Raw genomic sequence first — 57,671 nt, 5'->3', positions numbered from 1 at the left:
CTACAAGAATCTCTTCGACCGCGTCCGGCTCAACGTGGGCGGGCAGATGCCTAACATCCCCACCGACGAGCTGCGCTCGGCCTACACCGGCGCCGCCGGACGGGCCCAGGACCGCGCGCTGGAGTCGCTGTACTTCTCCTTCGGCCGGTACCTGCTCATCTCGTCCTCGCGCGGTGGCTCCCTGCCGGCCAACCTGCAGGGCATCTGGAACAACTCCAACAACCCGCCGTGGCAGGCCGACTACCACACCAACGTCAACGTCCAGATGAACTACTGGCCGGCGGAGACCACGAACCTGTCCGAGACCGCCACGCCGTTGTTCGACTTCATCGACGCCCTGCGGGCGCCCGGCCGGAGCACCGCGCAGAACATCTACGGCACGACCGGCTGGGTCACCCACCTCAGCACCAACCCGTACGGCTTCACCGGCGTCCAGGACTGGGCGACCGCCTTCTGGTTCCCGGAGGCTGCCGCCTGGTTGTGCCAGCACCTCTACGAGCACTACCGCTTCACCCGCGACACCGCGTTCCTGCGCGATCAGGCGTACCCGGCGATGAAGGAGGCCGCGGAGTTCTGGCGGGCCAACCTGCGCGTCGATCCGCGCGACGGCAAGCTGGTCGTCTCGCCCAGCTACTCGCCGGAGCAGGGTGACTTCTCGGCCGGCGCGTCGATGAGCGAGCAGATCGTGTGGGATCTGCTCACCAACACCATCGAGGCGAGCACCACGCTCGGCGTCGACGCCACCCTGCGCGCGCAGTGGCAGACCACGCTGAACAAGCTCGACCCCGGCCTGCGGGTCGGCTCCTGGGGCCAGTTGCAGGAGTGGAAGGCGGACTGGGACAGCCCGACGAACGACCACCGGCACGTCTCGCACCTGTACGCCCTGCACCCGGGTCGGCAGATCTCGCCGCTGACCACCCCCGCCCTCGCCAACGCCGCCAAGGTTTCCCTGACGGCACGCGGCGACGGCGGCACCGGCTGGAGCAAGGCCTGGAAAATCAACTTTTGGGCTCGGCTGCTCGACGGCGACCACGCCCACAAGATGCTCGCCGAGCAGCTCAAGAGCAGCACGCTCGCGAACCTGTTCGACACCCACCCTCCGTTCCAGATCGACGGCAACTTCGGGGCCACCGCTGGAATGGCGGAGATGCTGCTGCAGAGCCAGAGCGGCGTGGTCGACGTCCTGCCGGCCGTGCCGGTGGCATGGCCGACCGGTTCGGTCAGTGGCCTCAAGGCACGCGGCAACGTGACCGTGGACGCGGAGTGGCGTATCCGGCTGGCCAGCCGGATCACGTTGACCGCCGGCAGCAGCGGCACCTTGACGGTTCGTAACCCGCTGCTGGCGACCGCACCGCTGGTCGACCTGACCACCAACCAGACCGTGGCGGTGACCCGCTCCGGCAACCAGATGAGCTTCACCGCCGAGGCCGGCCACCGCTACCAGGCGGTGTCCACCACCACGGACGGCACGATCGTCGGGGTGGCCAGCGGCCGCTGCGTCGACGTACCCGGCGCTGCCACCGCCGACGGCACCGCGCTGATCCTCTGGGACTGCTCCGGCGCGGCAAACCAGGTCTGGACCCGCCAGGCCGACAACACCATCCGTAACCGCGGCAAATGCCTCGCCCCCGCCGGCACCACCGCCGGAACCGCCGCCACCATCACCACCTGCGGCACCGCCACCAACCAACGCTGGACCTACGACACCACCGCCAAGACCCTCCGCAACCAGGCCACCGGCACCTGCCTCGACGCCAACGGCGGCGGCACCACCAACAACACCACAGTCATCCTCTGGCCCTGCACCACCGCCACCAACCAGCAGTGGCTGATGTAGCACCGCCGCACGTCGCACACACCCCCGCGCCGCCCCTTTCTGACCCGTGCCCGGAGAGGACATCCCTTGACCCCCACCCTGCGCCGCCGCGCGCGCGTCAGCGGCACAGCCCTGGCCGCCCTGGCCCTGCTCGGCACGTACCTGGTCCAGCTCACCGCACCGGCCGCCGCGGCCCCGGCCGCCGCCGCCGGCACGATCGTCGGGGTGGCCAGCGGCCGCTGCGTCGACGTACCCGGCGCCGCCACCACTGACGGCACCGCCCTGATCCTCTGGGACTGCTCCGGCGCGGCAAACCAGACCTGGATCCGCCAGGCCGACAACACCATCCGTAACCGCGGCAAATGCCTCGCCCCCGCCGGCACCACCGCCGGAACCGCCGCCACCATCACCACCTGCGGCACCGCCGCCAACCAACGCTGGACCTACGACACCACCGCCAAGACCCTCCGCAACCAGGCCACCGGCACCTGCCTCGACGCCAACGGCGGCGGCACCACCAACAACACCACAGTCATCCTCTGGCCCTGCACCACCGCCACCAACCAGCAGTGGCGCGTCGCCGCCGCCGACTACCAACCGCTGCTCGACGTCGGCTTCAGCGGCACGTTCACCTCCACCACCGGCTACACCCCCTCGACGGGGGAACTGGTCGACGGGCAACTCACCCGACTGGCCGGCAGCGAGACGATCAGCGGCTCGGCCGTCGCGCTCACCGGCGGCGGCACCGGCATCGGGTTCTCCCCCCGGGTCCCGGTGACCAGCGCGAAGTACGTCAACAAGAGCCTGCTGGCCGAGGCGCTGGTGCGCCGCCAGAGCGGTGCCACCATCACCTTCGACACGGTGCTCAGCCTCGCCGGCGGCGGCTACTACCGCTATGCCAGCGGCTCGCAGAACACGACCGAGTTCGGCATGTACGGGCCGGACGCGCCGTACCACGACACCCGGCAGAGCGGGCCCAACCTGTCCGACACGCAGGACACCCACGTGGCGCTGGCCTACGAGTACGTCAGCGACTCCACGGCCCGCCTCAACGCGTACGTCAACGGCTGCCAGATCGGCACCACCGTCACCACGCCGGTCGCCGCGGCCAATGCCGCACAGGGTCTGTTGAGCTTCGGCAACGACGCCGGTACGCGTAACCGCGGCTGGCACGGCACGCTGGACGCCATCGCGCTCGCCTCGATGAGCGGTGCCGCCGGCCCGGCCGACTTCCAGCTCGACGCGCCGATCTGCGGTGGCACACCACCGCCGGCCGGCTGCGCCGGCAACCCCGGCACCAGCGGCCCGGTCACCCCGGCCAACGTCATCGCCGTCGACCCCTGCGACACCCTCGACCGGATCCGGCAGAAGGCCGCCCAGGTCACCCCCACCACCGGCCAGTTGGCGTGGCAGCAGCGCGAGCTGACGGCCTTCCTGCACTACGGCATGAACACCTTCACCGACGTCGAGTGGGGCAGCGGCAACGAGGACCCCGCACAGTTCAACCCCACCACGGTCAACCCGACACAGTGGATGGACGTGCTCAAGCGCAACGGCTTCAAGCAGGTCATCCTGACCGTCAAGCACCACGACGGGTTCCTGCTCTACCCGTCGCGGTACAGCTCCCACTCGGTACGCAGCAGCCCCTGGTGGGGCCGGACGAGCCAGAGCGACATCCTCCGCGCCACCGTCGACGCCGCCCGCGCCGCCGGTCTGGCCGTGGGCTTCTACCTCTCCCCCGCCGACGGCGCGGAGATCCCCGGCCGGCGCGGCGGCGACCGTTTCGGCAACGGCAGCGCCAAACGGTCGGTGACCATCCCGACGCTCGTCGCCGGGGACACCCGCACCCCGACGCAGACGTACGCGTACAACGCCGACGACTACAACGCCTACTTCCTCAACCAGCTCTACGAACTGCTCACCGAGTACGGGCCGATGGCCGAGGTGTGGTTCGACGGGGCCAACCCGTACACCGCGTACCCGCAGGCATACCAGGTCGGTGACTGGTACCGGCTGATCCGGACCCTGCAACCCGACGCCACGATCGCGATCAACGGCCCGGACGTGCGCTGGATCGGCTCCGAGTCCGGGGCGTTCCGCGCCGACGAATGGAGCGCGCTGCCGTTCAAGGGCACCGATCCGGGTGCGTTGAACCGCGACGACGACCTGCTGGGTGGTGCCGCATCGGGCGATCTGGGTTCCAGCGCGCTGATCGGACGCAACCTGGGGACGATCACGTACCTGTCGTGGTACCCAGCCGAAGCGGACGTGTCGATCCGGCCCGGCTGGTTCTGGCACTCCGCCCAGAACGGCTCGGTCAAGCAGCCGGCCGCCCTCCTGCGGCTCTACGAGGAAGCGGTGGGCCGCAACGCCAACCTGCTGCTCAACATCCCGCCGAATCGGGCCGGCGTGATCGACGCACCCGACGTCACCGCCCTCGACGGGTTCGGCACCGCCCAACGCGGCCGGTACGCCCGGGAACTGTTCGCCAAGGCCGGTGCCACCGGCACGCACGCCGCCCTCACCGATGCGGCCCTGGGCACGTACTGGTCACCCACGGGCGGCGCCACCACCGGCTCGGTCGAGCTGACCGCCTGCCGGGCACGCACGTTCGACCGGGTCCTGCTTCAGGAGTCGGTCGGCAACGGCCAGCGCATCGAAGCGTTCGCCGTGGACGCCTGGGTCAACGGTGCCTGGCAGCAGGTCGCCGCCGCCGGATCGGTCGGATACAAGCGGATCGTGCCGCTGTCCGCCGCCGTGACCAGCGACCGGCTGCGGCTGCGGGTGACCGCCGCGCGCGGCGTCCCGCAGGCCGCGACGCTCACCGCGTACGCGACCGACAGCACCGCCAACCCGTCGTCCTGCTGATTTCCAGCGTTTTCTCGAGAGGAGCGGTTCATGCGTCTTCGACGTATCAGCGTCACCGGAGCGGTGGGAGTCCTCGCCGCCGCACTGTTGACCGTGCCAGCGACACCGGCCTCGGCCGTACCGGGTGATCTACAGGTCATCCCGGCGCTGAAGCAGTGGACGGCGGGCACCGGCAGTTACACCTTCGGCGCCACGACCCGCATCGTGGTCGACCCCGCGTACACCGCGCAGCTCAACGACGACGCGGCCACGTTCGCCGCCGACCTGCGTGACCTGACCGGCCGCACCGTCCCGGTCACCACGGGCGCCGCCGCCACCAGCGACATCCGGCTAACCCTGGGCGGCAGCCAACCCGCCGAGGGCTACACGATGACGGTCGGGTCGAGCATCGCCATCCAGGGCTCGACCGATGCCGGCGCCTTCTACGGGACCCGGACCGTGCTGCAACTGCTCAAGCAGTCCAGCACGGTCCCGGCCGGCACGACCACCGACGCCCCGACGAAGTCCGAACGGGGTCTGATGGTCGACGTGGGCCGCAAGTACTTCACCGTCGACTGGCTCCGCCGGCACGTCAAGGAGCTCGCCTACCTGAAGATGAACCGGTTGCACCTGCACCTGTCCGACACGTTCGGATTCCGGCTGGAGAGCACCACCCACCCAGAGGTGATGTCGGAGCAGTACTACACCAAACAGCAGATCCGCGACCTCATCGCCCTGGCCGCCCAGTACCACATCGAGGTCATTCCCGAGATCGACATGCCGGGCCACATGAACGCCATCCTGGCCGACCACCCGGACCTGCAACTCGCGGACACCAACGGCAACCGCAACCCCTACTACCTCGACCTGTCCAAGCCGGGCGCCTACACCCTCGCCCGCGACCTCATCACCGAGTTCCTGCCGCTGTTCCCCGGCCGTTACTGGCACATCGGCGCGGACGAGTACGTCGGCAACTACGCCTCCTACCCGCAACTGCTGACGTACGCCCGCGCGACCTACGGGCCGAACGCCACCGCGAAGGACACCTACTACGGCTTCATCAACTGGGCCAACGACATCGTCCGTGCCAGTGGCAAGACCACCCGCATGTGGAACGACGGCATCGGCACCGACGGCACCATCCGGCCGGCGTCGAACATCCATGTCGAGGTCTGGTACAACTACGGCATCACCCCGCAGGCCCTGCTGGACCGCGGGCACACCATCTCCAACCAGGCGTGGAACCCCACCTACTACATCCTTGGCGTCGGCAGGCCGAACGTGACGTGGGGCTACGAGACCTGGAACCCGGATCTGTTCCAGGGCAACAACACCGTGAACGACCCGTCACGCAATCTCGGCACGGTGCTGCACATCTGGTGTGACTACCCGGACGCGGAGACCGAGGAGCAGGTCACCGCAGGCATCCGGACTATCCTGCGCGTGGTGGCCCAGCAGACCTGGGGATCGCCGAAGCCGGCCGCCACGTACACCGCCTTCAGCGCGATCATGGACCGCATCGGTCGGGCTCCCGGCGGCCCGGCGGGGACCGTCGGAAACCTGGCAACCAACCGTCCGGTAACCGCGTCGTCGACCGAGACGGCGAGCTTCCCGGCCACGGCGGCGGTGGACGGCGACCTCAGCACCCGCTGGTCGTCGGCCTACACCGACCCGAGCTGGATCCAGGTCGACCTCGGCAGCAGCCAGGAGCTCTCCCGCGTCGCACTGCGCTGGGAGGCCGCCTACGCGAGGGCGTACCAGATCCAGACCTCCACCGACGGCACGACCTGGACCACCGCCGTGACCGTCACCGCCGGGGACGGCGGCCTCGACGAACACCTGCTGAACACCACCGCCCGGTACGTGCGCATGCAGGGCACCGCACGGGCCACCACCTTCGGCTACTCCCTCTGGGAGTTCGAGGTCTTCGGCCCGAAGAGGGGCATCATCACCGGCGCCGCGAGCAGCCGCTGCGTCGACATTCCCGGGAGCAACACCACCGACGGCACCGCGGTCAACCTCTGGGACTGCAACAGCGGGCCCAACCAGACGTGGACCCACCGCAATGACGGCGCCCTCACCGCCCTCGGCAAGTGCCTGGAACCGGCGAACGGGAGCCTCACCGACGGCACCACGATCGTGATCCGCGCCTGCACCACCGCCGCGACCCAGCGGTGGACCTACGACGCCGCCTCGGGCAGCTACCGCACCGGCGGCAAGTGCCTCGACGCCAACGGCGGCGCGACCGCCAACGGCACCAGGCTCATCCTCTGGCCCTGCACCAATGCCGCCAACCAGCGCTGGAGCACTCCCACCGCCTGAATCACCGTTGGAGGAGCGATGCAGCACAGAAGAACACGGTCGCCACGGCGACCCGTCACGATCGCTCTGGTCCTCGGCCTCGTCGCCGGTGCCGTCGCTACGGTCGGGGGCCACCCGGCCCCGGCCGGCGCGGCGGTCCCGGCCGACCCGGCCTACACCGACGCCGCCGGCCTGGTCTTCCCCGGTGTGCAGCCGGGGGCGGCCACGGCGTCGCTGTCCGGCGGCAGCTTCACCCTGGCCAACGCGGCGCTGTCGACCACGTGGAGCGTGCTCGGCAGCACGGTGTCGCTGACCCGGTTCGACAACCGGGCGGCGAACACCACAGTGCCGATGAGTCTGCGCGGGCTCTTCACTCTCACCCTGGCCGACGGCAGCACCATCACGACGGCGAACACGGCGGTCTCCGCCGGTCCCGTGGTCAGCGACCTGCCGGCGAACGCCGGGTCGGCACGGCTGGCCGAACGCTTCGCCGGCAAGGCGGTGACCACCACCTTCCGGTACGGCGGCGGCACGCGGACGCTCGACGTGCAGTGGCAGGTACGGCTGCGCGGCGGGGCAAACTCCGTTCAGCACCGCTTCACGGTGCGCTCGGTGGCCGGCACGTTCGACGTGACCTCCCTGCACCTGGTGGAGCTGGGCCTGACCAACGCACGGGTGCTCGGCAGCGACGACGGCAGCCCGGTCGTGCACGGCACGGCCGGCAACGAGACGGTGTTCGTCGGCATCGAGAACCCGATGGCGAAGGCGACCGTGAACGGGTCCGCCGTCGACATCGTGGTGCCCCGCGCCGGGGACCTCACCGCCGGCACGTCGTGGGTCTACACCGCCTCCACCGGTGTCTCGCCAGCCGGGCAGCTACGCCGCTCGTTCCAGTACTACCTGCAACGCGAGCGGGCCCACGACCGTCGGACGTTCCTGCACTACCAGAGCTGGCTGGACCTCAAGCCACCCGGCGAGGTGATCAACAGTGCCGAGCTGACCCGGGCCATCAACCTGTTCGGCACCCAGCTGCGCAACCGGGGGGCCACCATCGACAGCTTCTGGGTCGACGACGGCTGGGACTATCTGCGTACGCCCCGGGTCGACGAGACGAACCTGAACGTCTGGTCGTTCGACCCGACCCAGTTCCCCACCGGCTTCGCGCCGCAGAAGACCGCCGCCGCGCAGTACGGCGCATCGATGTCGGTGTGGATGTCACCGTTCGGCGGGTACGGCACCAGCGCCGCCACCCGCCAGGCCGTCAACGCGAGCAAGCCGGCCGACCAGCGGTTGGAGACCCACAGCGGCGGTCAGTTCAAACTCGGCGGCGCCCGCTACTACGACCGGTTCCGGTCGGTCGCCTTCGACATGATGGACAACCAGGGGGTACGCGGCTTCAAGCTCGACGGCATCGGCGGCGGGCTCTACCAGTCCGGGCCGAACGCCAACTACATCGCCGACTACGAGGCCCTGCTCGGGCTGACTGGCGACCTGCGCGCGCACCAGAAGGACGTGTTCGTCAACGCGACCGTCGGCACCTGGGGCTCGCCGTACTGGCTGTGGTACACCGACTCCATCTGGCGCGACGGGCACGACGCGGGCCTGGTCGGCGCCGGCAGCGCACAGCAGCGCTACGTCAACTACCGCGACTCGGAAGCGTTCCGCAACATCACCACGCAGAACCCGCTGTTCCCGATCCCGAGCCTGATGAACCACGGGATCATCTTCTCCGACCGCACACCGCAGTTCACCGCCGACTACGACCTGACCAAGCCCAGTGTCCAGGCCGAGGTGTCCCAGGACATCCGCACCTACTTCGCGCTCGGGCTCAGCCTCCAGGAACTCTACGTACGCAACACGCTCGTCGACGCGAACCGGCCGGGCGCGGCCTGGTTCTGGGACACCGTGGCGGCCAACGCCAAATGGGCCCGCGCCAACCAGGGGCTGCTCAGCGACGTGCACTGGGTCGGCGGTGACCCGGCTGCGGGCGCGGTCTACGGCACGGCCGCCTGGAACTCCTCGGCGGGCGCGTCCAAGGGGATGCTGATGCTGCGTAACCCGTCGGCGTCCACGCAGAACTTCACGGTCAACCCGCAGACGGCCTTCGAGCTGCCTGGTGGGACCCACCAGCGGTACCGGTTCACCGAGCGCGACGGGCGGCGCTCCGGCTTCGTGTCGGGTCCGGCCGCACCGGTGAGCATCACGCTGGCGCCGTTCGAGGTGGCCGTGTTCCAGGCCGTACCCACCGACGAGCCGGTCGGCGGCGGAGACAGCCCGCAGCTGCCCCGTAGCCGCTGGACCGCGACGGCGGACAGCGTCGAGACCGTCGGCGAGAACGGCGTCGCCGCCAACGCCATCGACGGCAATCCCGCCACCATCTGGCACACCCGTTACGTCGGCGGTGTCGCCCCCATGCCGCACCAGCTCACCATCGACCTCGACGGCAGCTTCCGCATCGACAGACTCGACTACCTTCCCCGTCAGGACGGAGGCACCAACGGCACCATCGCGGACTACCAGATCCAGACCAGCACCGATGGCACCACCTGGACCCAGATCGCCGCCGGCACCTTCGGCCCCGGCAGTGCCCTGAAGTCGGCCGTCTTCGCGCCCACCACGACCCGGCACGTACGTCTGCGCACCACCCGCGCCGCGAACGGGGCCGGGTACGCCTCCGCCGCCGAGATCAACCTGTACGGATCGACTGCCTGACCGCCCTCGCCGTCCCGGGGCGCCCCTATCGTCGCCCCGGGACGGCAGCACCTGTCGCCCTCAGCGGGCGAGGACGTGGGCAAGAATCGCCACACCGCCGACCGCCACCAGCGTTCCGGCAACAGCCAGCAGAGCGGCGCCGTCGGAGCGCCCGAGCCCGGTGGGCAGCCGGACGGTGCGATACCGGCGTCGAGCCAGGGCGGCCACCGCGACGACGAGCGGTGCGCAGGCCAGCACGAGCCCCGCGGCGAACGGATGACGGGGCACCAACTCCCGGCCGACGGCAACCAGCACTGCGGCCGTTGCCAGAGTCGTACGAAGCCACGCGAGCAGAGTGCGTTCGGCCTGCGCTCCCCGGTCGGCGAGCCGCGGGGGCTCCATCAGATGAGCACCACGACGGCGATCATCACGCCGGCCGCGACCACCCCCACCGCCGACACGACCGCGACGGGGGTGGACGGCAGCGGTAACTGAAGCCGCAGCGCCCGTTCGTTGCGGCTCCACCGGGGGAACGCCTCGGCGGCCACCCCGACGGCGAGCACCGCCAGGACGACCGCCGCCCACTCCGAGCCGTCCGTACCGAAGGCCTTGACCGCCGCGGCGGCCACCATGAGACCCAGCGCGGTCCGCAGCCACGCGAGGAACGTGCGTTCGTTGGCGAGGGTGAATCGCGGGTCGGGCTCCGTGCCCACCCCGTAGACGCGGCGCGGCCAGCGGCGGTCGGCTGGTCCCGTCGGCTCGCTTCGGCTGGCCGACTCGTCCGTCACCCGATGACCGGCGCCGGGGGCTGCCACGGGGCGTCACCACACTCCCGCTGGACGCGGGCGAGTTCCTCGGTGAGCGCTGCCCGGATCTGCGCGTACGCCGGGTCGTCGTGGACGCTGCGCATCTCCCAGGGGTCGGCCCGCAGGTCGAACAGCTCCCACTCCGGCTCCTGTGCCGTGGCGGAGGTGCCGGGCAGGCCGAGCCCGTCGGCGTAGTAGTAGACAAGCTTGTGGTCGTGGGTGCGTACGCCGTAGTGCGCCCACACGTGGTGTTCGTCGTCGTCGTGCTCCCAGTAGCGGTAGTACACCGACTGCCGCCAGTCGACGACGTCCTCGCCGCGCAGGAGCGGTCGCAGTGAGCGTCCCTGCATACGGGGGTCGGCCGGCACGTCGGCGTAATCGAGGAACGTCTGGGCGAAGTCGACGTTCATGGCGAGAGCTCCGGTGGTGGAGCCGGCCGGGATCTCCGACGGGTAGCGGATCAGAAACGGCATCCGCAGCGATTCCTCGTACATGAACCGTTTGTCGTACCAGCCGTGGTCACCGAGGAAGAAGCCCTGGTCGGACGTGTAGACGACGATGGTGTCGTCGGTCAGGCCATGCTCGTCGAGGTAGTCGAGCAGGCGGCCGACGTTGTCGTCGACGCTGGCGACGCACCGCAGGTAGTCCTTGATGTACCGCTGGTAGGTCCAGAGCGCGGCCTCGTCGGGATCGAGGTGTGGAGGCAGCATCTCCTTGATGTCGTCGGCGGTCAGGTCACGGTCCACCCGCATCCGGGCGGCCCGGGCGGCAGCGGCGTGCCCCGAGTGGTCGTCGTCGAACGATCCCGGCACGGCCACGTCGTCGACGTACATGTCGCGGTGCTTGTCGTCGGGTTCCCAGTTGCGGTGCGGTGCCTTGTGGTGGACCAGCAGGCAGAAGGGCCGCTGCGGGTCACGCTGGTCGAGCCAGTCGACGGCCAGGTCGGTGATGATGTTCGTGCAGTAGCCCGGACGGACCTGTTCGCTTCCGTCCATGCCGATGAAGACGGGATCGCGGTAGCGGCCCTGGCCGGGCACCACCTCCCAGTAGTCGAAACCACGGGGGTCGTGCTCGCGACCGTGCCCGAGGTGCCACTTGCCGACGAGGGCGGTCTGGTAGCCGGCGCGACGCAGCAGCTCCGGGAAGACGAGTTGCCGGTTGTCGAACTCGGTCGACAACGTCTGCACGCCGTTGACGTGGTTGTAGGTGCCGGTGAGGATGGTGGCCCGGCTGGGCGCGCACAACGAGTTGGTGCAGAAGCAGTTCTCCAGCAGGGCACCGCCGGCCGCGATGCGGTCGATGTGCGGCGTCTCGTTGATCTTGCTTCCGTAGGCGCCCACCGCGTGCGCGGCGTGGTCGTCGGCCATGATGAAGACGATGTTGGGCCGCACGGGTTGATCCTTTCTCACGCGACTGGGCTCAGGACGCGTACGCGGCGGCGTCGTAGTAGGTGCTGGGGTCGACCACGTTCGGCAGCTTGCCCAGGTCCTTGAAGAGGCCGTTGAGGCTGGTGAGCCAGCCCGCGACGGTGCCGTCCTGCGACTTGGCGGCGAGTTCCGCCGACGGCAGGAACCGGGCATTGGTGGCCTCGGCGCGCAGTTGGTCGACCGGGGCCGACTTGAGGAACTTCGCGGTGACCTCGACCGCCCGGTCCACGTCGGCCGCCCGCTCGTCGTTGGCGGCACGCAGCACCGCGAGCACCTTCTTGACCAGTTCCGGCTTGCCGGTCACCACGTCGTTGCGCCCGACATAGGCGGACGGGAAGCTGATCTCCGGGTAGAAGTCGTCGTTCTTGGCCAGCTCCGCCAGCTTCGGCACCCGCTTCTGGATGGTGCCGATGAGCGGGTACCAGATGCCGGCCGCGTCGATCTGACCCGACCCGAACGCGGTGACCACCGTGCTTGGGTCCATCGCGACCTTCTGCACGTCGTCGATGGAGAGCCCGGCGCGCTTCAGGGCCAGCCGCACGATCATGTCGCCGGAGGTGCCCTCCGGCACGCCGATCTTCTTGCCCTTGAGCGCGGCGACGGAGGTGATGCCCGGCTGGGCGATGAGCCGGTCGGCGAAACCGAGCGAGTTGATGGCGATGACCCGGGCCTTGCCGGAGGCCGGCAGCCACAGAGCGCCCGGGCCCAGGTAGCCGAAGTCGAGGTCGCCCGCGCCGAGGGCCTGCACCTGCAGCGGCCCGTTGGTGAAGACCTTCAGGTCCGGCTTGAGGCCGTGCTGGGCCCACAGCTTCTTGTCGTCGGCGATCGCCATGAGGCTCGCGCCGGTGAAGTCGGCAATGTAGCCCAGCTTCACCGGCTGGCTGCCGGAGCCGCCGGATCCGGACTGGTCGTCGTCGCCGCAGGCGGCGAGGGCTGCGGTGGCGCCGAGGCCGGCGATGCCGGCCAGCACGGCGCGACGGGAGAGAGGGCTCATAGCGATGCACCTTCCTGAGGGGTCTGGTGGTAGACAGCGCGCCAGACCCGATTACGGATCCGGGAGAACTCCGGCGAGAGACGGACGGCTTCGGTACGCGGGTACGGCAGGTCCACGTCGATGACCTCGTGCACCCGGCCTGGCCTGGCCGCCATGACGACGACCCGGTTGGCGAGATAGACGGCCTCGTCGACGTCGTGGGTGATGAACAGGACGGTCCGTCGCTCGGAGCCCCAGGTGGCCAGCAGTTGATCCTGCATCTGCACCCGGGTGAGGGCGTCGAGGGCGCCGAAGGGTTCGTCCATGAGCAGGACGCCGGGGTCGACGGCGTACGCGCGGGCGATGGCGCACCGCTGCCGCATGCCACCGGACAGCATGCGGGGCAGCGCGTCCGCGAAGTCGGTGAGGCCCACGAGGTCGATGAAGTGCTGCGCCCGTCGTCGCCGCTCGGCCCGCCCGACCTTGGCGATCCGCAGACCGAACTCGACGTTCTGGCGCACAGTCAGCCAGGGGAAAAGGGCGTACTGCTGAAAGATGACGCCGCGCTCCGGGCCGGGCCCCCGCACCGGCCGCGAGTCGACGAGCACCTCACCGCCGGTGGGTTCGATCAGGCCGGCCGCGATGTTCATCAGGGTCGACTTGCCGCAGCCGGACGGGCCGACGACGGTGACGAACTCACGGTCGGCGATGTCCAGGTCGACGTTCTGCAGCGCGTGGAACGGCTTGCCGCCCACCTCGAAGGTGCGGGTGGTGGAGCGGAAGGAGATCTTCTCGGTCATCGGCCTTCCTGCCATCCGGTGAGGCGCTTTCCTACGGTGAGCAGGAGCCGGTCCATGATCAGGCCGAGCACGCCGATGGTGATGAGGCCGACGAAAATGCTCGGCAGGTCGTAGTAGATCTGCGCCTGCTGCATCCGGTAGCCGAGACCTTCCTGCGCGGCGATCAGCTCGGCGGCCACCAGGGTCGCCCACGCCGCGCCGAGGCCGACGCGCATGCCGACCAGGATGAACGGGGTGGAAGCGGGGACGATGACCCGGCGGAACACCACGGCGTCGTTGGCGCCGAGCACCCGGGCAGCGTTGATCATGGTGGTGTCGACGCTCACCACGCCCTGGAACGTCGACACGACGCAGGACAGGAACGCGGCGAGGAAGATGACGAAGATCTTCGGGGTCTCCCCGATGCCCATGAGCAGGATGGCCAGGGGGATGACGGCCAGCGGCGGGATCGTGCGGAAGAACTGCACGTAGGGCTCGATCAGGCCGCGGGCCGTCCGGTACCAGCCCATGAGAAAGCCGACCGGCACCGCGAGGGCACTGCCGAGCGCGAACCCGATGAGCACCCGGCGCAGGCTGGCGAGGCTGTCGTCGAGCAGGGTGCCGTCCATCGCGAGTTCACCGGCGCGGATGGCGACCGCCTTCGGCCCGGGAAGGCCCGACACCCCGACCCGGGCGAGCACGGTCCAGATGCCGAGGCCGAGCACGACGGCGATCACGTTCCACACCAGCAGCGGCACGGCGCGGCGTGGCGGCGACGCCGCGCGGGTGGTTTCCGGCCCGCGTGTCCGGGGCGGTTGGACGTCTATCGGCACGGTGGTCCTCCGTAGACCAGGTCGGACATGGGGGGTGCCCCTCTCCCGGCAGGCGGCTCGAGGTAAGCGAATCCTTGGCGACACGACGAATCCTGTCAACCCTCCGGACTAAAATGGCCGAGCTGAGCGCGCCGCTCCGCTTTGTAAGACGTCGGATGTCTGGCGTCGACAGCCTATGGGCGACTGCGCGACGGCGACAACGCCCACCCCTTGCCGACGCCTGCGCACCGAGCGGCCGATTAATGTGCAACCCATTGACTGAATTGAAGAGCTTGGACAGACTTCGGCGTACCGAGCCACCCCAGCCGCCCGGCGATCCGGGCGACGGACGAAGGAGTCCCATGTCGATTCCGCGCTCCCACCCCACCACCCGACCGAGACGCCGCCTGATCGCGGCGCACGTCGCCGTGGTGATGGCCGCGACGCTCGTCGCAACGGTCCCGTCCGGCACGCCGGCCGTGGCCGCCGCAGCGCCGGTGAACCTGGCCCGGACCGGCACCGCCACCGCGTCGAGCATCGAACTCGACCGGGCCGACTTCGTCGCCGCGCACGTCAACGACGGTGACCGCAACACCCGGTGGTCGTCGCAGTACCAGGACGACAACTGGGTGCAGGTACGGCTGGCATCCCCCTCGACGGTCGACCACGTCGTACTGAGCTGGCCCAACGCCTGCGCCCGTGACTTCACCCTGCAGACCTCGGCCAACGGCACCACCTGGACCGACGTCACCCGCGTCCAGCGCGACACCTGCCCTCGCACGGACGTCATCGCGGTGAACTCGTCGCAGCCGGTGTCCCACGTGCGGATGCAGGGGCACCGGCGGTGGGCCGGCTACGGCTACTCGATCTCCGAGTTCGAGATCTGGAACGACACGGCGCCGGCACCCGCGCCCACACTGGGCCTGCTGCCCAAACCGGTGTCGATCACGGAGAACGGCGGCACGCCGTACACCCTGAACCGGAGCACGCCCATCGTCGCCGTCGGGCCGCAGGCGACCGCGCCCGCGACCTACCTCGCCGGCCTGCTACGCCCCGCCACCGGATACGCCCTGCCGGTGGTCACCCAGAGCACCGCACCCGCGCCCATCGTCGTCGAGGTCGGCCCCGGCAAGGGCCCCGTCGGGCAGACCGCCGAGGGATACCGGCTCGTCGTCACCACCGCAAAGGTCCAGATCAGTGCCGACACGGCCAACGGCGCGCTCAACGGTGTGCAGACACTGCGGCAGCTCCTCCCCCAGTGGGTGGAGTCCGACACCGTCGTCGGCGCCGCCTGGACCGTGCCGACGGTCACCATCACCGACTATCCACGGTTCGCCCACCGGGGCATGATGCTCGACGTCGCCCGCAGCTTCTACCCGATGAGCGAGATCAAGGCGTACATCGACGGCGCGGCCCAATACAAGATCAATCGTCTGCACCTGCACCTGACCGACGACCAGGGCTGGCGGATCGCCATCGACAACCCGGCGAGCAACCCGGCGGGCATCGACTACGGCCTGCTCACCGCGGTCAGCGGCCGTACCGCCATGACCTACAACGACAACGGTCAGCTGATGGGCACCGAGTTGGGTGTCACCGGCTTCTACACCAAGGCCGACTACGCCGAGATCGTGCGCTACGCCGGCCTGAACGGCATGACCGTCGTACCGGAGATCGACATGCCGGGGCACACCAACGCGGCGCTGCACGCCATCCCCCAGTTGAACACGACCGGCGCCCAGCCCAAGCCGGCCGCCGGGCAGCAGACCGCCCCGGCCAACGGCACCGGCAACGTCGGGTACTCGACGTTCGACTCCGCCAGCCCAGCGACGTACGAGTTCGTCACCCAGGTGCTGACCCAGATCGCCGCCATGACCCCGGGGCCCTACCTGCACATCGGCGCTGACGAGGCCCACGTCACCAGCCATGCCAACTACACCACGATGGTGAACGCCTTCAGCGCGACGGTCGCCTCGCTCGGCAAGACGGTGGTCGGCTGGAACGAGTACGCCGGCACGGCGCTGCCGCCGAACAAGGCCGTCGTGCAGTACTGGAACGGCGACCGCACGGCGGTGGCCAACGCGGTGACCGGTCGCGGCGCCCAGGTCGTCCTCTCCCCCGCCCCCCACACGTACGTACCGCAGAAGCAGGACTCCCGCCAGCCGCTCGGCGGCACCTGGGCCTGCGGCGGGCCGTGTGGGCTGGACCGGCACTACAACTGGGACCCGGGCACCTTCATCCCGAACATCGCCGAGACCAGCGTGCTCGGGGTCGAGTCGGCACTCTGGGGTGAGTTCATCCGCCGCGTCGGCCAGGCGCAGTACTACAGCTTCCCGCGTCTCATCGCCACCGCAGAGGTGGGCTGGACGCCGCAGGCGCAGCGCAGCTACGCCGACTTCACCACCCGTCTCTCCGTCGCCGGAGGCCGGTTGACGGTCCAGGGCGTCAACTTCTTCCCGACGGCCGACGTGGCGTGGCGCAAGCAGGCGATCGGCCGATCGGCCGCCGTGGCCGTCGGCGCACCGGCTGGCGCGACCTGGACGGTCACCGCCCCCGGATTCCGCTCCACCGACCTGGCAGCCACGGTCACCTGGAGCGACGGACGGGTGGAGTCGTTGACGCCGACCGCCACGCGCGAGCCGAGCATCCCGGCGATGCAGATCAACAGCGCGTTCACCGTGGTGTCCCGACGCACGTTCGGCACGGCGGGAACGTACACCGGGATGCTGTCGGTGCGCTCGGCCGGACTGGCCCCCGTCCAGGCGGCGCTGACCGTCACCGTCCGGGCCGCCTGACCGACCGCCGCCGCCGTCACCTCGCCCGGTGACGGCGGCGGCCACCGCGCCGTACGCTGCCGCAACGACATGCGAAAGCAGGTATCGGTCATGATGGTGCCGTGATCGAACGCCCGGATGCCATGCAACGCGTGCGGCTCGCGCACACCGAGGCCCTGCTGGCCCAGCTCCGCAGCGCGGGTCCGCTCAGCCGGGCCGATCTCATCCGGCTGACCGGGCTGTCGCGCACCACGCTGTTCGACATCATCGGCGACCTCATCGCCCGCGGTGTGGTCGTCGAGCGCGAGCCGGCGCTGTCCGGCCACCGGGGCCGGGGACGGCCGTCCACGACCGTCAGCCTCAACCCGTCCGCCGGCCGGATCGTCGGCATCGACCTCGGCCGGGCGACGATCACCGTCATCGTCGCCACCCTGGGCCACGACATCCTGGCCCGTGGCAGCCGCCCCGTCGCGCTGGCGGCGGGGCCGGCCCGGCGCGCCAACGCGGCAATCAAGCTGATCGACGACCTCGTGCAGGAGCACGACATCGACCTGCGCGCGTTGGAGGCGATCGGCCTCGGCCTGCCCGGCCTGGTCGCCGGCCGGGGTCGTCCGGACGGCGGCAGCAGCCCTTCGATGGCCGCGAAGCAGGTCAGCACGCGAATCCAGGACCGGTACGGCGTCGCCGTCGTCACCGACAACAACTCCCGGCTGGCCGCGCTGGCCGAAGGCACCTGGGGAGCGACCCGCGACGTGCGGGACGCCATCTACGTCCGGTGGAGTGACGGCGTGGGCGGTGGTCTCATCGTCGACGGCCGGCTCGCCCGCGGCGCTAACGGCGCCGCCGGCGAGATCGGCCACGTCAGCGTCGAGCCCGATGGCGACCCCTGTCCGTGCGGTGGCCGCGGCTGCCTGGAGCTGCTGATCCGCCCGTCGGCGCTCATCGAGCAGTGCGCCCGCCGTGGGGTGACCGTCGCGGACCCGGCCGATCTGGTCGCGCGGGCGCGTGCCGGCGAGCCGACCGTCGTGGACGTGGTGCGGCACGCCGCGACACTGCTCGGCCGAGTGCTGTCGGGAATGGTGGTGCAGTTGGACCCGGGCAAGGTGGCCATCGGCGGCACCCTCGCCCACGCCGGCGACGCGGTGCTCGAACCGGTCCGGGCGGCGATCGGCCAGCTGGCGATCCCCCGACACACGCGTCGCCTGGACGTCGTGACCGCCCAGTTCGGCGACGAGGGCGGCGCCCTGGGTGCCGTCGCGGCGGCCCTGCGACTCAACATGTCCGACCCTCTGCCGGCCCTTCCCACGGCATAGGGCCAGCACCTCGGCCGGACAGTGCCGGATAGGGCCAGCGCCCCGGCCGGACAGTGCGGCGGCTGGCTACGGTGCCTCGGGCAGGAGCGTGAGCAGCCGCTCGACGACCCCCGTTACCGCGTCCCGTCCCGCTGCGAGATACCGGCGCGGGTCGCGGGATTCCGGCACGGCGGCACGGACCGCGTCGGTGAACGCCACGTTGAGGGCCGTACCGACGTTGATCTTCACCATGCCACGATCGACCGCCGCGCGGATCTGCTCCAGCGGCACCCCGGAGGAACCATGCAGGACCAGGGGCACGGGTACGGCGTCACGGATGGCGGCCACCAGGTCGAGATCCAGCGAGGCGGTGCGGTCGGCCATCGCGTGGGAGCTGCCCACCGCGACGGCCAGCGCGTCGACGCCGGTCTCGGCGACGTACCGGGCGGCCTCGGACGGGTCGGTGCGGACACCGGCGGTGTGGGCGCTCGCCGGGGCGTCCGGTTTACCGCCGACGTAGCCGAGTTCCGCCTCCACCCAGAGCCGGTGGTCGTGCGCCCAGTCGGTCGCCTTGCGGGTGGTGGCCACGTTGGCGGCGTACGCCAGCGCGGACGCGTCGACCATCACGGAGCTGAAGCCGGCATCGGGGGCCTGCTCCAGCAGGCTGATGTCGTCGACGTGGTCCAGGTGCAGCGACAGGTTCGCGCTGGACTTCCACGCGATTTCGGCCGTCGCCGCGGCGATGGCCGACACGCCGGAGTGGTAGCGCACCGCGTTCTGGCTGATCTGCAGGATCGCGGGCCGGCCGGCACGCTGCGCCGCGGCGGCGATCGCCTGGGCGTACTCGATCGTGATCACGTTGAACGCCAGCACGCCGGTACCGGCGGCCCGTGCCGCCGCCACCAGCTCGGCGGTGGGGACGAGGGTCATCAGGCGACCGGCGCGGTCAGCACGACGGACCGGGTGAGCAGCCGGGGCTGGTCCGGATGCAGGCCGCGACGGACCGCGAGCTCGACCGCGAGCCGCTGCGCGGTGGTGAGGTGCGCCATGGCGTCAACGTCCTCGTGCACCACGATCGCGCCGGTGGCGGCCAGATCGTCGAGGAGGCCGGGCACCACCGGCCCGAAGATCCAGACCACGGACCGGTGGTCCACCACGCTGATCGGACCGTGCCGGAACTCCATCGCCGGGTACGACTCGGCCCACACCTGCGCCGCCTCCCGCAGCTTGAGGGCCGCCTCGTGCGCCAGTCCCACGGTCCAGCCGGTGCCGAGGAAGGTGAACTGGTCCCGGCCGACCACGGCCGGGTCGAGTGGCGTGCTCAGCTGGGCCCGCGCCTGACTGATCGCCTCGGTCAGGTCCTGCCCGAGACCGGCACGCCAGACGGCGAGCGCGGTCGTGGCGAAGCGCGTCTGCACCACCGACTGCTCATCGGCGAAGTCAAGGACGACGCAGTCACTCACGAGCTGGGTCACCGGCCGGTCGGCGTCGGTCGTGAGCACGGTCGAACGGCTGCCGGGCGGCAACTGCTCAAGGAGCCGGATCACCTCGGTGGTGGTGCCGGAGCGGGTGATGGCGATGACGCGGTCGTACCGCCGCCCGGCGGGGAACTCCGAGGCGGCGAAGGCGTCCGTCTCCCCCTGACCCGCCGACTCCCGCAGCGCCGCGAAACTCTGCGCCATGAAGTACGACGTGCCGCAGCCGACGACGGCGACCCGTTCACCGGGCTGGGGCAGGGCCCGCGCCACGCCCGGCTGGGCGACCAGGTCCACGGCGCGACGCCAGGTCTCGGGTTGGGACGCTATCTCGGAGGCGACGTGCGACACGGTTCCTGCTCTCTGTCGGTGCGGTGCTCTTCCAGTTTTTCCACAGTGGTTCCGGCCAGCAGCCGGGAAGCCACGTCGTCGTCGTACTCGCCCGCCCACGGGCAGGCGACTGCGGCAGCCGAGACGGCGGCACCCCGGGCGAGGACGTCCCGCCACGGCGCGCGAGTGACGAGCCCGTACGCGAGCACGGCCGCGAGGGCGTCGCCTGCGCCGGTCGGGTTGCCGGACACCCGTTCGGGCGCGCGGGCGCTGTAGGCGGCCCCGCCGGTAACCGCCACGAACCCGTCCGCGCCACGGGAGACGACGCCGGCGCTGGCACCGAGTCGGACGAGTTGGTGCGCCACCGCCACGGCGTCGTCGCGGGTGCGTACCGGGCGGCCGAGCAGGTCCGCCGCCTCGTGGGCGTTCGGTTTCGCCAGCGCCGGCGCCGCGGCCAGCGCGTGCCGAAGCGCGGCGCCCTCGGCGTCCACGATGGTCTCGGCCCCGCCGGCCCGTGCGATGGTGACGAGTTCGGCGTACGCGGTCTCGGGTACGCCCGGCGGCCGGCTGCCGGACAGCACCACCACCCGCGCTGCCCGGACACGCTCCGCGAACGTGTCTCGGAACGCCGTCCACTGCGCCGCGGTGACGTGCGGGCCGGGTTCGTTGAGGACCGTCGCCGTGTCCTGCGCGAGGACGGTCACCGTCCGGCGGGTCTCGCCGCCGATGCGGGTGAAGTGCGCCGGCATGCCGGCCGCCGCCAGTTCGGCCTCGATGTGGTCGCCAGCGGCACCGCCGAGCAGACCCAGGACCATGCTCTCGGCACCCAGTTGACGCAGCACCCGGGCGACGTTCAGACCCTTGCCCCCGGCATGGGAGACCACGCTCGTGACCCGGTGCGACGTGTCCGGCACCAGTTCGGGCACCGCGTAGGTGATGTCCAAGGCCGGATTGAGCGCCACCGAGATGATCAGGTCACCCCGCGCCCGGACCTCTGGCGACAGATGTCGTTCCATATCCGCCTCTTCCGGAAGATGCCGGCCACACGAGCATGCATGATCTTTCTTGACATCCCAATGCCTTAATCAATCAGGATGTTGCAGACCCTAGGATCTGACCTCACTGCCGTCAAGGTCCATCCACCCCGCCCGAAGCTCTGGTTTCGACCGGAAAGCACGGCAGGCATGGGAATCGGCGAGGCATGGCCGGGTGTCGGAGCCCGCCAGCGAGTCGACGCCCGATGCGCCCGCGCCAGGCCCATATTGCAGGAAGTTGCAGAGAGGTACGTCGACAGTGCTGGATCCCCAACTGCCGCGCGGGGATCGGCGGTGAGGACGGTCTTCCCTTGACGAGCGTCGATAAGGCTCGTAGGTTCGTCCGACATCCGACGTAGGACATCCCCCACTGTCCGAAGGACAACCATGACTACACGAATCTCCCGGCGCACGGTCGCTGTGGCGGGTGCCGCCGGTGCCCTCGCCGCCGTCGCGCCGCCCGGCCGGGCCGACGCCGCGATCGCTTCAACGTCCCTTCCGGTCCTCGGCGTCACCGACGACTGGAACGCCGTCCTCGCCCGCACACCTCAGGTGCAGCTCGCACCCGGCGCCACGTACACCCTGTCGGCTCCCGTCGCCCTCCCCGATCGCTGCCTCATCGTTGGCAACGGCGCGACGGTCACCGTCTCCAACGACCAGACCGGCGCTCTGTCCATAGTGGGGCGCAGCAACGTCACCATCAGCGGTGTTCACTTTCTCGGGCGCCAGGCCAGCCCGGTCGACGCGGCGCCGCAATTCGCGCACGTGGGCATCCGCATCAGCCGCAGTACCGGCGTTCGGATCCTGGACTGCGACTTCACGAACTGGCGCGGCGCGGGCCTGGCGGTAACCGGGTCGACAGCCGACGACTACTTCGGCTACCGGCTCAAGGTGAGCGGCAATGCCTTCCACCGCTGCTACTTCGGTGTCTCGTTGGCGGACCGCAGCGAATACTCGCAGTTGACCGCGAACAGCTTCACCTCGTGCCGACTCGCGATCTGGAACTCGTCCGGGAACTGGACGATCAACGGCAACGTCGTCGTCGGGTGTTACGGCGCCTACTACTCGTTCGCCCAGACCAGTCCGTACGGGGCTCTCACCAGTGACAACTGGGGGCACGGCAGCCTGACGGGCAACACCATCAACCACTCCAACGGCGGTGTCCCCGTGCGATGGAGCACCGCGCTGTCCTTCCCCATCGGCGGAGCCAGTCGCAACCCCGGCACCGGCGTGGTCATCGACGGCGTCCTGCCACCGACCTTCACCGGAAACACCCTCTGGTACAGCGACATCCGCGCCACGAACCTGCTGGGCACCCGCTGGATGCTGTCCGGTTGCACCCTGTCCAACCTCACCGTCAGTTGCACCGGCACCACTCCGGTGCACCTGGCGGGCACGCAGGCCAACAGCGGGAACGTGCCCCTGCTACAGGGCAACGTCAGGGATCTCCTACCGCTCTGATCGATCGGAGGTACGCGACCGTGTTCTCATCCCGCAAGCGGCTTCTCGTTCTCGTACTCGCCTCCCTGCTGGCCGGCGTGGGGCTCCAGGTTCCGTCGGCGGCGCACGCGGCCAACCCGGTGCCACAGGTCGCGCCGAGCGTCCGGGAGTGGACCGGGGGGACCGGGACCTGGACGCTGACCCCGGGTTCCCGGATCATGGTTGACCCCGCCCATGCCGCCCAGTTGTCGTCGGCCGCGACGTCGCTACGCGTCGATCTCGGCGCGATCAGCGGTGTCGACGTACCGGTCATCTCGTCGGCGTCGCCGGGGACCGGCGACATCCTGCTCACCCGACGATGCGGTTCACCTGCCCGTCGATGGACTACGCGCCCTGGCCCGGTGGGTCGAACGGCGGCTGGACGCTCAATGCTGTACTCGCTTGACTCAAGATGCAAGAATTTGGCCGCGATTTCGCATTGAGTTCCATCTTTGTCGGGTCACGGCGTCGGCGGGATCCCCCGGCAAGAGGGTCAGACCTGCACCACCTTGACCCCGGCCTGCTCGACGAGGCTCACCTGTTCCGGGTCCGCCGCCTTGTCGGTGATCAGGGTGTCGATGTTGCCCAGCGGGCAGATCCGGTTGAAGCTCCGGCGGCCCAGCTTCGAGGCGTCCGCGACCACGATCGTCCGCGCCGCGCTGGTCACCATGACGTGATTGATCGCCGCCTCGCCGTCGTTGTGCGCGCTGGCGCCGTGCTGGTGGTCGATCGCGTCCACCCCGAGCACGACGACGTCCAGCGCCACGGACGCGAGCATCGTCTCCGCGATACGGCCGATCAGCTCGTACGACTGCGGTCGGGCGGTCCCGCCGGTGAGCACCACCCGGATGTGCGGCCGCACGATGAGTTCGTGGGCGATGTTCAGCGCGTTGGTCACCACGGTGACCGCCGACAGCTGCCCGTTCGAGTCGGTGCGCAGCGCGAGGGCCCGGGCCACCTCGGTCGTCGTGGTGCCCCCGTTGAGCCCCACCGTGCTCCCCGGTGGGATCAGCGCGACGGCGCCAGCCGCGATCCGCTGCTTCTCCGATGCCTGCCGCACCGCCTTGTAGCGCAACGGCAGGTCGTAGGACACGTTGGTGACGACCACGCCGCCCCGGGTACGCGTCACCAACTGCTGGGTGGCGAGCTCGTCGAAGTCCCGTCGGATGGTCGCCGTGCTCACGCCCAGCTCGCGAGCGGTGGACTCGATGTCGAGCTGACCCTCGACCGCGACCATCTCCAGGAGCCGGTGCCACCGCTCGCGCTGGTTCACGTCTCACTCCGGTCGCTCGGCCTGCCCATGCGGTCATCCTTGCATCCCGGATGCAACGTCCGTACCGCACTCATGCCCCAGCCGGGCCGCCGTGCCGCCCTGCGACGTGACTCGCGGGGCGGCACCGGGCGCCGACAGGGGCCGCTCCCTCGCCGGGTCGCCCGCAGGCGTCAGGCGGGAGTGAGCCGCCAGTGCTGGGCGAAGCCGCCGGTGTCGCTCTGCTGCACGATGGCGGCCCCGTCGGTGGTGGCCCCGCCGGCCACAGCGAGGACCTTGCCCGTCTGCACGTTGACGAGTTTCACGAAGTCGCCGGACACGGTGACGACCCGCCACTGCTGGTTGCCACCGCCGGTCGCGGACCACTGGATGACCCGCGCCCCCTCCGCCGTGGAGCCGCCCTCGACGTCCGCGAGCAGGCCCGAGTTGACGTTGGTCATCGTGGTGACGCCACCCACCGCGCCGGCCATCAGCCACCTCTGGTTGGCTCCGCCGTTGGGGCTCCACTGGACCAGTTGCACGCCGGTGATCCGGGACCAGCCCGGCACGTCGAGGGCCTTGCCGCTGGCCCGGTTGACCACGCTGTAGCCGGTGGCGCCCGACTGCCCGCTCAGGGTGGCCTCGAAGGTGATCGGCTGCGCCTGCACCTGGTGCAGGTCGAAGACGACGATCTCGTTGGCGCCGACCCGCAGCCACGGCGCCGGGCAGTAGAGCCGTTGCTGTGGCCCCACCTTCCAGTAGCGGCCGAGGTTGCGCCCATTGACCCAGACCACGCCCTTGGTCCACCGCGACATGTCGAGGTACGTGTCGCCGGTCTGGGTGAGATTCACGGTGGCCTTGAAGAAGATGCCGGGCCGCGAACTGTTGCCGATCACCGGCCGGAGCCCGGCCACGAACGCCTCGTCGATGGGCAGCAGATGGGTCTGCCATCCGGTCAACGTGCCGGTCAGTGCGCCCGCGTCGACCAGCGACACCCGTTCCAGGATGCCCTTGCGGTCGACCAGGGCCTGGCCGTAGTTCGTCCGGCCCATGCCCTCCACCAGGATGTCGAGTGTGGGGCTGCCACTCGCCGAGGTCTTCAACGGCAGCGGCGCGTCCTGCACGGTCACCCCGAGCGGAGTCGTGTAGGCCGCCGCGAGGTTGCTCCGGGACAGGCCGCCCTGGTAGACGCCGTCGAGGAACACCGTCGCGTAGTCGCGCACCGACCTGATGTCCAGCGTGCCCCGGGTGTAGCCGGGCAGGACGCGGCGGTAGAGCATGAAGCCGGAGTTCTGGCCGTACATCTCCATCGGTTGTGGAGTGACCGTCTGCGCCGCCGGCAGCGCGGCCGGCAGGTTGTCCCACAGCGAGGCGTACGGCGCGGGCACCACAGCCTGACTGCCGGTACGCACGATGGTGGGGATCGGCGCCGGCACGGCCGGCAGCGTCACCCCGAGGGCCGTCCCGATGATCTCGCGGTACGCGGGGTACAGGCGGGCCGGGCCGCCCTGTTCGTTGATCGGCGCGCCGTAGTCGTAGGTGGTGATGTCCGCCTGGTAGCCGGACCCGTTGTCGGCGGCGTTCGCGCCTGCGGAGTATCCGAAGTTCGTGCCGCCGTGAATCATGTAGAGGTTGAAAGACAGCCTGCCCGCCATCAGGCCCCGCAACTGCGTGGAGATGTCGGTGTTCGATCCGGCGAAGCCGCCGTCGCCCCAGTGGGTCAACCAGCCCGGGTAGAGCTCGCCGGACATGGCCGGAACGGTCGGGAAGGACTGGCGGGCCGCGGCGATGGCCGACGCATCACCACCGCTGAGCGCGATCGCCCCGCCGGTGACCACCGTACGATTGCCCTGCACCTGACCGAGGCCGTCCTCGGTGTAGAACGGTCCGGTGATCCCGGCCCGCAGCCACAGTTGCCGCAGTTCCTCGAGGTAGACGACGTCGCTGCCGTACGAGCCGTACTCGTTCTCGATCTGGACCATCAGGATCGGTCCTCCGTTGGCCACCATGAGCGGCTTGACCAGCGCGGCGAGCGCGTTGACGTAGCGCGTGACGGCCGCCATGTAGTTCGGGTCGGCGGCGGTGCGGACCCGCAACCTGATGCCCGGGTTGCGCAGCAGGTACGGCGGCAGACCACCGAGGTCCCATTCGCCGCAGACGTAGGGGCCGGGGCGCAGCAGCACGTACATGCCCTCGGCCTGGCACAGGCGGATGAAGCCGGCGATGTCGCGCCGGTCGGTGGTGAAGTCGAAGACTCCGGGGCGTTCCTCGACGTGGTTCCACATCACGTAGATGGCGATCGTGTTCATGCCCATCGCCTTGGCCATCTGAATCCGGTGGCGCCAGTACTGCACCGGGATGCGGGCCGGATGCATCTCACCGCTCCGGATCTGGAACGGCTGGCCGTCGAGCAGGAAGTTGCTGCCATCGGCAGAGAACCCGAAGGCCTGCGCCGCGGCGGCGGCACTGGCCGGGCCGCCCGATGCCAGCATCGCCGCAAAAGGACTGAGCACGCCGAGGGTAAGGAGTTGGCGCCGATCCATGGTCTCTCCTTCGGACAGGCATCGCCAGCGGCGGTCACGGCCGGGACGGGCCGGAGCGCCAACATGCTGACGATGGTCGATGTAATCAGAGCCTGCCAGACGGCGCAACATGATGTAAACATCCGCGCCAACTTTGCATCTTCAATCAGCGCCCCCGGCAACCCGCCGCGCCCGCCCCGCCCCGCTCGCCCGCCCCGCCCCCGCACGCCCCGCGCCCTGCCTCCCGCGCCCCGCGCCCCGCGCGCCCCGCGCGCCCCGCGTGGCCCGCCCGCGCGCCCGCCGCACCCGCCCAGCCGCGCTGATCTAGGGCATATCAGCGTGAGTTGATCTCCCAGAACAGTGATATGCCCTAGATCGACGCGCTGGGGGCGGGCGCGGCGCGGGCGGTCCACTTCGGACCCGCCTAACCACGGGGCGACCGTTCGTCGATCTATTGACGACCCGCGCGACGCCCCTTAGCGTCATGACGTCAGATATCCGACGTCTGATGGCCGATTTCCTCCGTTCCCCCCACCCCCGTCCCCGGAAGGAATCCTGTGTCTCCTGTCCGAGCACTGCCGCGCCGAGTGATTGCGGTCGTCGCCGCCGTCCTCGGCGTGGCCGCGATCCTGCCCGCCACGCCAGCCCACGCCGCCCCCGCCGGAGTGAGCGCGACCGCCAGCGCCGACTGCACGACCGGCCGGCTCAACCTGCTGCTCACCAACGGCAGCACCACCGCGCAGACCTTCACCGTCACCTGGCCGGGGCGCACCAACTCCCCCTGGACCCGGACGGTCGCCGCTGGCAGCAGCAGCAGCGAGCTGTACTGGACCCTCCCGGCCGGCACCGCGTACACCCTGCGAACCACCACCCCGACCGGGTTGGACGACGCCACCGCCGGCATCTTCCAGTGCGGCACCGGCATGTCCGCGGTCACCAGCTACGACTGCACGGCCGGCCGGCTTCAGCTCGCGCTGGAGAACCGCACCACGACCGCTCGGGACTTCACCGTCACGTGGTCCGGGCGCACCGGATCCCCGTGGACCCGCAGCATCGCCGCCGGCGGCAACTTTCTGCACTACTGGACGGTCGGCGCCGGCACCGCGTACACCCTGCGGGTCACCGCCCCCGGTTTCGACACCACCCTGCGAGGCACCGCCGGGTGCGGCCTGACCGCCGGCACTCCGCAGATGAACGCCACGACGGTGCTGACCACGCAGACCGTCATCCGCAACCTCAACGGCGCCAACGGCCGCTACGACGGCACTGCCGCCTCGGTTCGTATCCCGGGTATGGCCGTCACCAACAACGGCACCGTCATCGCCGTCGCCGACGCCCGGGTCAACGGCCAGTACGACCTGGGTGGCGGCACCAACAACATCCAGATCGCCATGACCCGCAGCACCGACGGTGGTCGCACCTTCGAGCAGCCGCGCGTCATCCACGCCCCCGCCACCATCAGGGAGGGAGCGGGCGACCCCAGCCTGCTGGTGGACCGCAACACCGGCGTCGTCTACTGCTTCTACACCTACTCCCCCAGGCCGGGCATCAGCTTCTGGTCGGGCTCCTCTGGTCTCAACACCGCCAACGACCCGAACAGCATGCACCTGCAATACATCACCAGCCGGGACAACGGCGCCACCTGGAGCGCCCCGGTGGAGCTGAACCCGACGATCAAGCTGCCGACCTGGCAGCAGGCGTTCTTCTCCTCCGGGCACGGCATCCAGAGCAGCACCGGACGCCTGATCCAGCCGTTCGTCTACCGCGACGCGGCGGGCCTCACCCAGACCGGCAACATCTACAGCGACGACCACGGCACGACGTGGCGACGTGGCGGACCCGCTGGCGGCAACATCAACGAGAGCAAGGCGATCGAGCGCGGCACCGGAGCGATCGTGCAGAACATGCGGCACAACAGCACCCGCAGCCGGTTCTACTCGACGTCCATTGACGGCGGCGCCACGTTCGGCGCGGCCACGGCCAGCGCCCTGCTGACCGATCCGCTCTGCAACGCCGACGAGGTGTCCTACCTGCGTCCGTCGGAGGTGGGCGCGAACGGCGCGCCGGTGCGCACCCGTACGGCGCTGTTCAGCAACAACGCGGCCCCGACCGCGCGCAACGACCTCACCGTCCGGCTCTCCACCGATGACGGCGCCAGCTGGCCGGCTCGGGCGCTGGTCAAGCCGGGCGCCGCGGGCTACTCCACGATGGCCGTGCTGAACGACGGGACGATCGGCAACCTGTACGAGGTGGGCGGCACCGGAGGCATCTTCTTCGCCCGCTTCACCCTCGACTGGGTCAAGGGGGCCTGACCCGGAACCTCCCGCCCCCGGTGCCGGCCCTGTGCCGGCACCGGGGGCGGTACCGGGGGCGGTACCGGGGGCGGTACCGCGACGCACCCTCTCAGCGACACGACAGCCAGGCCGGACACACCGTCAGGTTCATCCCGCGTCGTGGGTGCGGATCACCTCCCCGGTGTCCAGCCGGGGCAGGCGTCCGGGCCCCGCGTCCGGACCGGCACGCCCGACGTTGAGCAGGAGCAGCACCTCGTGGCGACCGTCGGGGAAGAACTCCCGCTGGACGCCCCCGGCGTTGAAGCCCGCCATCGGGCCGGCGGCGAGCCCCGCCGCGCGGACACCGACGATCAGGTAGCCGATCTGCAGGGTCGCGTTGAACCGGGCGTGCTCAGCTCGCGCCGTGGGGTCGGCGAGCCAGTCCCGGGCCTGCGGGCGGTGCGGGTACAGCTCGGGCAGCCGCTCGTGGAAGTCCACGTCAGCGGCGAGGACCACGGTCAGCGGAGCGCTGGCCGTCTTGGCCCGGTTGCCGCTGGAGACGTACGGCAGCAGTCGCGCTCGGGACTCCGGCGAACGGAGCAGCAGCACCCGCAGCGGCTGGCCGTTGAGCGCGGTCGGCCCGTACCGGATCAGGTCGTGGATCGCCGCGACCTGGGCGTCGGTGACCGGCTCGTCGGTGAACGTGTTGGCCGTGCGGGCCGCCCGGAACAGCAGGTCCTGGGCGGCCCGGTCCAGCGCGAGCAGGTCCGGTGTGGTCGGTGCGCTCACGCCGGCACCGGCGGGACCGCGGTGGTGTATCCGCCCCGGTGGTGCACCAGAGGCGCGCCGTCGCCGCCGTCACCGAGCGCCATCGGCTCGGCGATCACCAGCGTGTGGTCGCCGGCCGGCACCCGGTGGACCACCCGGCAGAGCAGCCGGGCCAGCACTCCGGTCAGCAACGGCACCCCGAACGGTCCGGGTGCCCAGTCCGGGTACGCGGCGAACCGGTCGATGCCACTGGTGGCGAAGACGCTCGCGGCCTCCCGCTGCTCGGCGGCCAGCAGGTGCACCGCGACGTGCTCGGCGCGGGCCAGCACCGGCCAGCTCGACGACGCCGTCCCGAGGCAGAACGAGACGAGCGGCGGGTCCAGCGACACCGACGTGAACGAGGTGGCGGTGAACCCCGCCCGGATCGGCGCGCCGATCCCACCCAGGCAGGCGGGGTCGGTGGCACGGGCGACCGCGGTGACCACGGTGACGCTGGTGGCCTGCCGCCGCAGCAGAGCGCGGAACAGGTCCGGGCTCACCGGTCGCAGCTCGGCCGCGTCCACCGCCGGACGCTCCACGGTGGTCACGCCGACACCAGACCCGACGCGGCGTACGCGCTGGCCGGTCGGGGCAGGCCGTAGTGCTCGCGCAGGGTCCGGCCGGTGTACTCGGTGCGGAACAGCCCGCGGGCGCGCAGCACCGGCACCACGTGGTCGACGAAGTCGGCGAGCCCGCCGGGCAGGTGCGGCGGCATGATGTTGAAGCCGTCGGCGGCGCCCTGGGTGAACCACAGCTCGATCTGGTCGGCGATCTGCTCGGGCGTGCCGGCGACCACCCGGTGCCCCCGGCCCCCGCCGAGTCGGCCAATGAGCTGCCGGATGGTGAGCCGTTCCCGGCGGGCCAGTTCGGTGACGAGCTGGTAGCGGCTCTGGTGGGCCTGCACGGTGCCGGCGTCCGGCAGCTCCGGCAGCGGCCCGTCCAGCGGCAGGCCGGTCAGGTCGATGCCGAGCATCCCGGAGAGCTGGGCGAGGGCGTAGTCGGGGACGATCAGCTCCTCCAGCTCGGCGGCGAGCGCCTGCGCCTCGGCCTCGGTGCCGCCGATCACCGGCGCGATGCCGGGCAGGATCTTCACCAGGTCGGGGTTCCGGCCGGCGGCGGTGACCTGCCGGCGCAGTTCGGCGTAGAAACCCTGGCCGTCGGCGAGGGTCTGCTGGGCGGTGAAGACCGCCTCGGCGTAGCGGGCGGCGAAGGCGATCCCGTCCGGCGACGACCCGGCCTGCACCAGCAGCGGTCGGCCCTGCGGCCCACGGGGGATGTTCAGCGGGCCACGGACCTGGAACTCCGGCCCGCGGTGCGCCACGTCGTGCACCCGGTCGGTGTCGGCGAACACCCCGGCGGCGGTGTCGAAGACCAGCGCGTCGTCCTCCCAGCTGTCCCAGAGCTTGATCGCGACGTCGACGAACTCGGCGGCCCGCCGGTACCGGTCCGCGTGCGCGGGGTGGCTGTCCCGGTTGAAGTTGGCCGCCTCCCGAACCTGTGCGGAGGTGACGATGTTCCAGCCGGCCCGACCGCCGCTGAGATGGTCCAGCGAGGCGAATTTGCGGGCGGTGTGGAACGGCTCGTTGTAGGTGGTGGAGACCGTCGCGATGAGACCGATGTGCTCGGTCACCGCGGCGAGCGACGCGAGCAGGGTCAGCGGTTCGAAGACGGCCTGGATGTTGTGCCGGGGGTTCGGCCCGACCGAGAGGCCGTCGGCGAGGAACAGCGAGTCGAGGGTGCCGCGCTCGGCGATCCGGGCCAGCTCCTGGAAGTGCCGCACGTCGGTGACCCGACGCGGGTCGGTGCGGGGGTGCCGCCAGGCGGCCTCGTGGTGGCCGACGCCCATCAGGAACGCGTTGAGGTGCAGGGTGCGAGGCATGAGAGTGTCCTATCCGGCGGAGACGTCGACGCGCCAGGTGGAGAAGCGACGTTCGAGGGCGACGAGGAGTTGGTTGACGACCAGGCCGATGGCGGAGATCGTGATGATCCCGGAGTACATGTCGGGGATCGCGAAGTTGTACTGCGCGTAGTTGATGAGGTAGCCGAGGCCGGCCTTCGCGCCGACCATCTCGGCCGCGACCAGCACCAGGATCGAGTACGCCCCGGCCAGCCGAACGCCGGTGAAGATGGTCGGCACCGCCGCCGGCAGGATCACCTTCTGGAACAGCCGCAGGTGGTTGAGCCCCATCGAGCGGGCCGAGCGGATCAGCAGCGGGTCGACGCCCTTCACCCCGGCGATGGTGTTCAGCAGGATCGGCCAGGAGCACGCGTACAGCACCAGGGCGATCTTGGAGGTCTCCCCCAGGCCGAGGATGAGCACGAACACCGGCAGCAGGGCCAACGCGGCGGTGTTGCGGAAGACCTCCAGCAGGGGGCTGAGCAGCTCGGCGAGCGGCCGGTACCAACCGATCAGCAGTCCGAGCGGGATGGCGGTGAGCACCGCCAGGCCGAGCCCGGCCAGTGACCGGGTGAGGCTCGCACCGACGTGCTCGGCGAGCTGCCCGCTGCGCAGCAGCTCCCACCAGGCGACCAGCACCTCGGACAGCGGGGGGAGGAAGACCCGGTCCACCAGCCCGAGCCGGGGGGCTCCCTCCCAGATCGCGGCCAGCGCGGCGATCGCGACGGTGCGGTGCAGCACCTTCCCGCCGATGCCGAGCAGCCGAGCGGCGAGGCCGGAGGCAGCGTGGTCGGCCGTCGCTCCGGGCACGGTTGGTGGGCCTGCGAGTCGGGTGGGACGTTCGGCGATGTCAACCAACGCGGGCCTCCTCGGTGTGGCTGACGCTGGTGCCCTCGGCCGCCTGGGCGGCCCGCACCTCGTCGCGCAGCAGGGTCCAGATCTGGTGCCGGTGATGGCGGAACGCGTCGGTGGAGCGGACGTCCTCGACCGCGTCCCGGTCGCCGAGGTCGATGTCGATGACCTGTTTGAGTCGGCCGGGCCGGGAGGTCAGCACCGCCACCCGCTGACCGAGGTACACGGCCTCGTCGATGCCGTGCGTGATGAACACGATGGTCTTGCCGGTGCGGGCCCAGATCCGCACCAGCTCGTCCTGCAATGAGTCGCGGGTCTGCGCGTCCAGCGCGGCGAACGGTTCGTCCATGAGCAGCACGTCCGGGTCATACGCGAGGCTCCGGGCGATGGCCACCCGCTGTTTCATTCCGCCGGACAGCTCGTGCGGGTAACGGTCGGCGAAACCGCGCAGGCCCACCAGATCCAGGTGGTGCGCGATCAGGGCGGCACGCTCGGCCCGGGGCACCCCCTTGGCCTCCAACCCGAACGCGACGTTGCCGGCGGCGGTGCGCCAGGGCAGCAGCGCGTACTGCTGGAAGACGATGCCCCGGTCCAGGCCGGGTCCGGTGACGGGCCGACCGTCGACGAGCACCTGCCCCGCGGTCGGCTGGGTGAGCCCGCCGAGCAGGTCGAGCAGAGTGGATTTGCCGCAGCCGCTGGGACCGACGACGACCAGGAACTCGCCGGGGCGTACCCCGAGGGTCACCCGGTCCAGCGCGATGACCGCGCCGGCGCCGCCGCGCCGGGTGGCGCGGACCGGGAAGGTCTTGCTCACCCGATCGAAGAGGATCTTGTCGGTGCTCACGCGCCGCCGCCGTCCACGAAGGGGTTGAACCGGTTGGTGTAGATGTCGGCGGGCTTCGGCCGGTGGCCCTTGAGCTCGCCCTCGGCGGCGAGCCAGTCGATCCAGGTGCCGAACTCCTGCTCGTCGATCACGCCGCCCCGGCCGGCGACGCCGCTGCTCTTCCAGTACGCGACAAGCGACGGGTCCTCGTTGCGGCCCCGCTTGGTGATGATGTCCCGCATCCGGGCGACCACCGTCTCCCGGGGCTGGGTGCGGGCCCACTCGATGGCCTTGCCGACCCCGGTGACGAACGCCTTGACGGTCTCCGGGTTGCGTTTGATGAAGTCGTCGCGGAAGACGTAGGTGCCGGCGCTGAACGCGCCGAGCAGCTCGTAGTCGGTGAAGATGGTGCGGATGCCGCCGCCGGCGATCGCCTTGTCCCGGATCACCCCGCCGAGCACCGCGACGTCGATCTGTTTCTGCCGCAGTGACTGCTCGGTGTTGACCGGCGGCAGGGCGACCAGCTCGACCTGCTTGATCTCGGCCGGGGTGAGGCCGCCGCGAGCGAGCCAGGTCTTGAGCACGGCCTCGGCGTGCGCGCCGAGGGTGTTCATGCCGACCTTCTTGCCGATCAGGTCACGGGGGCCGCGGATCGGGCTGTCGTCGAGCACGTAGTAGCCCTGGAAGGTCTGGGCGTCGGAGCCGTAGTAGCTGACCACGGCGGTGATCGGGGCGTTGGCGGCGGTGAGCTTGACGATGGCGCCGTTGAACGCGCCGCCGAAGTCGCTCTGCCCGGTGGCGGTGGCCTGGATGTCCTGCGGGCCGCCGGTGACGTTGCCGATCCAGTTGAGCCGGACCTCGCCGAGGTAGCCGAGGTCGGCGGCGAGTTCGGGGAGCGTGACCTGACCGACCGAGCCCTGGTAGCGCAGCTCGGTGGACCGGCCGCCGCCGGCTGCGGCGTCGCCGCCGCCGCAGCCGGCGGTGGCGGCGAGCAGAGCCAGCGCGGCAACGGTGGCGAGGGTACGCAGGACGGCACGACGGGGTGGGGACATGAGGAGTCTCCTGATCTGTCCACGATGGGAGCAAGGACGCCCGGGTGAGGGCGCGATGGCACGCTGCTCCGCGTTGAGCGGGCGGGCGGTGGGAGTGCGGCGCTGGAGCCGAGCCGGATGGACCGGTCAGCTCAACAGAGCGCGCTCGCGTGCCGGACCAGGTCGACGTGCACACGAGCGGTGAGGAAAAGCTCATCCCGCTGCGACATGACCTCATGCTGCCGGGGACGGGATCGACCGGTCAACGGTCTTCCAGAAGGTGAGACTTGTATCGCTGCCTATGTTACGAAGTGCCTCTAGCAGCGTTTACCGTGGCGCAACACCTATCTGTTGGATAGAGATTCCGGTGCGCGACAACCACTGTCCAGGACGGACACCGAGAGGGTTTCAGAAGTTGTCGGTTCGGGAATGTTCGATCTCGACACGGCAGGAAACGGTGACGAGGGGAGTCCTCCGATGGGCCTCATGTTTCGCAAGCGCAAGAAGTACGGTCCGATCATCCTGAACTTCACGGAGAACGGGTTCTCCTCGTGGAGCATCAAGATCGGGCGCTGGTCCTGGAACTCCAAGGCCAAGGCGCACCGGGTCGACCTGCCGGGTCCGCTGTCCTGGAAGCAGGACAAGTCCCGGTCGTAGTATCCCGGGAGCCGAGCGGGGTGCCGGTGATTCACCGGCACCCCGCTCGGCGTCTGTGGGGTGGGGCCCTCAGCGCGCCACTGTGATGATCTCGTCGCCGGCCAGCCTGCCGGACTCGCGGTCACGCCGCACGTCACCGGCGTCGAGCAGGTCGGCGAGCGCCTGGTTGGCGTCGGCGGCACGGTAGACGGTCGCGGTGAGAGTGTGCCGGCGCAGCTCGGTGACCGGCCGCGACCCGCCCTCCCGCAGCTCGGCCAGCAGCTCGCGGATCAGTGGTTCGAGGTCGGGATCGCCGGCCACGTTGACAGTTGCGCCCATCGGGTCGGCCGGGTCGCGGTAGCGCACGTCGAAATCCGCGCCGATCGCCCAGAGCGCGTCGCGGACGGCCTCCAGGCTCCGGTCGGAACGGCTGCCGAACGCGATCACACCGGCAGCCTCGCCGTCCGGCAGCACCGGCGCGACCTCGGCGACCAGGGGGAAGCCGGCGGAAATGAGCGCGTCGCGAGCGCTGTCGCCGGTGTGCAGCAGCAACTCTCCGGTGCGGCCGTTGGTCGCGGCGGTGAGCAGTTTCGGCGTCACCGCGCCGGGCAGATCCACGAAGGAGAACAGTGGGGCGCCAGCGGCCCCGGCGGCCTTCACCGCGACCGGAAGCCGGTAAGGGTCACCGGGCAGCAGGTGCACGGTGACCTCGGAGGGCAGCTCCGCCTCGATCGGGCCGAGTCGGGCCGGCAGGTCGGCGGCGCCGTCGGCCAGCACCAGCACCGTCACCTGCCGGCCGCGCACCTGGTCGGCGTGGCCGGCGACAACCCGCAGCGCGGCCTCGGCGGCGGCTGCGTCGGCGCCGGCCAGCGCCACGGCGGCCCGCCGAGAGCGGTGCAGGGCCGCGGGCAGCCAGGTCGTCAACTGGCGGACCAGCAGCTCGCGGAGGAAATCGGTGGTCCGGTCAGTCGGCATCGGTCCGTTCTACCGTACGACCGATCAGGCCGGGACGGAGATCCCCACCCCGCCCCGGGTCTGCCCGCCGTAGCGCTGCCGCTCGGCGTCGAGGTCGAGCCGACCGATCTGCTTGCGGGCGGCCAGCGCGGCGTCGTCGAGCAGGTCGGCGGGGATCAGCCAGACCACCTCGAACTCCAGACCGTCCGGATCCTGCCCGTAGAGGCTCTTGGTCGTGCCGTGGTCGGAGGTGCCGACCAGCGCGCCGGCGCCGGCGAGCCGCTCGGCGGTGGCGGCCAGCTCGTCGAGGGTGTCCACCTCCCAGGCGAGGTGGTAGAGGCCGACGGTGGCCCGGCCTGCGGTCGACCGCCCGGCGCCGGCGCCGATCTCGAACAGGCCGAGGTCGTGGTCGTTGGTGGAGTCGGGTGCCTGGAGGAAGGTGGCACCCCGAAAGCCGTCCGGGGTCATCGCCACCGGGCGGAAGCCCAGCACGTCGCGGTAGAAGGCGACGCTGCGGGCGAGATCACTGACGTAGAGGACCGCGTGGTTGAGCCGGTGGATACCCATGACCCGAGACTAGCGCGTTTTAGTTGAGCGTTCAACTATTGCGAGTATGATGACGGTCATGACCCGCTGGCTCGACTCCGACGAGCAGCGCACCTGGCGCGCGTTCCTTACCGCCTCCCGCGCGCTGATGGACACGCTCGACCGCGAGCTGCAACGCGACGCGGGCATGCCGCACGCGTACTACGAGATCCTGGTCCGGCTCTCCGAGTCCCCCGGCCGCCGCCTGCGGATGAGCGACCTGGCCGAGGCCACCGGGTCGTCCCGCAGCCGGCTCTCCCACGCGGTCGCCCGGCTGGAGGCGGCCGGATGGGTGCGCCGCGAGGAATGTCCCACCGACCGACGTGGGCAGGTCGCGCTGCTCACCGACGAGGGTTTCGCCACCCTCGCGGCCGCCGCACCCGGCCACGTCGACGGTGTACGCCAGCACCTGTTCGACGCGTTGAGCCCGGCCCAGGTCGACCAACTGCGCCGAATCAGCGAGACATTGGCCGAGCACCTGAGGAGATCCTGACCAATCGACACCGGCGCGGGTCTTGTACTTACCGTCGTCAGATGAGCACGATGGGGCGTGTCTTCCGGCTTCGGTGAACTGACTGACCAGGCGCACCACCTCGTGTCAGCGGGCGATCTGGCCGGCGCGCAGCAGCTGCTCTCCGACGCGCTCACCGACGCCGACCCTCGCCCGACCAACGCCACCCCCGAGCTGGCCGAGGCGGCCAGCCTCCAGGCGCGGGTGCTGGTCGCCCTCGGTGAGCCGCACTCGGCCCGGGGATGGGCTGCCTTCGCGTACGCGGCCACCACCCGCCTGCACGGCCGCGCCGACCCGCGCACGGTGGCCGCCGCGGCGACCCTGGCCGCGGTGCTGCACCGGGTCGGCAGCCACTCCCGGGCCGCCCGGCTCTACCAGGAAGTCATCATCGAGCTGACCGCGCAGGACGGCCCGGAGTCGCTGCGGGTGCTCGCCGCGCACGCCGATCTGGCCACCGTCGAATACGCCCGCGGCCAGTGCACGGTGGCCCGCGACCGACTCCAGGACGCCTGGGAGCTGCACCACGAGGTGTACGGCGACGGGCACCCCAGCGGCATCAAGATGCTGGCCCGGCTCGGGGCCATGCAGCGCGACTGCGGGCAGTTCGCCGAGGCACACGACAACCTGGCGCTGGCCCGCGAGCTGTGCCGGCAGCACCTGCCCGCCGACGACCCGCTGGCCGCGCAGGTGGCGGCGCTGGCCCGGGCGGCGGCCAATCCCGACCACGCCTGCGCCGACAACCCGCCCACGGCCCGCGACACCCCAGTGGTGCCGGCGGCCCGCATCCCACCCGGGCCGGCCGAGTCCGACTACCACCCGCCGACGCCTCCGCCACACCACGCCGGACCGGCGGCGGCCGGCGGGGCGGTTCCGAATCCCCGAGCGCCAGCCGACGAGCCAGTCGGGTCGACAGACACCCGATGGCCACCCGCGCCGGCGCACGAGCCCGCGCCCCACTCCACCGACACCCCGGTGCCCCCGTCGGTGGTCGGGCTGGCCGGCGGCACCGAGGAGCAGTCCGGGGTGTACCGGCTACACCGACCCGCCGCGCCGCCCGAGTCGTACGACCCGTACACGCCACTTCAGCCGTACACGCCGCCTGACCCGTACGCGCAGCTTGAGCCGTACACGCCGTCCCGGTTGCTGCCGGTGCCCGTGCATCGGGCGCCTCCGGCGCAGCGCAACCGGCTGGTGCCGGTACTCGTGGCCGGCGTGGTCGTGGTGCTGCTCGGTGCGGCCGCGGTGATCGCCGGGGTGGCCCGGGTCGACGGCGACGACGAGCCGACCGCGCCGCCGTCCAGCGGCTCCCCCACTGCCAGCTCGCCCGTCACCACGGCGCCCGCCCCGGCCAGCTCCGCGCCCACGTCGGCTACCGTCGCCGCACCGCCCGGCAGTCCGCCCGGCGCGGTTACGCTGCGCGACACCCGGGACAGCATCGCGCTGCGCTGGACCTACCCGGCCGGCAGCGAGGGCCCGGTGGTCGTCGCCGGCGGGCGCACCGGCCAGGACGGCAACGTCTTCGCGACACTGCCCGCCGGCACCACGAGCTACGTCATCTACGCGCTCAACCGCACCAACGACTACTGCTTCACCGTCGCCGTCGTCTGGTCCACCGACACCGTGGCCAGCTCCGAGCAGGTCTGCACCCGTCGCCGCTGATCCGACACCTCACCGAGCGGGTAGGACCGGCTCGGCCGCCGGGAGCAGCAGACACACGCGTAGCCCTCGCTGATCCTCGGCGTCGGTCAGGGTGATGCTGCCGCCCGCACGTCGGACCAGTTCCCGAACGATGGCCAGCCCCAGGCCGGCACCACCGTCGTCGCGGGCCCGTCCGTCATCCAGCCGGGTGAACCGGTCGAAGACCCGCTCCCGGTCCGCCGCCGGGACACCCGGGCCGTCGTCGGTCACCGTCACCAGGTGGTACGCGCCGGCCCTCGACCCGAGGCCAGGCCCGACCGTCCGCCACGCCGCTGCCGGCACCGCCTCGGCGGCGAGCACGACACTGCCGTACGCGTGCCGGACCGCGTTGTCGACCAGGTTGGCCAGCACGCGACGCAGCTCGTCGACGTTGCCGGTCGTCCAGAGCGGGCCCGACGGCACAACCACCCGCACCGGCGGCGGCGACGGGTAGCGGGCGGCGACCTCGGTCAGCAGCGCGCCCAGCTCCACCGGGCCGGTCCCCCGGGCTGGTGGCGCCTCGTCCAGGCGGGCCAGCAGCAGCAGATCGTCGACCAGCCGGCTGAGCCGCTCGGTGTCGGTGAGCAGGTTGGCGGTCACCGCCGTCCAGTCCGTCCGGTCGGCGAGGCGCTGGGCCACCTCCAGCTCGGTCCGGATGTTGGTCAACGGGCTGCGCAGCTCGTGGGCGGCGTCGGACACGAACGCCCGCTGCCGGACCCGGGCGGATTCCAGCCGGTCCAGCATGCCGTTGAGGGTGACCGCCAGCCGGTGGATCTCGTCGGCCGACGCGGGCACCGGTAGCCGGCCGGCGCCGGCCCGCCCGGTGATCTCCTCGGCGCCCCGACGTAGCGCCTCGACCGGCCGCAGAGTCGCGCCCACCACCCGCCACGCCACCCCGGCCAGCACGGCCACCAGCAGTGGAAACGCCACCAGCAGGATGACCCGGACCACATGGGTGCTGTGCCGCACGTCGGCCATCGAGCGGGCGACCAGCACGGTGAGCGGGTCGGCCGCGGTGCCGGCGGGTACGGCGACCACCCGGACCGGGCCCGCGAGCCCGACCCGCTCCGCCGGCACCTCCAGCCGCTGCCGACGGTCGCGGTTCAGCCGCTCGGGGCGGACCATCGGCACCAGCCGGTCGGCGTCGATCGAGGCGGCCCTGATCCGCCCCTGCGCATCGACGACCTGGACGCGGACCTGCCCGCCGGCCACGGGCAGCGGATCGGGCAACGCGTCCTCGGCGGCGAGCAGGGCTACCGCGTCGGCGGTTCGGAACGCCTCGGTGTCGACCGTTCGCTGGAGCACGAAGCCGAGCGCGCCGAGCAGCACCACCCCACCCAGGGCCAGCCCGACGGTGAGGCCGAACACTCCGAGAGCCATGAGCCGCCCCCGCAGCCCGAGCACCGGCATCCAGCCGTGCCACGCCCGGCGGGCGCGCGCCGAGCCGTCAGTGGTCACGTCGCCAGCCGGTAGCCAGCGCCCCGGACCGTCTCCAGCCGATCCCGGCCGAGCTTGCGGCGCAGGTAGCCGACGTACACCTCGACGGCGTTCGGCGCGGTCTCCAGGCTCGCGTCCCAGACGTGGTCCAGCAACTCGATCTTGGAGACCACCTGGCCGGGCCTACGCATCAGGTAGTCCAGCAGCGCGAACTCCCGCGCGGTCAGCGCCACCTCGGCGTCCGCCCGGGTGACCCGTCGGCGGGCCGGGTCCAGTCGCAGGTCACCGACCGCCAGCACCGTCGGGCGTTCCGGCACGCCCCGACGCAGCAGCGCCCGTAGCCGGGCCAGCAACACCACATACGAGAAGGGTTTGGTCAGGTAGTCGTCGGCGCCGCAGTCGAGGCCGTCGGCCTGGTCGTACTCGCCGTCCTTCGCGGAGAGCATCAGCACCGGCAACCAGTGCTGCTCCGCTCGCAACCGCCGGACCAGCTCATAGCCGGAGAGGCCGGGCAGCATCACGTCGAGGATCATCGCGTCGTACCCGCCGTGCCGGGCCGCGTCCAGGCCGGCCGGGCCGGTCCCCGCCACATCCACCGCGAACCCCTCCGCCTGCAGGCCGCGTTGTAGGGCAGCCGCCAACCGGGCCTCGTCCTCCACCACCAGCAAGCGCACCACCCAAGGGTGCCACCTGGGTCAATCGAGGCGGATCGGCGTCCTCAGCCCATTCACAGCGGCGACCGGGCAGGATGGTCGCAGGAGGTGCCCACATGTCCGTTCTGAGAAGTCGTCCCGTCCTGCGCTGGCTGGTTCCGGCGACCGCCGCCGTCGCCGTCATCGGCGGTGGCGCCGCGGTCGGCACGTTCGCCGCCGAGGCTGAGCCGAGCCTGCCGCCACGTACCGCCGCCCAGCTCCTGGTCGATCTGCAGACCTCCCGGCTGGAGGGGTTGTCCGGGACCGTCGTGCAGCGCGCCGACCTCGGCCTGCCGCCGCTCGTCGGGCTGATCCCCGGCAACGACCTGACCACCCTGCTGACAGGCACGCACACCCTGCGGGTCTGGTATTCCGGCCCCGATCAGCAACGGGTCGCGCTGCTCGACACCCTCGGCGAGCAGGACGTGATCCGCAACGGGCGGGACCTGTGGACCTGGCAGAGCCGCACCAACACGGCCAGCCACCGCACGCTGGGCGACGCCGCGTTCGAGAAGCCGGCTCCCGAGGCGACGCCGAGCATGCCGGCCACCCCGCAGCAGGCGGCCGACCTGGCGTTGGGCGCGATCGACCCGAGCACCGAGGTCAGCGTCGGTCGGTCGGCCACCGTCGCCGGCCAGGACGCGTACGAGCTGGTGCTCCAGCCGCGCGACCGTGACTCACTGGTGCACCAGCTGCGGATCGCCATCGACGCCAAGCAGCACGTGCCGCTGCGTTTCGAGGTGCTCGCGAAGGGCAGCGACCAGCCAGCGTTCGAGGTGGCCTTCACCCAGGTCGACTACCGCCGCCCCGACGCCGACCAGTTCGCCTTCAACCCGCCGCCCGGCGTGACCGTCACCGAGGAGAAGGCCGAGCGGCCGGCCGCGGGTAAGCCCGGCCACGTCGCGCCGTCGGGTGATCCGCAGGTACGCGCGGTGGGCACCGGCTGGACCACCGTGCTGGCCGCCCGCCTCGACGGGGCCCTCGGGGGCAAGCCGACCGACGCGGAGCCGCCCGTGCCATCGGCCGACGCACCCGCAGTGGACATGTCCAAGCTGCTCGGGGGGCTGCAGGCGGTCAGCGGCGACTGGGGCAGCGGTCGACTGCTCACCAGCAAGCTGTTCAGTGTGCTGCTCACCGACGACGGCCGGGTGCTCGCCGGCGCCGTCACCCCGGAGCGGCTCTACCAGGCCGCCCGCGGCTGATCCACCGGCGAACGCGCCGGGTCGACCCACCGGTCGGCCCGGCGCGTCGTCGTGTCAGGCGCCGAGAGCGGTGAGGTAGGCGTCGGCGAGCACCGCGTGGCCGGGCAGGTGGGGATGGACGCGGTCGTCGGCCCAGCGCTTCGCCGGGCTGACCGTCAGCACCCGGTCGAACGCCGCCTGGTTGGGCACGTGCACCGCGTCGAACTCGGCGGCCAGCCCTGCCACCACCGCCGCGTACCGGTCGGTGTCGGCGCGTTGCGGCTCGCTGCGGTCGGTCTCGATGAGGAACGGGTCACCGAGGATCAGCCGGCAGCCGGTGGCGGCAACCGCCCGACGGAGCAGGTCGCGCAGGGTGCGCTCGTACTCGTCGATTCCGACGGCCTCGTCCGGCCGGTCGCCGTAGCGCCGCCAGATGTCGTTGATACCGATCAGCACCGAGAGCCAGTCGGGGCGCTCGGCGATGGCGTCGTCATCCCAGCGGGCGGCGAGGTCCCGGACGGTGTTGCCGCCCACACCCCGGTTGACCCACACCAGCTCCAACTCGGGGTGCCGCGCGTCGACCAGGGCGCGCACCAGGCTGACGTACCCGCTGCCGTAGGGCGCGGCGTCGTCGCGTCGACCACAATCGGTGATGCTGTCCCCGATGAAGACCACCCGTTGCCCGGTCCGCAGGATCATTTGCCGCCACCTCGCGATCACCGGCGCGCCGGCCCGCCCGGCTTGGTGAGAACCGGCGGAACGCGCTATCTTCAACAGTTCGAGGGCACAAAAAAGAACGGCTAATAGCCGTTCCTGCAAAGGATTCTAATCTTTAGGGAGACGGCTTGTCAAGGCACTCCGGCGGTTCCGGCGAATTGCCGCTCGACGACGAGATCGGTCGCGAGCAGGAGTACGTCTCGATGCTCTACAACCGGCTCGATGGGCTGCGTGAGCAGGCCGCCCACCGGCTCACCGCCGAGCTGCGCAACACCGGCGGCACCCTCCAGGACCGCTCCCAGCGCGACAGCTCGGTGGCCATGTACGCCGATCAGGTCGAGCAGTTCTCCGCCGTGGAGAACGGGCTCTGCTTTGGCCGCCTCGACGGCGATGACGACTCCCGCCACTACATCGGCAGGATCGGCATCTTCGACACCACTGGTGACTACGACCCGCTGCTGATGGACTGGCGGGCCCCCGCCGCCCGCCCGTTCTACCTCGCCACCGCCGCCAACCCGCAGGGCATACGCCGCAGACGGCACCTGCGCACCCGCCAGCGCAAGGTGACCGGGCTCAACGACGAGGTGCTCGACATCGACACCGCCTCCCCGGGCGCCCACGAGGAGCTGACCGGTGAGGCGTCGTTGCTCGCCGCGCTCAACGCGGGCCGCACCGGCCGGATGCGCGACATCGTCGAGACCATCCAGGCCGAACAGGACGCGATCATTCGTGCCGAACTGCCGGGCGTCATGGTGGTCCAGGGCGGCCCTGGCACCGGTAAGACCGCGGTCGCGCTGCACCGGGCCGCGTACCTGCTCTACACGCACCGCCGCGAACTCTCCAGCCGGGGCGTGCTGCTAGTCGGCCCGAACGCGACCTTCCTGCGCTACATCTCCCAGGTGCTGCCGACGCTGGCCGAGACCGGCGTGCTGCTGCGTACCCCGGGCGACCTCTTCCCGGGGGTGAGCGCCGAACGCGCCGAATCCGCCGAAACCGCCGCGCTCAAGGGCCGGGCGGTGTTGACCGAGGTGCTGGCGCTGGCCGTACGGGACCGGCAGTGGGTGCCCGACGAGCCACTGGAGATCGAGGTCGAGCGGGAGGCGTTGATCCTCGACCCGGAGACCGTGCGCGTCGCCCGGGACCGGGTCCGCCGCGTCGCCCGGCCGCACAACCTGTCCCGGGCGCTGTTCGACGTGGAGATCGTGCACGCGCTCGCCGACCAGATCGCCGAGCGGATCGGCGCCGACCCGCTGGGCGGGGACAACCTGCTCGACGAGGCAGACCGAGCCGAGATCCGCCGGGAGCTGCGCGACGAACCGGAGATCCGGGCCACCCTCGACCGGCTGTGGCCGGTGCTGACCCCGCAGCTCCTGCTGGCCGACCTGTACGCCGACCCGGACCGGATCGCCACCGCCGCGCCGATGCTCACCGACGGCGAGCGGGCACTGCTGCACCGGGAACCGGGTGGCTGGACAGCGGCCGACGTACCGCTGCTGGACGAGGCCGCCGAGCTGCTCGGCGAGGACGAGCGGGCCGCCGCCGCCCGCCGGGACCGCGTCCGCAGAATGGAACGCGAGTACGCGGAGGGCGTCCTTGAGATCGCCCGGGGTTCCCGCTCGATCGACGTCGAGGATGAGGCCGAGGGTGGTGAGATCCTCGGCGTGACCGACCTGATCGACGCGGACCGGCTGCTGGAACGGCAGGAGGAGACCGACCGCCTCACCACCGCGCAGCGCGCCGCCGCCGACCGGACGTGGGCGTTCGGCCACGTCATCGTGGACGAGGCGCAGGAGCTGTCACCGATGGCCTGGCGGCTGCTGATGCGACGCTGCCCGAGCCGGTCGATGACCATCGTCGGAGATGTGGCACAGACCGGCGCGCTCAGCGGCACGCCCTCCTGGGCGGACGCCCTCGCCCCGTACGTGGCACAGCGGTGGCGCCTGACCGAGCTGACGGTCAGCTACCGCACCCCTGCGGAGATCATGGCGGTCGCGGCCGACGTGCTGGCCGAGATCGACCCGGCGCTGCGGCCGCCGCGCTCGGTGCGGGAGAGCGGCGTACCCCCGTGGGACCGGGCGGTGCCCGACGAGCAGTTGGCGGCGGAACTGGTCGCTGAGACCACCCGGGAGGCGGCCGGGCTGACCGATGGCCGGCTCGGTGTGCTCGTGCCGGCCGGCCGGGTGGACGAGCTGGGCTCGGCGGTGACCGCCGCGTTGCCGGAGGCCGCCGTGGGCGAGCATCCGGAGCTGGAGAGCCGGGTGGTGGTGCTGACCGTCGCGCAGGCCAAGGGGCTGGAGTTCGACTCGGTGCTGGTCGTCGACCCGGATCGGATGGTGGCCGAGTCACCGCGCGGGCGCAGCGACCTTTACGTCGCGCTCACCCGCGCCACGCAACGGCTCGGCATCCTACGGCCCAGCAGCTGACCGGGCACCCCTGGACATTGCGCCGCCCCCGCCGAGTGGTCGCTCGGCGGGGGCGGCGGTGCGATCTCGCTCGGTGGATCAGTCGCCGACGGACCTGTCCCGGATGGACTTACCCGGACCGGTAGCGGACGTGGACTGGTCGCTGGTGCTCCCACCCATCGGGGTGCTCAGGCCACCGGTCGTCGCGTCGCCGGTCGTCGTCGGGGCGACCTTGCCCCGGTGCCGTTCCGGCTGCCGGGCCACCCGGCGCACGCTCGCCGGGCCTGCGGTGCCACCGGTGGTGGTCACCGCGCCCTGCCCTCCGACGGGGCCGCCGTCGCGCAGCACGGTCGGGTCGACCGGCTGGTGCGCCGGATCGTACGGGTCCTCCTCCTGGATGATCCGTTCCACGTCCGTGCGGGGCAGCGTCACCTCTTCGACGGCGCCCTTGCCGTACACGCCCCCGGCGATCCGGTCCTCGGCCTCGCGGGCGGCGTCCTGCCGCATGTCGTCCTCACGCACGTCCATCACCTCGCAGAAGCTGTGGAACCGACTGCGTGCCCGGCCACCGGCCGGCCAAACCCGGCGGGACCGGGAGGGTGGTCCACGGCGGTTCACCGTCGCGCCGCCCGCAGGCCGCCTGCCCGCCGCCGGAGATGTCCATGCTGTCCAGCGACCGGTGGGAGATGCCCGCCGACAGGAGGGAATGACAGCGTGCGCACAGTACGCCGTACCGCAGTCGCGGCCCTGGTGGCCGCGACGGTGACGACCGGGCTCGCGGTGCCCGCCCAGGCGAAGCCGCGACCGGACCGGACATTCGACGTGCAGGCCCACCGGGGCGGCCTCGGGCTGCGGGTGGAGAACACCCTCGCCTCCTTCGGCAACGCCCTCCAGCTCGGGGTGAGCACCCTCGAACTGGACGTGCAGATCACCGAGGACGGTCAGGGCGTCGTCACCCACGACCGGAAGATCAGTGGCGCCAAATGCGTCGACACCACTCCGGTGACGCCCGGCGACCCGGAGTTCCCGTACGTCGGGAAGTACGTCAACACGCTCACCCTGGCCCAGGTGCGTTCACTCGACTGTGGCTCGAAGACGCTGTCGGACAAGCCGGGCCAGCTCGCCGTCCCGGATGCCCGGATGCCGTTGCTGCGTGAGGTTTTCGCCCTGGTCGACCGCTACCGGGCGAAGGACGTGAAACTCAACGTCGAGACCAAGGTGGAGGCCGGTGCGCCGACCGAGACCGCGCCTCGGGAGCAGTTCGTCCGCGTCACCGCGGCCGAGGTCCGTGCGGCCGGGCTGCTCAAGCAGGTCACCATCCAGAGCTTCGACTGGGGCGCGCTGATGCGCATGCGCCAGGTCGAGCCGAAGCTGCCGCTGGTGGCCCTGACCAACTACGACTTCCTGCAGACCGGTCAGCCGGGCGCCTCGCCGTGGCTCGGCGGACTGGACATCGACGACTTCGGCGGCGACCCGATCCGGGCCATCCGCAGCTTCGGCGCCAGCGCCTTCTCACCGGTGCACGGCTTCCCGCAGAACGGCACGGTCACCGACCCCGGCTACAAGCCGTACGTCACCAGGGCAATGGTCGCCGAGGCGCACCGCTACGGCATCAAGGTGATCCCGTGGACGGTCGACGACGTGCCGACCATGGCCAAGCTGATCGACGACGGCGTGGACGGCATCATCACCGACTACCCGGACCGGCTACGGGGTCTGCTGGCGCAGCGTGGCTACCGGCTGCCGAAGGCGTACGCGGCGCCGTTCGACATCCAGGCGCACCGCGGCGGTCGCGCCACCCGGCCGGAGAACACCCTGCCGGCGTTCGCGAACGCGTTGGCCAACCGGGCCATCTCCACGCTGGAACTGGACACCGGCGTGACCGCCGACGGCAAGCTCGTGGTGCTGCACGATCGCACCGTCAACGGGTCGCACTGCGTGGACACCGCCCCGGCGCGCCCCGGTGACCGTAAATTCCCGTACGTGGGCAAGCCGGTGCACGAGCTGACCCTGGCGCAGCTCAAGACCGTGGACTGCGGCACGAAGACGCTGCCCGAGATGCCCGCACAGGTGCCCGCGCCGGGTGCCCGGATCCCGACCCTCGACGAGGTCTTCGCCTTGGTGAAGGCAAGTGGCCGCGGCGACATCGGGATGAACATCGAAACGAAGATCAGCCCGGTGGTGAACGACACCGAGCCGTACCGCAGCTTCACCCGCAAGCTGGTCGACGCGATCCAGCGTGCCGGCTTCACCAACCGGGCCACCATCCAGTCGTTCGACTGGCGCACCATCACGTACGCCCGGCAGCTCGACCGGCGGATCGGCACGGTCGGCCTGGTCTGGCAGTACGGCCCGGCCGAGTGCGCGACCCTCGCCGACGAGTGCTCGCTCCAGGCCGCGTACGGGAACCCGTCGGTGAAGAGCCCGTGGACCGGTGGACTGGACTGGTGGAAGTACCAGGACCTGGGCAAGCTGACCCGGGCCGCGGGTGCCGGCACGGTGTCCGCCAACTGGCAGGTGCACGACCCGAAGCAGGGCACCGTCGCATCGGCCGACTGGTACCTGCGGGAGAACCCGGCGTACTTCCACGGACCGGACGTCCGGACCCTGCAGACGCGCTACGACCTGAAGGTGATCCCGTACACCGTCGATGACGCGACGGTGATGCAGCGGGTCATCGACCTCGGCGTCGACGGCATCATCACCGACGACCCCGACCTCCTGGTGAGCGTCGCGATCCGCAACGGCCTGCGCTGACACACGCTGACCACCCGATCGCCGGCCGGATTTTCCGGCCGGCGATCGGTGTTACCTGCTGCCGGGCCTCGGGTAGTCGGGGGGTGTCCCCGCCGTGCAAGCGAACCCTGCCGTGGCCGAAACGCGGTAGCGGGGCGAGGGAATGCAGGTACGCCTCATCGCATCCTGAGGAGGACCAGATGAGCACGCAGGCTGCTTCCACCCGGCCGATGAACCGGCCTATGAACGACCCGCAGAACCCCGCCGCGATGCGCGACACGCAGCAGATGCCGACCATGCACGACGGCCACCGGGAACAGATGCCGTCGCCAGGTACGGAGACCAAGCAGGCGTTCCTGACGACGGAATTCTGGGTCTACGCCGCCGCGGTCGCGCTCGTCGTGATCTCCGCGTTCTGGAAGGGCACCACCGCCAACGGGTTGAACATCAACAACCCGAACCAGGCGTGGTGGTTCCTGACCATCCTGACGGGCGGTTACCTGGTCAGCCGTGGTCTGTCGAAGGCCGGCTCCGCACGCCGGTCCGGCAGGGAGCGGAGCTCGCGGGGGCGCTGACGCCCTATGAGCGAGACGGTGGCCTCCGGGAGAATCTCCCGGAGGCCACCGTCGCGTATGGACGACTACTCTTCGAAACCGCCGAAGTCCTCACCGGCGTCGCCCTCGAAGGCGTCTTCGAGCATCTCGCCGGCGATCATGCCGCCAGCGACGCCGAGCGCGGCACCGGCCACCATGCCGCCCATTCCGGGCCCACGGCGTTGACCATGCCCGTGGCTGGGGCCGTACTGCGAGCGCAGGCTGCCGTAGCGGGACGTGGTCTCGCGCAGCCAACCGTCGACGACCTGCGCCCAGTCCACCCGGTCCGCGTCGGTGTGCGCCACCTGGTAGCGCCCAAACGTGTCGTGCCCGGAGCTGAGGAACCCACCGCGCTTGTCGCACTCCAGGATGACCTCGACGCCGCGCTGGCTGGTCACGAAGGTCAGCTCGACCTCACTGATCGTGCTTGAGTATCGCGGCGAGGCGAAGAACTCGATCTCCTGATAGAACGGCAGCGTCTGCTGGACCCCCCGGATGTGACCGCGCTCCAGGTCCGCGTGCTTGAACTGGAAACCGAGCTGCTGGAACGCCTCAAGGATCCGCTCGTGCACCGGCAGCGGGTGAACCGCCACCTGGTCCAGGTCGCTCTTGTCGACCGCGCGGGCGATCGCCAGTTCGGTGCGCAGGCCCATCGTCATGCCGCGCAGGCGCTGGCCGTACACATCGGTGATCGGGGTTTCCCACGGCACCGGCAGCTGGAACGGGATCGACAGCTGCTGCTTCGGGGCGAGCTGGAGCGGGCCGCTGACCACCATGCGGTGGAACTCCATCGTGCCCGCGTACTCGGTGTCGTGTCCTTCGATTTCCACCCGGGTGACCAGGCCGATCACCACCTGCTCGATGGCTGCCTCAGCGTCGCCACCGATAAGGTTGACCTGCCCGTCGAGGGTCAGGCCGGGCCGGGTGTTGGGGTTGGTCAGCACGGTGTCCACGCTGGGACCGCCCACACCGAACGCGCTCAACATCTTCTTGAAGACCATCGGAACTCCTGTGCGACGCCGACCGCTCCAGGTTGGAGTCGGACGTTGACTCGACGGGACCCTATCCAGCACCCCTGTGAGGTGGCTGTGAGGCACGCACGGTCGCTGCGCCTGATCGACTCCGTTTCGCCGATGCGGCGGTGTCCTCGTGGCGGGATACGGCGATGTAGCCGATACGGAGTCGATCACCGCGGACCAGGGCTTACACCGGGCGGGGTGGGTCAGACGGGCTCGACGACGACCAACTCGCCTACCTGTTCGCCGATCGTGGTACGCGCCTCGGTCGGCAGCCCGACGTCGGTGATCAGCATGTCGGCCGCCTCCAGCGGGGCGATGGTGGCGATGCCGGTGGTCTCCCACTTGGTGTGGTCGGCGAGCACCACGAGCCGACGGGCCGCGCCGATGAGGCACCGGTTGACCCCGGCCTCCAGCAGGTTCGGTGTGGTGAACCCAGTCCGTGGGCTGAGGCCGTGCACCCCGAGGAAGAGCAGGTCGACGTTGAGGGCACTGATCGCCGCCTCGGCCACCGGCCCGGTCAACGCGTCCGACGGGGTGCGGATGCCACCGGTCAACACGACCGTCTGGTCGGCGCGCGGGTTCTGGTAGAGCGCGTCGGCCACCGGGATCGAGTTGGTCACCACGGTCAGACCGCGTACGTCGGAGAGCAGCGTGGCCAGCGCGGCGGTGGTGGTGCCGGCGGAGAGCGCGATGGCCATCCCCGGCTCCACCATCCTCGCCGCCCGCTCGGCGATGGCCCGCTTCTCCGCCTGCTGGCGGATCGACTTCGCGGCGAAGCCGGGTTCCTCGGCGGAACCCGGCCCGGCGAGCGTCGCTCCGCCGTGCACCTTGTCGACCAGGCCACGCTCGGCCAGCACCTCCAGGTCACGCCGGATCGTCATGTCGGACACGCCGAATCGGCTGACGAGTTGACTCACCCGTACGCCGCCGCGTTGGCGGATCAGATCGAGGATGGCGGTCTGCCGCTGCTGGGCGAGCATCTGGGGAACCTCCTTCGCACCGCGACTGTCGTCAGAATCAGGTCCGATCCTCACGGACGACCGCCACCTCACCGGCCGGCAGCATCAGCTCACCGACGCATCGCGCCCCGGTCAACAGCTCGACGCCGTGTGCCGGGAGCCGCACCTCGGCCTCGGTGTGGTTGATCGCGAACAGCCAGGTCCGTTCGCCGTCGCGTCGTCGTACCACCTCCACTCCGGACAGCGTCGGCGCCGCCGGGCGGACGCCGGCCTCGGCGACGAGCCGAGCGACCAGCCGATCGGTGGCCGGCTCGTCCAGTCGGGTGCCGACGTACCAGGCGGCACCGTCTCCGACCCGGTGCCGGGTCAGCGCCGGCACACCCGGCAAGGGCCCATCGGTGTACGACGCCAGCACCTCGGCGCCGGCGGGGTGCAGCCACTCGGTCCACACGTCGGCGGTGCTGCCGTCGTCCAGCCGCACCTGCTCGCCCTCACGCAGCGGGAAGAACTCCTCGGTCCGTACGCCGAGCAGCTCCCGGAACGCGCCCGGGTAGCCGCCCAGCCGGATGTGGTCATTGGCGTCCACGATGCCGCTGAAGTAGGTGACCGCAGCGGTGCCACCGGCCTCGACGTACCGGCGCAGCGCGTCGACGTCGGCGTCCCGGACCAGGTAGAGGGTCGGCGCCAGGACCAGCCGGTAGCCGCTGAGGTCGGCCGACGGGTGGACGATGTCGGCGGTCACGCCGGCCCGCCAGAGCGAGCCGTACAGGGCGTTCAGCCGGTCGGCGTAGGTGACGTCGACGCTGGGGTGCGAATCCAACTCGACGCCCCACCAGGCTTCCCAGTCGAACAGGATCGCCACCTCGGCGTCCACCCGACTGCCGCGTACCTCGGCCAACGCCTTGAGGTCCGCGCCGAGCTGGCAGACCTCGCGGAACACCTTGGTGTCCGGTCCGGCGTGCGGCACCAGGGCGGAGTGGAACTTCTCGGCGCCGGCCCGGGACGCGCGCCACTGGAAGAACAGCACCCCGTCGGCGCCGCGGGCCACGTGCGCCAGGCTGTTGCGGCGCAGCTGGCCGGGCAGCTTGGCCACGTTGCGCGGCTGCCAGTTCACCGCGCTGGTGGAGTGCTCCATGAGCAGCCACGGATCGCCACCGGCGACGCCCCGGGTGTGGTCGGCGGCGAGCGCCAGCCCGAGATGCGACTGCGGGTCGGCGGCGGTCAGGTAGTGGTCGTTGGACACGAGGTCCACGTCGTCGGCCCAGGAGTGGTAGTCCATGTGCTTCACGCCCATGCCGATCATGAAGTTGGTGGTCACCGGCTGGCGGACCAACTGGGCGAGCACGGCCCGTTCGGCACGCAACTGGGCGCGCTGCTCGTCTGAGGAGAAGCGCAGGAAGTCGAGCTGCTGTGTGGGGTTGGCGAAGGTCGGCGCGGTGCGCGGCGGGTTGATCTCGGCCCAGTCGCCGTAGCGCTGGCTCCAGAACGCGGTGCCCCAGGCGTCGTTGAGCCCATCCAGGTCGCCGTAGCGCTCGCGCAGCCAGTGTCGGAACGCCTGCGCGCTGACGTCGCAGTAGCAGTGCACGTTGTGGCAGCCCAGCTCGTTGGAGACGTGCCACATCACCACGGCGGGGTGCTCCGCGTACCGGCCGGCAATCGTCCGCACCAGCTCCAACGACCGCTCGCGGAACACCGGGGAGCTGGGGCAGTACGCCTGTCGGCCGCCCGGCCAGAGGATCGCGCCATCGGCCCGACGGGGCAACGTCTCCGGGTGTGCCCGAGCCAGCCAGGGCGGCGGGCTGGCGGTGGCGGTGGCCAGGTCGACCTGGATGCCGCCGTCGTGCAGCAGATCCAGCACCCGGTCCAGCCAGCCGAACTCGAACCGGCCGGGAGTGGGCTCCAGCAGGGCCCACGAGAAGATGCCGACGGAGACGAGGTTGACCCCGGCCCGGCGCATCAGCTCGACGTCCTCGGACCAGGTGTGCTCGGGCCACTGTTCGGGGTTGTAGTCGCCGCCGAAATAGATGCCGTCACCGTGCCATCGCCGCATGAGAGCTGAGGGTGCTCCTGGCAGGACACGAAAGTCAACAGGTTCCAACATCGATTTCTTTCCAACGTTTACCTCGTAACGGCCATATCACGACTGGGTTACCGGAGGCGAACTGCCCTCTTGACAGCGCTCCCCGGACGGGTAGCTTGAGGCCCCAATGGCCGTTCGTGTTCGTCAATGTGGATTCTCGGTGGATCCCAATGTGTGATCACGGCGCCGGGCCTGCCTTCACCACCCCCTGACGACCCTGGGCGTAGCACCTCTTCATCCGCAGGAGGCACAGATGTCCCGTCCCCAATCCCAAGCCGAGTACCTGGCTCGGCTCGTACCGTCATCCGTTGCCGGCATCAACCGACGCTCGCTGCTCGCCGGCGCCGCCGGCACGGGCGCGCTGCTCGGTACCGGACTGCTCGCCGGTTGCGGCGACGACTCCGGCTCCGGCGGGTCCACGAAGGACGTCTCGCTCGGCTCGAACCAGTCCGACCCGAAGCCGAAGGACGTCATCGCCAAGGTCGCGGACGGGTTCAAGACCTCGTCCGGCGTCCAGGTCGCGGTGAACACGGTCGACCACAACACGTTCCAGGAGAACATCAACAACTACCTGCAGGGCAAGCCCGACGACGTGTTCACCTGGTTCGCCGGCTACCGGATGCGCTTCTTCGCCCAGAAGGGCCTGGCCAGCGACATCAGCGACGTGTGGGGCAAGCTCTCCGGCTACTCCGATGCCTTCAAGAAGGCGTCCACCGGCGACGACGGCAAGCAGTACTTCGTCCCGGCGACGTACTACCCGTGGGCGGTCTTCTACCGCAAGTCGGTCTGGCAGCAGTACGGCTACCAGACGCCGAAGACCATCACCGAGTTCACCAACCTCGGCGCGCAGATGAAGAGGGACGGCCTGACCCCGATCGCGTTCGCCGACAAGGACGGCTGGCCGGCGATGGGCACCTTCGACATCCTCAACCTGCGGATCAACGGATACCAGTTCCACATCGACCTGATGGCCGGCAAAGAGGCCTGGACCTCCGACAAGGTCAAGAAGGTCTTCGACACCTGGGCCGGCCTGCTCCCCCTGCACCAGCCGGACAGCCTCGGCCGCACCTGGCAGGAGGCCGCACAGTCGTTGCAGCAGAAGAAGAGCGGCATGTACCTGCTCGGTCTCTTCGTCGGCCAGCAGTTCAGCAACGAGGAGCAGAACGACCTCGACTTCTTCACCTTCCCGGAGATCGACCCGGCCATCGGCGCCAAGGCCCTGGACGCCCCGATCGACGGCTACATGATGGCCCGCAAGCCCAAGAACGAGGACAACGCCCGGAAGCTGCTGGAATACCTCGGCAGCAAGGACGCCGCGAACATCACGGTCAAGAACGACCCGGCCACCCTCGTCGCCAACACCGGCGCGGACGTCAGCGGCTACACCGCGCTGCAGAAGAAGGCGGCCGAACTGGTCGGGTCGGCCACCGAGATCGCCCAGTTCCTCGACCGGGACACCCGGCCGGACTTCGCCTCCACGGTGATCATCCCGGCGCTCCAGCAGTTCATCAAGGACCCCAAGGACATCGGCGGGCTCACCTCGTCCATCGAGAACCAGAAGAAGTCGATCTTCACTGACTGACGGCGGAAGGGGAAGGACATCGTGTCCGACCTGCCCCTGATCCAAGCGGATCGCGCCGTGCCGCCGCCGGCCACGACCACCTCCACGGGTGGTCGTCGCCGGCGGCTACGGCTCCTGTCCCGCACCGACCGCGTGGTCATCACGCTGATGGTGCTCGTCCCGCTGCTGCTCGTCACCGGGTTCGTCTGGCTGCCGGCGGCGGCCACCGTGCTGCTCTCCGGCACCAACTGGGACGGCATCGGCCCACTCAACGAGATCGAGTTCGTCGGCGCGCGCAACTACAGCGACGTGGTGAACATCTACCCGCCGTTCGTGCCGGCGGTCCAGCACAACCTGCTCTGGCTGGCGGCACTGTTCGTGATCGCCACCCCGTTCGGCATGTTCCTGGCAGTCCTGCTCGACAAGGAGCTGCGCGGCAGCCGCTTCTACCAGACCGCCCTCTACCTGCCGGTGGTGCTCTCGCTGGCCCTGATCGGCTTCGTCTGGCAGCTGCTCTACTCCCGCGACCAGGGTCTGATCAACGCGGTGTTCGGCAGCAACATCGACTGGTACGGAGACTCGAGCGTCAACATCTGGGCGGTCATGGTCGCTTCCGGATGGCGGCACGTCGGCTACATCATGCTGCTCTACCTGGCCGGGCTGAAGGGCGTCGACCCGTCGCTGCGGGAGGCCGCGGCGGTCGACGGCGCCTCGGAGAGCCGAACCTTCTTCCGGGTCGTTTTCCCGGTGCTGCGGCCGATCAACATCATCGTGCTCGTGGTGACGGTGATCGAGTCGCTGCGCGCGTTCGACCTGGTCTGGGTGGTCAACAAGGGCCGCAACGGGTTGGAGCTGATCTCCGCGCTGGTCACCCAGAACGTGGTGGGTGAGGCGAGCCGGATCGGGTTCGGCTCGGCACTGGCGACGATCATGCTGATCGTCTCGCTGGTCTTCATCACCATCTACCTGGCGACCGTGATGAGGGAGAACCGGGAATGAGCACCGCGACCAGCACCCGGCGTACCGAGGGCGGACCCGACGCGCCGACGCGCCGACGCAAGATGACCCCGCTGCGGATGCTGCTGCACGGCTTCCTGATCGTCGTCTCGCTGATCTGGCTCTTCCCGATCGCCTGGGCGGTCCTGACCTCGCTGCGCTCGTACGACTACACCGCCGCCAACGGCTACGTCTCGTTCGGCGGCTGGACCTTCGACAACTACGTCACCGCCTGGCGGACGGCGGAGTTCGGCCAACACTTCCTCAACTCGGTGTACATCACCGTGCCGGCGGTGCTGCTGACCCTCTTCCTCGCCTCCTGCGTGGCGTTCGTCATCGCGCGGTTCAGCTGGAAGCTCAACCTCGTGCTGCTCGGGGTGTTCACGGCGGCCAACCTGCTGCCCCAGCAGGCGCTGCTCATCCCGCTGTTCCGGCTGTTCACCGAGGTGCCGCTGCCGGAGTTCATGAGCGACTCGGAGCTGCTCTACGACAGCTACTGGGGGCTGATCCTGATCAACGTCGCCTTCCAGTGTGGATTCTGTGTCTTCGTGCTCAGCAACTACATGAAGGCGCTGCCCCGCGACCTGTACGAGGCGGCGATGGTCGACGGGGCGAGCATCTGGCGGCAGTACTGGCAGGTCACCATGCCGCTGTGCCGGCCGGCCCTGGCCGCGCTGGCGACTCTGGAGGTGACCTGGATCTACAACGAGTTCTTCTGGGCCACCGTCCTGATGCGGACCGGCGACAAGTTCCCGGTCACCAGCTCGCTCAACAACCTGCGCGGCGAGTTCTTCACCGACAACAACCTGGTCTCGGCGGGCAGTGTGCTCGTCGCGATCCCCACCCTGGTGATCTTCTTTATGCTCCAGCGGCACTTCGTCCGGGGCCTGACCTTGGGAGCCTCAAAGGGATGACGATCCTGCACCTGCGCCGCGCGCGGACCAGCCTGGTGCTCGACGCGCGCGGCCCACGGCTGCCCCGGGTCGCGCACTGGGGCGGCGACGTCGGCGACCTCGACGACGACGGCCTGCGCCAGCTCGTCGACGCGACCGTACCGCCGGTGGTGCCGAGCAGCTTCGACGAGCCGACCGTGCTGTCGCTGCTGCCGGAGCCGAGCGCTGGCTGGAGCGGTAGGCCGGGGCTGGCCGGGCACCGCGACGGACGGGACTGGTCCACCTCCTTCCGCCTCGACGGACTGGACGTGGACGACGGCGGCTCCGACGCGGCGCGGCTGACCGTGCGGGCGTCGGACCCCGCCGCCGGTCTGGCCCTGACCATCGAGATCGTGCTGGACCCGCACGGCCTGCTGACCATCCGCCACCGGCTGCGCAACGACGGCGACAGCGCGTACGAGCTGCGGGAGCTGACCCCCGTGCTGCCGGTGCCGGCGGTCGCCACCGAGTTGCTCGACCTGACCGGCCGGTGGTGCCGGGAACGGTTCCCGCAGCGGCACCCGTGGCAGCAGGGAAGCTGGGTCCGCGAGGGCCGGCACGGGCGCACCGGGCACGACGCCACCCTGCTGCTTGTGGCGGGCACCGCCGGCTTCGGCTTCGGCCACGGCGAGGTCTGGGCGGTGCACACCGCGTGGAGCGGCGACCACGTCACCTTCGCCGAGCGTCGACCCACCGGCGAGTCGACCCTCGGCGGCGGCGAGCTGCTGGCCCCCGGCGAGATCCGGCTCGGGCACGGCGAGTCGTACGACACTCCCCTGCTCTACGCGGTCTGGTCCGACGCCGGTCTCGACGGGCTCAGCGACGTGTTGCACACCCATCTACGGGCCCGGCCCGGGCACCCGCGCTCGCCCCGCCCGGTGACCCTCAACGTCTGGGAGGCGGTCTACTTCGACCACGACCTGGACCGCCTGCGGGCGCTCGCCGACCGGGCCGCGCAGATCGGCGTGGAGCGGTTCGTGCTCGACGACGGTTGGTTCCGGGGCCGGCGCGACGACACCGCCGGTCTCGGCGACTGGTACGTCGACGAGAGCGTCTGGCCGGACGGCCTGCAACCGCTCATCGACCACGTGACCGGCCGGGGCCTGGAGTTCGGCCTCTGGGTCGAGCCGGAGATGGTCAACCCCGACTCCGATCTGTTCCGCGCGCACCCCGACTGGCTGCTGGCCGTACCGGGACGACTGCCACCGGCCTGGCGCAACCAGCAGGTGCTCGACCTGGGCCGCCCGGAGGCGTACGAGTATCTACTGGAACGCCTCGACGCGCTGCTCACCGACCATCCCGGCATCAGGTACCTCAAGTGGGACCAGAACCGGGACCTCACCGAGGCCGGGCATCACGGCCGGCCCGGGGTGCACGGGCAGACCCTGGCGGTCTACCGGCTCCTCGACGAGCTGCGCCGCTGGCACCCCGGCGTGGAGATCGAAAGTTGCGCGTCCGGCGGCGCCCGGGTGGATCTGGCCATCCTGGCCCGCACCGACCGGGTCTGGGCCAGCGACTGCAACGACGCCCTGGAACGGCTCAGCATCCAGCGCTGGACCGGGTTGCTGCTGCCACCGGAGCTGGTCGGCACGCACATCGGCCCGGAACGCTCGCACACCACCAACCGCGTACACGACCTGGGCTTCCGGGCGGCCACCGCGCTTTTTGGCCACCACGGCATCGAGTGGGACATCGCGTCGATCAGCACCGCGG

The 57,671-nt window shown here is 70.7% G+C and carries 46 protein-coding genes (2 of these 46 cut by a window edge); 19 read left to right on the top strand and 27 right to left on the bottom strand.

Features of this window, described 5'->3' with window-relative positions; all coding sequences use genetic code 11:
- The 4 genes from ABZS37_RS09550 to ABZS37_RS09535 form a co-directional block, all read left to right on the top strand.
- Window positions 1-1,837, top strand: partial view of a glycoside hydrolase N-terminal domain-containing protein gene (locus ABZS37_RS09550; protein WP_355167257.1) — the 3' portion only. It extends 965 nt beyond the left edge of the window; only the last 1,837 of its 2,802 coding nucleotides appear in the window; its start codon lies off the left edge, out of view; it ends in the stop codon at window positions 1,835-1,837.
- A gap of 66 nt (window positions 1,838-1,903) precedes the next feature.
- Window positions 1,904-4,684, top strand: a complete 2,781-nt coding sequence (locus ABZS37_RS09545) for an alpha-L-fucosidase (protein ID WP_355167255.1) — start codon at window positions 1,904-1,906, stop codon at window positions 4,682-4,684.
- Between the two features lie 30 nt (window positions 4,685-4,714).
- Window positions 4,715-6,985 (top strand): family 20 glycosylhydrolase, encoded by a 2,271-nt coding sequence (locus ABZS37_RS09540; protein ID WP_355167253.1) that lies wholly within the window; start codon window positions 4,715-4,717, stop codon window positions 6,983-6,985.
- Window positions 6,986-7,003: 18 nt separating this feature from the next.
- Entirely contained in the window at window positions 7,004-9,676 is a 2,673-nt protein-coding gene (locus ABZS37_RS09535) for a discoidin domain-containing protein (RefSeq protein WP_355167251.1), read from the top strand.
- 60 nt (window positions 9,677-9,736) lie between these two features.
- Here ABZS37_RS09535 and ABZS37_RS09530 read toward each other — a convergent pair whose 3' ends face one another.
- From ABZS37_RS09530 to ABZS37_RS09505, 6 genes are read right to left on the bottom strand one after another with little or no spacing between them, the layout of a single operon-like run.
- Window positions 9,737-10,057: a DUF202 domain-containing protein gene (locus ABZS37_RS09530; protein ID WP_355167249.1), complete on the bottom strand. Its 321-nt coding sequence runs from the start codon at window positions 10,055-10,057 to the stop codon at window positions 9,737-9,739.
- Complete coding sequence (locus ABZS37_RS09525) at window positions 10,057-10,443, bottom strand: DUF202 domain-containing protein (RefSeq protein WP_355167247.1); 387 nt, start codon at window positions 10,441-10,443, stop codon at window positions 10,057-10,059. The genes ABZS37_RS09530 and ABZS37_RS09525 overlap by 1 nt, the downstream gene beginning before the upstream one ends.
- A complete protein-coding gene (locus tag ABZS37_RS09520) occupies window positions 10,440-11,852 on the bottom strand; it encodes a sulfatase (RefSeq protein WP_355167245.1) in 1,413 nt (470 codons plus the stop codon). The genes ABZS37_RS09525 and ABZS37_RS09520 overlap by 4 nt, the downstream gene beginning before the upstream one ends.
- 28 nt (window positions 11,853-11,880) lie before the next feature.
- Window positions 11,881-12,882, bottom strand: a complete 1,002-nt coding sequence (locus ABZS37_RS09515; RefSeq protein ID WP_355167243.1) for an aliphatic sulfonate ABC transporter substrate-binding protein — start codon at window positions 12,880-12,882, stop codon at window positions 11,881-11,883.
- Window positions 12,879-13,661, bottom strand: coding sequence for an ABC transporter ATP-binding protein (locus tag ABZS37_RS09510; protein ID WP_355167241.1), 783 nt, complete (start codon window positions 13,659-13,661; stop codon window positions 12,879-12,881). Before ABZS37_RS09510 ends, ABZS37_RS09515 begins: the two co-directional genes overlap by 4 nt.
- Entirely contained in the window at window positions 13,658-14,473 is an 816-nt protein-coding gene (locus tag ABZS37_RS09505) for an ABC transporter permease (RefSeq protein WP_354993474.1), read from the bottom strand. Before ABZS37_RS09505 ends, ABZS37_RS09510 begins: the two co-directional genes overlap by 4 nt.
- Window positions 14,474-14,814: 341 nt before the next feature.
- Here ABZS37_RS09505 and ABZS37_RS09500 point away from each other — a divergent pair, with 341 nt between their 5' ends.
- Entirely contained in the window at window positions 14,815-17,247 is a 2,433-nt protein-coding gene (locus tag ABZS37_RS09500; RefSeq protein ID WP_355167239.1) for a family 20 glycosylhydrolase, read from the top strand.
- A 101-nt stretch (window positions 17,248-17,348) separates the two neighbouring features.
- Window positions 17,349-18,539: an ROK family transcriptional regulator gene (locus ABZS37_RS09495; protein WP_355167237.1), complete on the top strand. Its 1,191-nt coding sequence runs from the start codon at window positions 17,349-17,351 to the stop codon at window positions 18,537-18,539.
- Window positions 18,540-18,605: 66 nt separating this feature from the next.
- Here ABZS37_RS09495 and ABZS37_RS09490 read toward each other — a convergent pair whose 3' ends face one another.
- Genes ABZS37_RS09490 through ABZS37_RS09480 form a run of 3 tightly spaced genes read right to left on the bottom strand, consistent with a single transcriptional unit; the run spans window position 18,606 to window position 21,339 of the window.
- Complete coding sequence (locus ABZS37_RS09490) at window positions 18,606-19,448, bottom strand: class II fructose-bisphosphate aldolase (RefSeq protein WP_355167235.1); 843 nt, start codon at window positions 19,446-19,448, stop codon at window positions 18,606-18,608.
- Complete coding sequence (locus ABZS37_RS09485; RefSeq protein WP_355167233.1) at window positions 19,448-20,344, bottom strand: SIS domain-containing protein; 897 nt, start codon at window positions 20,342-20,344, stop codon at window positions 19,448-19,450. The genes ABZS37_RS09490 and ABZS37_RS09485 overlap by 1 nt, the downstream gene beginning before the upstream one ends.
- Window positions 20,320-21,339, bottom strand: a complete 1,020-nt coding sequence (locus ABZS37_RS09480) for a 1-phosphofructokinase family hexose kinase (RefSeq protein ID WP_355167231.1) — start codon at window positions 21,337-21,339, stop codon at window positions 20,320-20,322. Before ABZS37_RS09480 ends, ABZS37_RS09485 begins: the two co-directional genes overlap by 25 nt.
- A gap of 405 nt (window positions 21,340-21,744) precedes the next feature.
- On the opposite strand from ABZS37_RS09480, the gene ABZS37_RS09475 reads away from it, so the two are divergent.
- Complete coding sequence (locus ABZS37_RS09475) at window positions 21,745-22,818, top strand: right-handed parallel beta-helix repeat-containing protein (protein WP_355167229.1); 1,074 nt, start codon at window positions 21,745-21,747, stop codon at window positions 22,816-22,818.
- A 511-nt stretch (window positions 22,819-23,329) separates the two neighbouring features.
- On the opposite strand, the gene ABZS37_RS09470 is transcribed toward ABZS37_RS09475, so the two are convergent.
- Together ABZS37_RS09470 and ABZS37_RS09465 are read right to left on the bottom strand one after the other, a co-directional pair.
- Window positions 23,330-24,109: a DeoR/GlpR family DNA-binding transcription regulator gene (locus tag ABZS37_RS09470; protein WP_355167227.1), complete on the bottom strand. Its 780-nt coding sequence runs from the start codon at window positions 24,107-24,109 to the stop codon at window positions 23,330-23,332.
- 170 nt (window positions 24,110-24,279) lie between these two features.
- Window positions 24,280-26,628 carry a beta-galactosidase gene (locus ABZS37_RS09465; protein WP_355167225.1) on the bottom strand — a complete coding sequence of 783 codons (2,349 nt, stop codon included), beginning with the start codon at window positions 26,626-26,628 and terminating at the stop codon, window positions 24,280-24,282.
- A 536-nt stretch (window positions 26,629-27,164) separates the two neighbouring features.
- Between ABZS37_RS09465 and ABZS37_RS09460 the strand changes: the two genes are divergently transcribed.
- Window positions 27,165-28,919 (top strand): exo-alpha-sialidase, encoded by a 1,755-nt coding sequence (locus ABZS37_RS09460; RefSeq protein ID WP_355167223.1) that lies wholly within the window; start codon window positions 27,165-27,167, stop codon window positions 28,917-28,919.
- Between the two features lie 129 nt (window positions 28,920-29,048).
- Here ABZS37_RS09460 and ABZS37_RS09455 read toward each other — a convergent pair whose 3' ends face one another.
- The 7 genes from ABZS37_RS09455 to ABZS37_RS09425 all read right to left on the bottom strand — a co-directional run bounded on the left by ABZS37_RS09455 (window position 29,049) and on the right by ABZS37_RS09425 (window position 34,520).
- Window positions 29,049-29,669 (bottom strand): malonic semialdehyde reductase, encoded by a 621-nt coding sequence (locus ABZS37_RS09455; protein WP_355167221.1) that lies wholly within the window; start codon window positions 29,667-29,669, stop codon window positions 29,049-29,051.
- Entirely contained in the window at window positions 29,666-30,235 is a 570-nt protein-coding gene (locus tag ABZS37_RS09450) for a flavin reductase family protein (protein ID WP_355167219.1), read from the bottom strand. The genes ABZS37_RS09455 and ABZS37_RS09450 overlap by 4 nt, the downstream gene beginning before the upstream one ends.
- On the bottom strand, window positions 30,232-31,566 hold the full coding sequence (locus tag ABZS37_RS09445) for an LLM class flavin-dependent oxidoreductase (protein WP_355167217.1): 1,335 nt from the start codon (window positions 31,564-31,566) through the stop codon (window positions 30,232-30,234). The genes ABZS37_RS09450 and ABZS37_RS09445 overlap by 4 nt, the downstream gene beginning before the upstream one ends.
- Window positions 31,567-31,575: 9 nt before the next feature.
- Entirely contained in the window at window positions 31,576-32,442 is an 867-nt protein-coding gene (locus tag ABZS37_RS09440) for an ABC transporter permease (protein WP_355167215.1), read from the bottom strand.
- Window positions 32,435-33,280, bottom strand: coding sequence for an ABC transporter ATP-binding protein (locus ABZS37_RS09435; protein ID WP_355167213.1), 846 nt, complete (start codon window positions 33,278-33,280; stop codon window positions 32,435-32,437). The genes ABZS37_RS09440 and ABZS37_RS09435 overlap by 8 nt, the downstream gene beginning before the upstream one ends.
- Window positions 33,277-34,311: an ABC transporter substrate-binding protein gene (locus ABZS37_RS09430; protein WP_355167211.1), complete on the bottom strand. Its 1,035-nt coding sequence runs from the start codon at window positions 34,309-34,311 to the stop codon at window positions 33,277-33,279. The genes ABZS37_RS09435 and ABZS37_RS09430 overlap by 4 nt, the downstream gene beginning before the upstream one ends.
- Window positions 34,312-34,442: 131 nt before the next feature.
- On the bottom strand, window positions 34,443-34,520 hold the full coding sequence (locus tag ABZS37_RS09425) for a putative leader peptide (protein ID WP_354993610.1): 78 nt from the start codon (window positions 34,518-34,520) through the stop codon (window positions 34,443-34,445).
- Between the two features lie 247 nt (window positions 34,521-34,767).
- Between ABZS37_RS09425 and ABZS37_RS09420 the strand changes: the two genes are divergently transcribed.
- The gene (locus ABZS37_RS09420) at window positions 34,768-34,947 is read left to right on the top strand and encodes a DUF4236 domain-containing protein (RefSeq protein ID WP_053653605.1); all 180 of its coding nucleotides are present in this window, start codon (window positions 34,768-34,770) and stop codon (window positions 34,945-34,947) included.
- A 69-nt stretch (window positions 34,948-35,016) separates the two neighbouring features.
- Here ABZS37_RS09420 and ABZS37_RS09415 read toward each other — a convergent pair whose 3' ends face one another.
- Both ABZS37_RS09415 and ABZS37_RS09410 read right to left on the bottom strand, forming a co-directional pair.
- Complete coding sequence (locus ABZS37_RS09415; RefSeq protein WP_355167209.1) at window positions 35,017-35,901, bottom strand: hypothetical protein; 885 nt, start codon at window positions 35,899-35,901, stop codon at window positions 35,017-35,019.
- Between the two features lie 24 nt (window positions 35,902-35,925).
- Window positions 35,926-36,447, bottom strand: coding sequence for a VOC family protein (locus ABZS37_RS09410; RefSeq protein ID WP_355167208.1), 522 nt, complete (start codon window positions 36,445-36,447; stop codon window positions 35,926-35,928).
- Between the two features lie 49 nt (window positions 36,448-36,496).
- Between ABZS37_RS09410 and ABZS37_RS09405 the strand changes: the two genes are divergently transcribed.
- Window positions 36,497-36,958: a MarR family transcriptional regulator gene (locus ABZS37_RS09405; protein ID WP_355167207.1), complete on the top strand. Its 462-nt coding sequence runs from the start codon at window positions 36,497-36,499 to the stop codon at window positions 36,956-36,958.
- A gap of 57 nt (window positions 36,959-37,015) precedes the next feature.
- Window positions 37,016-38,635 (top strand): tetratricopeptide repeat protein, encoded by a 1,620-nt coding sequence (locus ABZS37_RS09400; RefSeq protein ID WP_355167206.1) that lies wholly within the window; start codon window positions 37,016-37,018, stop codon window positions 38,633-38,635.
- A 9-nt stretch (window positions 38,636-38,644) separates the two neighbouring features.
- On the opposite strand, the gene ABZS37_RS09395 is transcribed toward ABZS37_RS09400, so the two are convergent.
- Both ABZS37_RS09395 and ABZS37_RS09390 read right to left on the bottom strand, forming a co-directional pair.
- Window positions 38,645-40,033: an ATP-binding protein gene (locus ABZS37_RS09395; RefSeq protein WP_355167460.1), complete on the bottom strand. Its 1,389-nt coding sequence runs from the start codon at window positions 40,031-40,033 to the stop codon at window positions 38,645-38,647.
- Between the two features lie 74 nt (window positions 40,034-40,107).
- Window positions 40,108-40,764, bottom strand: coding sequence for a response regulator transcription factor (locus tag ABZS37_RS09390; RefSeq protein WP_355167205.1), 657 nt, complete (start codon window positions 40,762-40,764; stop codon window positions 40,108-40,110).
- A 95-nt stretch (window positions 40,765-40,859) separates the two neighbouring features.
- Here ABZS37_RS09390 and ABZS37_RS09385 point away from each other — a divergent pair, with 95 nt between their 5' ends.
- Entirely contained in the window at window positions 40,860-41,984 is a 1,125-nt protein-coding gene (locus ABZS37_RS09385; RefSeq protein ID WP_355167204.1) for a sigma-E factor regulatory protein RseB domain-containing protein, read from the top strand.
- Between the two features lie 54 nt (window positions 41,985-42,038).
- On the opposite strand, the gene ABZS37_RS09380 is transcribed toward ABZS37_RS09385, so the two are convergent.
- Window positions 42,039-42,662 (bottom strand): SGNH/GDSL hydrolase family protein, encoded by a 624-nt coding sequence (locus ABZS37_RS09380; protein ID WP_355167203.1) that lies wholly within the window; start codon window positions 42,660-42,662, stop codon window positions 42,039-42,041.
- A gap of 146 nt (window positions 42,663-42,808) precedes the next feature.
- On the opposite strand from ABZS37_RS09380, the gene ABZS37_RS09375 reads away from it, so the two are divergent.
- Window positions 42,809-45,103 carry an ATP-binding domain-containing protein gene (locus ABZS37_RS09375; RefSeq protein ID WP_355167202.1) on the top strand — a complete coding sequence of 765 codons (2,295 nt, stop codon included), beginning with the start codon at window positions 42,809-42,811 and terminating at the stop codon, window positions 45,101-45,103.
- Window positions 45,104-45,181: 78 nt separating this feature from the next.
- On the opposite strand, the gene ABZS37_RS09370 is transcribed toward ABZS37_RS09375, so the two are convergent.
- Window positions 45,182-45,604: a hypothetical protein gene (locus tag ABZS37_RS09370; RefSeq protein ID WP_355167201.1), complete on the bottom strand. Its 423-nt coding sequence runs from the start codon at window positions 45,602-45,604 to the stop codon at window positions 45,182-45,184.
- A 192-nt stretch (window positions 45,605-45,796) separates the two neighbouring features.
- Here ABZS37_RS09370 and ABZS37_RS09365 point away from each other — a divergent pair, with 192 nt between their 5' ends.
- The gene (locus tag ABZS37_RS09365) at window positions 45,797-47,839 is read left to right on the top strand and encodes a glycerophosphodiester phosphodiesterase family protein (protein WP_355167199.1); all 2,043 of its coding nucleotides are present in this window, start codon (window positions 45,797-45,799) and stop codon (window positions 47,837-47,839) included.
- Window positions 47,840-48,018: 179 nt separating this feature from the next.
- Window positions 48,019-48,393 (top strand): hypothetical protein, encoded by a 375-nt coding sequence (locus ABZS37_RS09360; protein WP_355167197.1) that lies wholly within the window; start codon window positions 48,019-48,021, stop codon window positions 48,391-48,393.
- 65 nt (window positions 48,394-48,458) lie between these two features.
- Here ABZS37_RS09360 and ABZS37_RS09355 read toward each other — a convergent pair whose 3' ends face one another.
- The 3 genes from ABZS37_RS09355 to ABZS37_RS09345 all read right to left on the bottom strand — a co-directional run bounded on the left by ABZS37_RS09355 (window position 48,459) and on the right by ABZS37_RS09345 (window position 52,439).
- Window positions 48,459-49,412, bottom strand: a complete 954-nt coding sequence (locus ABZS37_RS09355) for a sporulation protein (RefSeq protein ID WP_355167195.1) — start codon at window positions 49,410-49,412, stop codon at window positions 48,459-48,461.
- Window positions 49,413-49,633: 221 nt separating this feature from the next.
- The gene (locus ABZS37_RS09350; protein WP_355167193.1) at window positions 49,634-50,410 is read right to left on the bottom strand and encodes a DeoR/GlpR family DNA-binding transcription regulator; all 777 of its coding nucleotides are present in this window, start codon (window positions 50,408-50,410) and stop codon (window positions 49,634-49,636) included.
- A gap of 37 nt (window positions 50,411-50,447) precedes the next feature.
- A complete protein-coding gene (locus ABZS37_RS09345) occupies window positions 50,448-52,439 on the bottom strand; it encodes a beta-galactosidase (protein ID WP_355167191.1) in 1,992 nt (663 codons plus the stop codon).
- A gap of 283 nt (window positions 52,440-52,722) precedes the next feature.
- On the opposite strand from ABZS37_RS09345, the gene ABZS37_RS09340 reads away from it, so the two are divergent.
- The 4 genes in view from ABZS37_RS09340 to ABZS37_RS09325 are tightly spaced (at most 21 nt apart) and all read left to right on the top strand, a layout consistent with a single transcriptional unit that may run on beyond the window.
- Entirely contained in the window at window positions 52,723-54,051 is a 1,329-nt protein-coding gene (locus ABZS37_RS09340; protein WP_355167189.1) for an ABC transporter substrate-binding protein, read from the top strand.
- 21 nt (window positions 54,052-54,072) lie between these two features.
- Window positions 54,073-55,029, top strand: coding sequence for a sugar ABC transporter permease (locus tag ABZS37_RS09335; protein WP_355167187.1), 957 nt, complete (start codon window positions 54,073-54,075; stop codon window positions 55,027-55,029).
- Window positions 55,026-55,940, top strand: a complete 915-nt coding sequence (locus ABZS37_RS09330) for a carbohydrate ABC transporter permease (RefSeq protein ID WP_355167185.1) — start codon at window positions 55,026-55,028, stop codon at window positions 55,938-55,940. The genes ABZS37_RS09335 and ABZS37_RS09330 overlap by 4 nt, the downstream gene beginning before the upstream one ends.
- A protein-coding gene (locus ABZS37_RS09325; protein WP_355167183.1) for an alpha-galactosidase crosses the window boundary here: on the top strand, window positions 55,937-57,671 show its 5' portion. 401 nt of this gene lie beyond the right edge of the window; 1,735 of the gene's 2,136 nt are visible here — the first part of the coding sequence; its start codon is at window positions 55,937-55,939; its stop codon lies off the right edge, out of view. Before ABZS37_RS09330 ends, ABZS37_RS09325 begins: the two co-directional genes overlap by 4 nt.

This window comes from Micromonospora sp. NPDC005413 (assembly GCF_040606435.1).
In the GTDB taxonomy this organism is placed as follows: domain Bacteria; phylum Actinomycetota; class Actinomycetes; order Mycobacteriales; family Micromonosporaceae; genus Micromonospora.
The sequence above is the reverse complement of the archived record's forward strand: the minus strand, read 5'-3'. Positions and strand labels throughout refer to the sequence as shown.

Bases quoted from the DNA above. Each gene is read 5' to 3' on its own strand.
- ABZS37_RS09410 (WP_355167208.1), bottom strand. From the start codon at position 36,447: ATGGGTATCCACCGGCTCAACCACGCGGTCCTCTACGTCAGTGATCTC.
- ABZS37_RS09500 (WP_355167239.1), top strand. From the start codon at position 14,815: ATGTCGATTCCGCGCTCCCACCCCACCACCCGACCGAGACGCCGCCTG.
- ABZS37_RS09420 (WP_053653605.1), top strand. From the start codon at position 34,768: ATGGGCCTCATGTTTCGCAAGCGCAAGAAGTACGGTCCGATCATCCTG.
- ABZS37_RS09425 (WP_354993610.1), bottom strand. From the start codon at position 34,520: ATGTCGCAGCGGGATGAGCTTTTCCTCACCGCTCGTGTGCACGTCGAC.
- ABZS37_RS09510 (WP_355167241.1), bottom strand. From the start codon at position 13,661: ATGACCGAGAAGATCTCCTTCCGCTCCACCACCCGCACCTTCGAGGTG.
- ABZS37_RS09475 (WP_355167229.1), top strand. From the start codon at position 21,745: ATGACTACACGAATCTCCCGGCGCACGGTCGCTGTGGCGGGTGCCGCC.
- ABZS37_RS09345 (WP_355167191.1), bottom strand. From the start codon at position 52,439: ATGCGGCGATGGCACGGTGACGGCATCTATTTCGGCGGCGACTACAAC.
- ABZS37_RS09380 (WP_355167203.1), bottom strand. From the start codon at position 42,662: ATGATCCTGCGGACCGGGCAACGGGTGGTCTTCATCGGGGACAGCATC.
- ABZS37_RS09330 (WP_355167185.1), top strand. From the start codon at position 55,026: ATGAGCACCGCGACCAGCACCCGGCGTACCGAGGGCGGACCCGACGCG.
- ABZS37_RS09395 (WP_355167460.1), bottom strand. From the start codon at position 40,033: ATGGCTCTCGGAGTGTTCGGCCTCACCGTCGGGCTGGCCCTGGGTGGG.
- ABZS37_RS09480 (WP_355167231.1), bottom strand. From the start codon at position 21,339: ATGGAACGACATCTGTCGCCAGAGGTCCGGGCGCGGGGTGACCTGATC.
- ABZS37_RS09350 (WP_355167193.1), bottom strand. From the start codon at position 50,410: ATGCTCGCCCAGCAGCGGCAGACCGCCATCCTCGATCTGATCCGCCAA.
- ABZS37_RS09430 (WP_355167211.1), bottom strand. From the start codon at position 34,311: ATGTCCCCACCCCGTCGTGCCGTCCTGCGTACCCTCGCCACCGTTGCC.
- ABZS37_RS09515 (WP_355167243.1), bottom strand. From the start codon at position 12,882: ATGAGCCCTCTCTCCCGTCGCGCCGTGCTGGCCGGCATCGCCGGCCTC.
- ABZS37_RS09340 (WP_355167189.1), top strand. From the start codon at position 52,723: ATGTCCCGTCCCCAATCCCAAGCCGAGTACCTGGCTCGGCTCGTACCG.
- ABZS37_RS09360 (WP_355167197.1), top strand. From the start codon at position 48,019: ATGAGCACGCAGGCTGCTTCCACCCGGCCGATGAACCGGCCTATGAAC.
- ABZS37_RS09385 (WP_355167204.1), top strand. From the start codon at position 40,860: ATGTCCGTTCTGAGAAGTCGTCCCGTCCTGCGCTGGCTGGTTCCGGCG.
- ABZS37_RS09355 (WP_355167195.1), bottom strand. From the start codon at position 49,412: ATGGTCTTCAAGAAGATGTTGAGCGCGTTCGGTGTGGGCGGTCCCAGC.
- ABZS37_RS09490 (WP_355167235.1), bottom strand. From the start codon at position 19,448: ATGACCCTCGTCCCCACCGCCGAGCTGGTGGCGGCGGCACGGGCCGCC.
- ABZS37_RS09445 (WP_355167217.1), bottom strand. From the start codon at position 31,566: ATGCCTCGCACCCTGCACCTCAACGCGTTCCTGATGGGCGTCGGCCAC.
- ABZS37_RS09530 (WP_355167249.1), bottom strand. From the start codon at position 10,057: ATGGAGCCCCCGCGGCTCGCCGACCGGGGAGCGCAGGCCGAACGCACT.
- ABZS37_RS09405 (WP_355167207.1), top strand. From the start codon at position 36,497: ATGACGGTCATGACCCGCTGGCTCGACTCCGACGAGCAGCGCACCTGG.
- ABZS37_RS09540 (WP_355167253.1), top strand. From the start codon at position 4,715: ATGCGTCTTCGACGTATCAGCGTCACCGGAGCGGTGGGAGTCCTCGCC.
- ABZS37_RS09465 (WP_355167225.1), bottom strand. From the start codon at position 26,628: ATGGATCGGCGCCAACTCCTTACCCTCGGCGTGCTCAGTCCTTTTGCG.
- ABZS37_RS09535 (WP_355167251.1), top strand. From the start codon at position 7,004: ATGCAGCACAGAAGAACACGGTCGCCACGGCGACCCGTCACGATCGCT.
- ABZS37_RS09415 (WP_355167209.1), bottom strand. From the start codon at position 35,901: ATGCCGACTGACCGGACCACCGATTTCCTCCGCGAGCTGCTGGTCCGC.